Genomic DNA, 49,864 nt, shown 5'->3' with positions numbered 1-49,864 from the left:
CCCCTGTGCCCCGGGGTGGGCCCCTTGCCCCGGGCGCGTCTCCGGGGGGGGGGGGGGGGGCCCCCCCCCCCCCCCCCCACGACTGCAGGGCGGCAGCCGGGGCCGGCTCCACGTGACCGGCCCGGCCGGCAGCGGCAAGAGCGCGGTGCTCGCCGGGATCGCCGAGGCGTTCCCGGAGGCCGTCGTGATCGACGCCGCCGACCGCGGCGCCGACTCCGTCGCGCAGGAACTCGTCGACCGCACCCGCGCGTTGCGGCGACGCGGCTACGGCACCCTGTCCGACCTGGAACGGGCGCTGCGCCGCGACCGGACGCCCCGCACCGTGCTGCTCGCCAACACCCAGCGGGCCGGCACGCTGTCCTGCGGCGGCGGGGCCGAGCGCCTGCGGGCCGTCGTCGCCGCGCTCACCACCCCCGCCGAGGAGGGCCGGCTGCAACTGGTCGTCGAACAGGCGCAGCCCCCCGCGCCGCCCGCCGCCGAACCCGCCGGGTACTGGCTGGAGGTCCTCCGACTGCCGGGCGGCACCGGCCCGGAGGAACTGGCGGCGCTGACCTCGGCCGTCCCCCCGCAGACCCTGGCCGCCCTGCGGGCGCTGGCCAACGCCCAGCTGCGCCGGGTGCCGGTGGCCGCCTGGGCCGAGCTGTGCCGGGCCGCGGACGTCCCCGTGACGGAGGCCGACCTGCTGGCGCTGCCCGCCGAGCCGCTGGTCCGGGCGGCGGACGGCACGGTCGGCCTCGAACGGCCCGCGCTGGTCGAGGAGTTGCGCTACACCCCGGCCGAGGCCGCCGCGTTCCACGCCCGGATGACGGAGCACCTGCTCGCCGCCGACCTGACCGACCCGTGGGCCGCCCGTTCGCTGCCCGGCCACGCCGTCGAGGCCGGACGCTTCGACGACCTGCTCGACGACCCGCGCGCCCTGGCGCACGTCCCGCAGGACGCGCTGGTGGAGGCCCTGCGCGCCGCGTACGCCGACGGGCAGTTCCGGTACGGCACGCACGCGGCCGCGCTGCGCTACCTCCTCGGCTACGGCCTGGCCGGCGCGCCGCACGGCGAGTGGATCGCCCGGCTCGCCCACGACGCCCACACCCGGGGCCAGTCCGGGCGCGCCGAGGCCCTCGCCGCCGCGTGCCCCGAGCCGTTGACGTTCCGCACGGTGTGGTCCCGGTGGAGCCCCCCCGGCGCGTTCACCCCCCGCACCGAGCCCTGGCACACCGAGGAGATCGACCGGGTCTACGCCGCCGAACTGCGGGGCACGCCCGTGGTGGTCACCGAGGACGAGGAGGAGAACGCCTTCGTCAGCGACGCCGCCACCGGCCGCCCGATCGGCGCGGCAGAAGGCCAACTCGCGCCCGTCGACGCCGCGTTGACGGTCAAGGCGGGACGCGGCTACGCCACCGTCCTGGACGGCCCGGACGGCGCGCCGCTCGGACTGTTCCACCACCCCGACGCGGAGACCTGCGGCGCGGTCGGCGACCTGCTGGTGCTGGCCGGCGACCGGGGCGTCTACGCCGTCCGACCCGACGTCACACTGCTGCGCGACGCACCCGAGGACCGACTCGTCCCGCTGGTCGGCCCGTTCGGCCGCCAAATGCCCCGCCGCTACGACCCGGCCGAACAGCCCGACCTCCGGCAGCTGCTCGAACAGGCCTTCGGCGCAGGGCAGTTGCACCGGATCGACACCGTCCCCGACGGCATCACCCACGGCCCGACCCGCGACCTGCTCGCCACCGTCGGCCTGCCCGCCGTCGACAGCCCCACCGGCTACTGGCTCACCCCCGGCGACGGACTGCCCGCCCGCCCCTGGCCCGACGGCGTCGAACGGGCCGGCACCGGCCCCTACCACCTGCTCGGCGGCTGGCTCGGCGCCGACCTGGTGCTCGACGGCAGCGACGGCCGGGTGCTGCGGATGATGCCTGCCCACTGGCCCGCCACCACCCGCCCCCGCGACCCCCTGATCGGCACCACCCTCGAACGCTTCCTCACCATGATCGCCCTCCAGGCCCAGTACCTGACGGTCTACTGGCCCCGCGAGGCCGACAGCCTCGACCTGCTGACCGAACTCCGCACCCGCGTCGCCGGAATCGACCCCGACGCCGCCGCCACCGACAGCTGGCAGCACGTCCTCGAACCCGACACCTGGGCCTGAGCCTCCCCGCCGCCTCCCCTCCCCCCGACCGGAGAGACCCGAAGTGACCGACACCACCGTCGCCCACCAGCCCCACCCCTACCTCGGCGGCCGGGCGGCAGCGCTGCGCACCCTGGCGGCCTGGCGGGCCGGCACGGCCGACGCACCGCGCACGGTGCTGATCACCGGCGACAGCGGCAGCGGCCGCACCCGGCTGCTGACCGCCTTCCTGATGCTCAGCGACCCCGCCCACCGCGACCGCCTCGACCTCGCCGCCCTCGACCCGGCCACCGTCCCGCCCGCCGACCTCCCCGCACCGCCCGTCCTCGACGCCACCGGCCTCACCGCCGTCCAACTGCGCTGGCTGCTCGCCGACACCTTCGCCCCCGGCACCGACCGGGCCGAGCGGCTGCCCGCCGTGCTCGCCGGACTCGGCACCCCCGAGCAGCCGCAGGCCGTGGTCGTCGCCGACATCGACCGGGCCGGCCTGCTCACCGGCACCGACGAGCCCGCCAGAGTCACCACCGAGGTGCTGCTGCCCCTCGCCCTCAACCCCGGCGTCCGCCTGCTCGCCGACCTGCCCCGCGCCGAGGCCGAACGCCTCGCCGGCGACGTCCCCGCCGACCAGCTGCAGATCCTCGACCTCGACCGGGACCCCTGGCGCGACCCCGACGCCCTGCTCCGGCAGGCCGAACTCGCCCTCCCCGAACCCACCGTGGCCCGCCAACTCGCCGCCGTCGCCGACACCCCGCTGGTGGTCCGACTGGCCGGCTGGTCCGTCCAGGCCCGCCCCGGCAGCCCGCTGCCGCTGCCCCGCAGCGCCGGCGACGCCCTCGACCTGCACGCCGAACGCTGCGGCAGCGACGAACTCACCCTGCGTCGCCTGCTCGCCCCCCTCGCCCTCGCCGGCCCCGGCCAACCCCTCCCGTTCGACCTGTGGGCCCCCGTCGCCTCCGCCGTCGCCGGCAAGGACCTCGGCCCCGCCCTGGCCGGCGGACGCGACCTGCTGCTGCCGTTCTTCGACCTCGCCACCACCGGCGACGGCACACCCGGCGCCCGCATCGTCCACCCCGCCGTCGCCGACGAGATCCGCGAACGCCTCGGCCGCACCGCCCGCGAAGTCCACCGCCGCATCGCCACCGCCCTGCTCGCCACCCTCCCCGGCGACACCCCCCGACGCTGGGCCGACGCCACCGGCTACCTCCGCGAACAACTCCCCGGACACGCCCTGCACGGCGGCCTGCTCGACCGACTCCTCACCGACCCCGGCTTCCTGCTGCACGCCGAACAGCACCGCCTGCGCGCCGCCGTCGACCTCCTCGCCGCCGAAGGCACCCCGCTGCCGCCGCTCGGCCGCACCTGGCTGCGCCTCGCCCCGCTCTTCGCCCGCCAGGAACTCGGCGTCGAACTGCGCGCCGCGCTGCTCGACCACGCCGCCCGCCAGGACGGCCTCCCCGGCCTCGACACCACCGGCCTCGACGTGCCCTGGCGCACCCTGTGGGCCCGCCCGCTCACCGGCGTCGGCGCCGTCACCGCCGCCGTCCGCCCCGACGGCGGCCAGCTGCTGATCGCCCACCGACCCGGCCAGGAGCCGGAGTTGACGGCCTACGACGCCCGCACCGGCGAGATCGACCACACCGACCCCGAGCGGCTCGCCCGCCCCGACGGCGACCAGCGCGCCGCCGGCGCCCTCGCGCTCTCCACCGGCAGCGACTACGTCCGGCTCTGGCAGCGCAACCCCGACGGCACCGTCACCGGGCCGATCGCCGCGTTCCTGTCCGCCGCACCCCTGGCCGGCGCCGACCTCACCACCGACGGGCTGCTGCTGATCGCCGACGCCCACGGCGTCGCCGCGCTGCAACCGGCCGGACAGTGACCGGAACCCGTCCACTACTGTGAACACCGACCAACCGGCCCCGAAGGAGAACGACCGCGTGACGACCCGTGAGCAGGCCATCGAGGCGGCCCACCAGTGGATCAACGGCGCCCGGCCCGAGGACCAGTGGCACCGGATCGGCGTGCACGAGTTCGACCTCGGCTGGGTACTGTGGCCGGTCCCCGGCGCCGAACCCGAGCAGCCCGTCGGCGAGCGCCGCGCACCCGCCGAGATCGGCACCGCCTGCGCCGTCGTCGACCGGGAGACCGGCGAACTCACCCACTGGCCCTCGGTGCCCGTCGACGAGGTCGTCCAGCTCTACCGCGACAAGCTCGGCGCCGGCAGCCACGACCCGTCCCGCCCGCCGGTGGTCGGCCCCGGCAACTCCGTCGTCCTCACCTACCGCGACGCCGCCGGCGAACAGCAGAGCCTGTTCCAGCTCTCCGCGCCCGGCGAGGGCCACCCCGAGGTCCGCGCCTGGCGCACTCTCCAGCAGCAGGGCGTCCGCCCCCAGGACGTGCTGTCCGTCTACACCGACCTGCGGCCCTGCGAACTGCCCGGCGGCTACTGCGCGCCCGTGCTGCTCGCCGAACTCCCCGCCGCCACCTTCGACTACGGCCACGCCTACGGCCCGCGCTACGACCGCCGGGCCGCCGCCGTCCGCGCCCTCGCCGACGCCACCGAGGACAGCTTCCGCCGCGCCGGCCGCCCCGCGCCGCCCCGGCCCAACCGGATCCCGTTCCCGCGTGCGGTGCCCGCCGCCGCCCCGGAGAGCGACAGCGCGTTGGGCACCCGGCTGGCGGAGCAGTTCGGCACCGTCCACCGGCTCGCCGGCGACATCCCCGCCGCGCTGCCCGCCGCCACCGCCGCGACCCTCGCCGAGGCCGGACTGCCCGCCGACGTCCCCGCGTTCTTCCACCACCTGCCCGGCCTGCCCACCGTCGCCGACCACCTCGCCGCCACCGGCGGGGGCACCCGCGTCCCCGAGCGGACCCGCGCCCTGCTCGCCCAGTACCTGGTGCTCGGCGACGACGGCCACGCCCTGATCGCCGTCCAGTGCGGCGACGGCGGCACCGGCACCGGCGCGGGCCTCGGCCGGATCTGGGCCGTCGACCCCGGCACCGGCACCGGCCGCTACCTCACCGCCTCGCTCAACGCCCACCTCCGCTGCCTGTCCCTCCTCGCCGCCCGCCACCCCGCGCTCCGCGGCCTCGACCCGCAGTCCGCCGGCCTCGCCGTCGACGCCCTCCAGCGCGACCTGGCCGCCCTCGACCCCACGGTCTTCGGCGACCCCGAGAACTGGTGGGCCGTCATCGTGGAACAGCTGTGGGACGGGCTGCTCTGACGGGCCGTCAGTAGCCCGGCGGGAGGCCCTCCAGCACCAGCGCGACGGCCTCCTCGACGGTGGCGACCTCGACGGTGTCGCCGCCCCTGCGGCTCCGGACCAGGAAGCTCCCGTCGTGTCGCGGCTCGATGGATCCGCCGATCTTCCGGTGGTCCGGCGGCGGCGTGGCGGAGAACCACAGCATGTAGTGGCTGGTCACGGGTGCCAGTCGGCGCAGCCGGGGTTCGGCGAAGGCGGCCTCGAACATCGTCCGGAAGTTCGGCGGGTAGCGTCCGATCAGCCGCGTGTCGAAGTGGCCGAACCGATGACGCCAGGCCAGCTCCACCGCGTCGAGCGGCTCGCGCTCGTGCGCGAACGCCCAGTCGTGGACGATCAGGAACGGCGCGAGGCCCCGGACGGTCGCGAGGTCGGCGCCCGCCTGCCAGGCCGCCACGGCGCGCACCGCCCCGGCGAGGTTCGGCGCGTGGCCGTTGGCGAGGGTCGCTCCGGCGCGCCGCAAGCGGACGGCGGGCCTCACCCTGGACACCCAGGCGTGGATCCAGGCACGGGAGTCGGTGCCGTGGTCGAGGAACTCGGCGCCGCTGGGGCTGAGCCGGTCCGGCGTGGGCAGCGTCAGGCCGAGGCCGGCGGCCGTCCGGTCGAGTTCGGCGCCGAACGCGGCTGCGGCGGCCGCGATCTCGGCCGGGGTGTGCGTCACGGTGGGCAGTGTAGGGCTTCGACTGCCCACGCGGGACGGCTCGTCGAGGAGCGTCGGCAACCGGCCCCGGAGCGGGTCAGCACCCTCCGCCGGTGGTGGAGCAGGAAGCCGCGGTGGCGGGTGCGCCGAGGGTGATCAACTGCGGCGCGGGGGCGCCGCAGCACTCGGCGGACTGCGGTTGGGCGGGGGCGTCGTAGAGGCCGGCTCCGCCGCAGACGCCGGTCTCGGGGAGGGTGAGTTCGACGCGGGCGGCGGCCTCGTGGTCGCCGGCGAGGGCGGCGGCGACGGAGCGGACCTGTTCGAAGCCGGTCATGGCGAGGAAGGTCGGGGCGCGGCCGTAGGACTTCGCGCCGACGAGGTAGACGTCCTTCTCGGGGTGGCCGAGCTCGGCGGCGCCGTGGGGGTAGACGGTGCCGCAGGAGTGCTGGTTGGGGTCGATCAGCGGGGCGAGGGCGGTCGGGGCCTGGAGGCGGTCGTCGAGACCGAGGCGCAGTTCGGTGAGGAAGGACAGGTCCGGTCGAAGGCCCGTCAGGACGAGGACCTGGTCCACGGGTTCGCTGCTGCGGCCGTCCTCGGCGACCAGGACCAGGCGGCCGTCGGCGGCGGGTTCGAGGGCGGTGGTGCGGAAACCGGTGAGGGCGGTGGCCCGGCCGTCCTCGACGGCGGCCCTGGCGCGCTGGCCGAGGGCGCCGCGGGCGGGGAGCTGGTCGGCGCTGCCGCCGCCATAGGTGGAGCCGGTGATGCCCCGGCGCAGCACCCACACGGCGTGGGTGCCGGGTTCGTCCTCGGCGAGGTCGGCGAGCGCGGCCAGCGCGGTGAACGCGGAGGCGCCGGTGCCGACGACGGCCGTGCGCTTCCCGGCGTACCGGGCGCGGACGACGGTGTCGTTCAGGTCCGGCATGCGGTAGGCGACGCGGCCGGCGGCGGCGCGTTCGCCGAGGGCCGGGAGGCCGTTCGCACCGAGCGGGTTGGGGGTGGCCCAGGTGCCGGAGGCGTCGACGACGGCGCGCGCGAGGACGCGCTCCTCGGTGCCGTCGGGGTGTTCGACGTGGACGGTGAAGGGCTGCCCGTCGCGGCCCGCGTCGACGATGCGGTCGCGTCCGGCGCGGGCCACGCCGGTGACGCGGGAGTGGTAGCGGACGCGGTCGCCGAGGGCGTCGGCGAGCGGCTGGAGGTAGCGGCCGACCCAGTCGCCGCCGGTCGGGTAGGCGGTCGGGTCGGGCCGGGTCCAGCCGGTGGGGGCGAGGAGCTTCTCGGCGGCGGGGTCGACGACCTCGGACCAGGTGGAGAACAGCGGCACGTGCGACCACTCGCGCACGGCGGTGGCCGCGGACGGTCCGGCTTCGAGGAGCAGCGGCTCGATGCCGCGATCCAGCAGGTGGGCGGCGGCGGCCAGGCCGATCGGGCCGGCGCCGATGACGAGGACGGGCAGGCCGGTGTCGGAGGTCATGGCGGATCTCTCCCCTTCGTGCCGGGCGCTGCGGCTCCGGGGCCGAGTCGCCTGATTCGACACATGTCGATGTGCTGGTGTCTTCGACCTTGCCCACTGGTTCGACAGATGTCAATATTGATGCATGTCGAATTCAAGGGCCGAGCTGCGGATGGTCGAGCTGCCGATGGTCGGGCTGTCGACGGCCGAGCCGGAGGGCGCGCCGTGCTGTCCGCCGCTGGTGTCGGCGGAGCTGTCCGAGGCGGACGCGGTGCGGATGGCGGCGATGTTCAAGGCGCTCGGCGATCCGGTGCGGTTGCGGCTGTTCTCGAAGGTCGCCTCGCACGAGGGCGGCGAGGCCTGCGTGTGCGACATCCAGGACGTCGGCGTCTCCCAGCCCACGGTCTCCCACCACCTGAAGAAGCTGCGCGAGGCCGGCCTGCTCAGCTCGGAACGACGCGGAACCTGGGTGTACTACCGGGTCGCCCCGTCCGTGCTCGCCGCGATGGCCGCCCTGCTCGACCTGAACCGCTGACGCATCGTCAACTCTGAGCTGCCGCAGGCGACTTCCACGCGGTGGCGAGGTGCTTGCGGATGCGGCCGATCGCCCAGCCGGTGAGCGGCACGACCATCAGCGCGCCGGTCGTGTCGTCGATCCAGATCGTCCAGCGCTGGTTGGCGGCGCTCGGGAGGGTGCCGAGTTGCGGGCCGACGTGGCCGACCGGGTCGGTGGTGACGGTGACGGTCTGGCCGACGCGGAAGGAGGAGCCCAGGTTGCCGTCGACGGTGGCGGTGATGGGCGGGCCGTCCAGGGCCTCCAGGGCGAGGCGCGGGTAGCTGGAGTTGTTGGCGTCGAACTCGGTGGTGACGCGGGTGACGCGGGCGTGCTGTTCCAGGCCGTGGTCGCGCAGCGCCCGGACGTCCAGCAGGTGGCCGTGGGCGATCAGCATGACGACGGCGAGGACGGACAGGACGACCATCCAGCCGGTGGGGTCGTCCCGGTGGGACGACCAGGCGGCGAGGAGCAGGATCAGGGCGGTGATCAGCACGGCGGGGGCGACCAGCTGGAGGCTGAACCGGTAGGAGAACGCGGCCAGTTCGCGTATCCCGAAGTACGCCGCCGCCCAGATCAGCGCCGCCAGTGCCACGCTCCCGACCGCCCGCCCCGCTGTGCGCATCGTCCGCCTCCCCGGTGTGTCCGCACCTGACGGGTCCACCGTACGCGGCGCGACTGCCGGTGCGACAGAAAGTTACAGGCGGGCCTGCGGGGACGCGAAGGCCCCGGGCGACGGGAAGGGCGCAGGTCGGGGTGGGGGAGAAGGCGTCAACGGCGGGCGGCGCGAGGGGAGTCGGCGGTGGGTGCGGCCTGCCGTCGGAGGGCGGGCGGCCGCTACCATCGGCCGAGCCGCTGCGGGAGCGCTCCCACGTTCCGTTCCCCGCTGCGGCGCAGGTCGGCCCGCCCCCGCCAGGGCGGGCGTCCATCCTCTCCCACCCGAGAGCACCCCCGGAGGACACCGTGCACACCCCCGACCCCCGCCGGCGCAGCACCGTCCCACCGCACCCCGCAGGCCGCCCCTCCCGGCGGGCGGCCGCGCTCGCGCTCGCCGCCACGACCGTCGCGGTCGGACTGGTCGTCGGCCTGAACGGTGGCGCCGACGCCGCCGTGCAGGGCAGCCTGCCCGCCGGCACCCAGTTCTACCGGGACCCGGCCTCGCAGGCCGTCAAGTGGGTGGCCGCCAACCCGGGCGACTCCCGCACGCCGGTGATCTCCAAGCGGATCGCCAGCCAGCCGCAGGGCATCTGGTTCAGCAACTACCGCCCCACGACCGTCACTTCGGACGTCCGCGCGGTCACGGCGGCCGCCGAGCAGGCCGGACAGACGCCGGTGCTGGTCGCCTACGCGATCCCCAACCGGGACTGCGGCGGCGCGTCCGCCGGCGGCGCGCCCGACCTCGCCTCGTACGACGCCTGGGCCGCCAAGTTCGCGGCAGGACTGGGCAGTTCGCGCTCCATCGTGATCCTCGAACCGGACTCGATCGCGCTCACCACGTGTCTCAACGCCCAGCAGCAGAGCGACCGCTTCGCCTCCCTGTCGCGCGCCGTCACCGCCATCCGCGCCGCCGGCCCCAACGCCAAGGTGTACCTGGACGGCGGGCACTCCACCTGGAACTCCGCGAGCGAGCAGGCGAGCCGGCTGCGCGGCGCGGGCGTGCTGAACGCCGACGGCTTCTTCACCAACGTCTCCAACTTCAACACCACCTCGGGCGAGACCGCGTTCGCCCGCAACGTGCTCTCCGCGCTCGGCAACCCCGGCAACCTGCACGCCGTCGTCGACACCAGCCGCAACGGCAACGGCCCCGCCGGCAGCGTCTGGTGCGACCCGTCCGGGCGGGCCATCGGCAGCTACCCGACGGCCAGCACCGGGGACAGCGCGATCGACGCCTTCCTGTGGATCAAGCCCCCGGGCGAGGCGGACGGCTGCGCGGCGACCGCCGGGACGTTCGTCCCCGACATCGCCTACCAGCTGGCGGCGAACGCGCCCGACCCGAGCAGCCCGCCGAGCTCGCAGCCGCCGACGTCGCAGCCTCCGACCTCCCAGCCGCCCACGTCGCAGCCGCCGACGTCGCAGCCGCCGAGCGGTGGGGCGTCGTGCTCGGTCGCGTACCGGGCCAACTCGTGGAGCGGGGGCTTCACCGCCGACATCACGGTGAAGAACACCGGCAGCACCACCATCTCCGGCTGGAAGCTCGCCTGGACGTTCCCCGGCGACCAGAAGATCACCAGCGCCTGGAACGCCACCGTCGCCCAGAGCGGGGCCGCCGTCACCGCCACCGACCAGGGCTACAACGGCACTCTGGCGGCCGGCGCGTCCACCGCGTTCGGATTCCAGGGCACGTACGGCAGCAACAACAGCGCCCCGAGCGCGTTCACCGTGAACGGGTCGGCCTGCACCACGTCCTGACGCGCCCCTCCCCGGCCCCGCCGCCCCACCCCACCCGGTGCGGCGGCGGGGCGAACACCGTTGCTCAGGGCCGGAGTTGAACGGCCGTCACCATCACATAGCCGACCAGCAGCCCGAACAGGCACACCGCCGTCACGTACCGCGGCGTGAACGGCAGCCCCGCGAGCGACGGGTACAGCAGCACCGCGGCGCCCGCCGCCAGGTCCGCCAGGTACAGGCCGTCCGGCGGGACGATGCCCGTGCTGTGAGCGGCCCAGCCGGTGGCGATCAGGAACCCCGTCAGCAGGGTGAACCCGGACAGCAGCCCCGAGCCGATCGCGCCCAGCGCGGGATGCGGATCCGGGGGCGGCTCGCCCTCCGGCGTCCTCGGGCGCATCCGGTGCGCCATCGCGAGCGCGCCGACGGCGAGCGTCATCGCGGACAGTGCGCCGAGCAGCGGAGAGGGATTCATCGGCTCCTCCTGGAGAACGCGAGATGCTGCCCGGCCAACGCGGCGAGCGCCGCCGGCAGCAGGACGGTGAGGACCACCACGGTCGCCCACACCGACGGCTCGATCGCCGCCGAGTGCACCGGCACGGCTGCTGCCGGCGGCGCGGCGGCGACGGTCGTCGGGACGGCGGCGGTCGTCGGGGCGGCGGGGGCGGGACGCGAGGGCTCCGGCGGGGGTGCGGCGGCGGCCGGGGCGGGTGCGTGCGAGGCCGCCTTCCGTGCCGGAGACGGGGAATGACGCGGCGAGGCGACGGCCGGCGGCGCCGGGGCGGCCGTCGTCAGGGTCGCCGACGGGGTCGCGGACGGTGCGGGTGCCGGGGTGAGGGTCGGGGTCGGCGGGGGCGTGAGCGACGGGCTGGGCGACGGGCTGGGCGACGGGCTGGGCGAGGGGCTCGGGCAGTGGGAGTGCGGTGGCGGCCACGATGGGCGCGGGAACGGCGGGAACGCGCTTGGGGCAGGGTCCATTGCCCGATCCTCCGGCCCTCGCCACCCGGCCCGACACCCGTCCCCGCCCAAACCCCACGAGGCGGTGAACCACCCACCGCCCGAGCCGGAATACCCGCACGAGGCCGGGGCGTCAGTTCGACACCACCCCACCCACGCGGACGATCTCCTCCGGCATCAACCGCGACGCCGGCAACTCCTCCGACTGGCGGCCCCGCAGGCGTCCAAGTCGGTATCGTCGCCGTATGCCTGAACTCATCGCGCCCACCACCCGTCTGCACTCCGCCTGGCTCGACGCGCATGCCGAGTGGGGTCCCGGTCTCCACGAGGACGGATTCGGGCTGGGGCCGTCGGACGAGGTCGACTCGCCGGACGGGTTCGCGGCCTGGGTGGCACTGCTGGCCGAGGATTCGGGTCCGGAAGCGGTCGCGACCGGGCGGGGCTGTACGTACCGATGGATCGTCGAGGGCGACCGGGTGCACGGCGGGATCGCGCTGCGGCACGGGCTCAACGACCGGGTGCTGCGGTCCGGCCACATCGGCTACGGCATCCGGCCGTCCTCCCGCGGACGCGGACTGGCCACCTGGGCACTGGGCCGGACACTCGACGAGGCGCGGGTGCTCGGCCTGGACCAGGTGCTGATCGTCTGCGAAGTCGACAACCTCGCCTCGGTGAAGACGATCGAGCGCCACAGCGGCGTCCTCGAAGGCGTACAGGACACCGAACACGGCCCTCTGCGGCGCTACTGGATCAAGCTCTAGTCCGTGATCCTGCTGCACCGCGCGACGTGGGACGCCGGCGCCTCGCGGCGGCGTCCCGGCGGGCGGTCAGCGGGCGTCCAACTCGGGTGTGGGCAGCGGTACTTCCTCGCGTGCGGGGGCGGTCGTGCGGCGGCCGGTGAAGGCGGCCGCGAGGGCGACTGCGGCGACGGCGAGGACGGGCCAGCCGGTGCCGAGGGTGAGGGCGAGGACAGCCGGGCAGCAGACGAGGGCGGCGAGCCGGGGGAGGCCGGTCAGGATGCGGGCCGCGGCGGCGGTGCAGGCGACGTAGACGGAGAGGAACAGGGCGGTCGGGACGGCGACCAGCTGGGAGGTGGTCAGGACGCCGGAGCCGACCAGGGCGATCAGGGGGCCGCCGGTCAGGGCGGTGGTGGCCAGGACCGCGTAGGAGCCGCGGCGGCTCGGGGCGGGGGTGGGCGGCAGCAGGGCCTCAAGGAGTTCGGCGGCGCCCGTCAGGTAGGTGTTGGTGGCGGCGAGGGTGAGCACAAGTGCCGCGCCGGCGGCCAGGATTCGGCCGCTGTCGCCGATCGCCGCGCTCAGCAGGTCGGCCAGCGGGACGGCGCCGCCCGCGCCGGGGCCGAGCACCGCGACGGTGGCCGCGGCCAGGCCGAGGCAGAGCAGCGACGTCACCACGAAGGCGATCAGCACCACCCGGCGCAGCTGCCGGCGCGGGTCGCGCAGCCGGGTGGTGAGCGAGGCCGCGGCCTCCCAGCCGACGAACGCGAACATCAGCGGCGGCGCGGCGCTCGCCACGCCCGCCCAGCCGTGCGGCAGGAACGGCGTCCAGTTCGCGGCCCGCGAGTGCGGCGCGGAGCCGAGGACCGCGAACAGCACCAGCGCCACCAGCACCGACACCAGCGCGAGTTGGAGCCCCGCTCCGGTGCGCACCCCCAGCAGTCGGACCGCCAGCACCAGGCCCAGCAGCACCAGCGCCGCGCGGATCGCCGTCGACTCTCCCGCGCCGAGCGCCGCCGCCGCGTAGCTGCCGCCGATCAGGCAGACCACCGGCGCGCCCGCCACCACGCCCGCCAGGAAGCACCAGGCGGCCGCCCGCCCGGCCCGCTCGCCGAGACCGGCGGCGGTGTACCCGGCGATGCCGCCGGTCGAGCCGAGCCGTGTGCCCAACGCGCAGAACACGGCGGCTATCAGCCCGGACAGCACCAGCAGGGCCAGCCAGACGAGCAGCGAGGCGGGACCGGCGGCGCGGGCCGCCAGCCCCGGGAGCAGCAGCAGGCTCGGGCCCAGCAGGGCCCCGATGTACAGCGCGGACGCCCCGGCGGTGGACAGGTGGGGACGGCTTTCGGTGATCTTCTCGGTCATGCGGCGATTGTGGCCCCGATCGCGCGGCACTCGCTGGCGAATATCGCCGCACCCGATGCCCGGAACGGCAGAATCCACCGCTCCGGGGCCACTAGGGTGCACGGCATGCCGAGCCAGCAGTACGACCGCATCGACCGTGCCATCCTGGAGCACCTCCAGCGCCACGGCCGCACCGCCAACGTCGATCTCGCCGAGGCCGTCCGGCTCTCCCCGTCCTCCGCGCTGCGCCGCACCAAGGCCCTGGAGGCGGACGGGGTGATCGCCGGGTACCGGGCCGAACTCGACCGGGAGCGCGTCGGGTTGGGGCTGACGGTGTTCGTCTCGCTGCGGGTCGAGCAGCACTCGCGGGAGACGTCGCGGCAGATCGAGCAGGCGCTGACCGAGATCCCCGCCGTGGTCGCCTGCCATGTGGTCTCCGGCGAGGCCGACTTCCTGGTCGAGATCGCGGTGCCGGACCTGGCCACCTACGAACTGGTGCTGCTGGACGAGATCCTGGCGATCGGCCCGGTCCGGGACGCCCGGTCCACGTTCGCGATCCGCACCATCCGCTCCCGGGGCCCGCTCCCGCTCGACCGCTGGCCGGCGGCGCGCGGACGCTGAACCCGGACGCCGAACCTGGGCGCTGGATCCGGACGCCGGACCTGGACGCCGGGTCCGGACGCCGCCCGATTGATGATGAACCTTCACATCGCGGACGGATATGGCTACCAGACGGCAATGCAATTTTCACGACCGGGGATCTACCCGCATAGACCCAGGCCTGCCACGCTGACTCGGCACCGCAACCCCCCTGCCCCAGCACCGAGTCCAGGAGCTCCCCGTCGTGACGAACCGTTTCCTCCGCCGCTTCGCCACCCTCGCCGCCACCGCCGCCCTCACCGCCGGAGTCGTCACCGCGAGCGCCGGCAACGCCCAGGCCGCGCTCCCCACCCCGATCTCCGCCGCCACCGCCCGCAGCTACCTCGGCCAGCTCACCGTCAAGGCCGAGGACCGCACCGGCTACAACCGCGACCTCTTCCCGACCTGGATCACCATCTCCGGCACCTGCAACACCCGGGAGACCGTCCTCAAGCGCGACGGCTCGAACGTGGTCACCGACGCCAGTTGCGCCGCCACCTCCGGCACCTGGGTCTCCCCGTACGACGGCGTCACCATCACCGCCGCCTCCGGCCTGGACATCGACCACATAGTCCCGCTCGCCGAGGCCTGGGACTCCGGCGCCTCCGCGTGGACCACCGCCCAGCGCCAGGCCTTCGCCAACGACGTCACCCGCCCCCAGCTGCTCGCCGTCAGCGCCAGTACCAACCGCTCCAAGGGCGACAAGGACCCGGCCGAGTGGCTGCCGCCGGTCACCTCCTACCGCTGCACCTACGTCCGCGCCTGGGTGCAGGTGAAGTACTACTACAACCTCTCCGTCGACAGCGCGGAGAAGACGGCCCTCACCAACGTCCTGGCCGGCTGCTGACCCACCACCCCCCGACAGGGCGGCGGAGTCCGGAGGGCGTGGTCCACCGGTGCCGCAACTGTCCGGGGTGTCGCGCGGCTGTTCGCCGAGGTGCTGGCGCACGCCGACCCGGCCCGGTGCCGGCCCGTCCTGCCGCCCACCACACACTGGTCGCACTGGCCGGAGGCCGGGACGCTGTAGCGGGAAGTCAGCAGAACTCCGCCGGGCCCTGGAGGAGTTGGATCCGGACGGTCATGTGGACCAGCGCGGCGACCAGCAGCGACAACAGGAGCCACCAGCGGCTCCGGCCGCGTTCGGGCAGCAGCAGGGCGACGCCGATCATCAGCGCGAGGAGGAGAAAGGCGAACAGCAGGTGGGGGAGGAGCGTGAAGGCGTCGGCAAAGGCGCTCGCCGGGGTGTGGACGCACGGGGCCGGGTAGCCGAAGGCCGCCAGGACCAGTTCCCCGCTGCCCGTCCAGGCCGCCGGCAGGCAAGCCAGCAGCCACCAGCAGCTCGGACGGGTGCGGCCCGGGTCCGCCGCGCATCCTGCTCCGGCTGATGTCTCGTCGTCCCCGGCCACCGGCCGACCCCCATGGCTGCGCACCTGCGACCTGATGGTTCGCAGCCGATCCGAATGTCTTGGCGATATCGTGGTGAAGCGTTGACGAATAGTCAACTCGCGGTCTGGACAAGGCATTACCGGTCGGTAATTCTCCTGTGGTGTGACCGAACCCACCGCTCCCGCGCCCACCGCCCGCCCCGCGCGCCGCCAGGTCATCCAGGCGGCCGCCCTCACCGCCGGGGCTCTCGCCCTGCCGCTCGCCGCCGCCCACGGCAGCGCGGCCGCCGCCGAGCCGGCCCAGTTCCTGCACGGCGTCGCGTCCGGCGACCCGCTGCCCGACGGCATCCTGCTGTGGACCCGGGTCACCCCCGGCGCCGCCGCCGTCCCCGGCTCCGGACTCGGACCCGACACCGCCGTGCAGTGGCAGCTCGCCACCGACCGCGCCTTCACCGCCGTCGTCGCCACCGGCACCGTCACCACCACCGCCGCCACCGACCACACCGTCAAGGCCGACGTTCGCGGCCTGCGCCCCGACACCGCCTACTGGTACCGCTTCCTGGCCGGCAGCGCCGTCTCGCCCGTCGGCCGCACCCGCACCGCCCCCGCCACCGACGCCGCCGTCGACCGGCTGCGCCTGGGCGTCGCGTCCTGCGCCAACTGGGAGGCCGGCTACTTCTCCGCCTACCGCCACCTGGCCGCCCGCGGCGACCTGGACGTCTTCCTCTTCCTCGGCGACTACATCTACGAGTACGCCTCCGGCGCGTACGGCACCCGCGGCACCGTGGTGCGCCCGCACGCCCCCGCCAACGAGATCGTCACGCTCGCCGACTACCGCACCCGGCACGGCCGTTACAAGACCGACCAGGACCTCCAGGCGCTGCACGCCGCCGTCCCCACCGTCGCGATCTGGGACGACCACGAGTTCGCCAACGACGCCTGGTCCGGCGGCGCCGAGAACCACACCCCCGGCGCCGAGGGCGACTGGAGCGCCCGGGTCGCCGCCGCCAAGCAGGCCTACTTCGAGTGGATGCCCGTCCGCCCGTCCATCGCCGGCACCACCTACCGGCGGCTGCGCTACGGCAAGCTCGCCGACCTGCACCTGCTCGACCTGCGCTCGTTCCGCTCCCAGCAGGCCGGCATCGGCAACGGCGACGTCGACTCCGCCGACCGCACGATCACCGGCCGGGCCCAACTCGACTGGCTGAAGGCCGGACTGGCCGCCTCCGACACCACCTGGCGGCTGGTCGGCAACGAGGTGATGATCTCGCCCGTCGCGTTCCTCGCCCTCCCCGACTACCTGCTGCGCCCGCTCGCCCAGCTGCTCGGCCTGCCCGGCGAGGGCCTGGCCGTCAACGTCGACCAGTGGGACGGCTACACCCACGACCGGCGCGAACTGCTCGGCCACCTGAAGGACCACCGCATCACCAACACGGTGTTCCTCACCGGCGACATCCACTCCGCCTGGGCCTGCGACGTGCCCTTCGAGGCCGCGACCTACCCGGCGTCCGGCAGCGCCGCCACCGAGTTCGTGGTCACCTCGGTCAGCTCCGACAACATCGACGACATCCTGAAGGTCGCCCCGCAGACGCTCTCCCTGGTGGCCGTCGCCGCGATCCAGGCCGCCAACCGGCACGTCAAGTGGACCGACCTGGACTCGCACGGCTACGGCGTCCTCGACATCACCGCCGAGCGGGCGCAGATGGACTACTACGTCCTGTCCGACCGCACCAGGCCCGACGCCACCGCCAAGTGGGCCCGCTCCTACCGCACCCGCAGCGGCACCAAGCAGATCGAACGCGTCAACGCCCCGGTGAACTGACGCCGCACGCCACCGGGGGCCCGACGGATCGCCGGGCCCCCGGAACCGCTCAGCGCCGGCCGGCGCGGTCGAACAGCCGCCGCGACCAGGCGTGCCCGAGTACGCCGATGCCCGCGCACCAGGCCAGCGACACCCAGCCGGCGGAGCCGATCGCCGAGCCCGACAGCAGGCCGCGCAGCGTCTCCGTCACCGGGGTGAACGGCTGGTACTCGGCGAACAGGCGCAGTCCCGGCGCCATCGAGTCGGCCGGCACGAACGCCGAACCCAGGAACGGCAGGAACTGGATCAGCAGCGGCTTGTTGCTGGCCGACTCCACCGTCTTCGAGAGCAGCCCGAGCGCCGCCGACAGCCAGGTCACCGCGACCGCGACCGCCGTCAACAGCCCGACCGCCGCCAGCCACTCCAGCGCGCCCGCGTCCGAGCGGAACCCGACCGCCAGCGCCACCGCGACCACCAGCACGACGCCGACCAAGGTCTGGAGGACACTGCCGACCACATGGCCGGTCAGGAACGAGGACCGGGCGATGTTCATGGTGCGGAAGCGGTTGACGATGCCGCCCGTCAGGTCGGAGCAGATCGCCACCGAGGTGGACATCGAGCCGCCCGCCACGCCCATCACCAGGATGCCGGGCGTCAGGTAGGACAGGTACGCGTCGCGCCCGCCGCCGAGGCCCGCGCCGATCGAGTCGCCGAAGGCGTAGACGAACAGCAGCAGCATCATGATCGGCGTCATCGCCTGGCTGAAGGTGAGCGCCGGGTAGCGGGCGGCGTGCTTGAGGTTGCGACGCAGCATGGTCAGCGAGTCGTGCGCGGTCAGGGCGAGGGTGCTGCTCATCGCGGGGTCTCCTCGGCGTGGTGGCGGGATGCGGCGCTGCCGGTCAGCGCGAAGAAGACGTCGTCGAGGTCCGGGGTGTGCACCGAGAAGTCGGCGGCGGGGACGCCGGCCGCGTCCAGCCGGTCGATCAGGGCGCGCAGGGCGTCCAGTCCGGCGTCGCCGGCGATGCGCAGCGCGAGGTTCTCCTCGTCGCGGCTCGCGCCCGGGAACGCGGCGCAGGCGCGCCCGAACGCGGCCGGGTCGGCGAAGCGCAGGCGGACGTGGCTGCCGGGGATGCGGGCCTTCAGCTCGTCGGGGGTGCCCTCGGCGACGATCCGGCCGCCGTCCAGGACGGCGATGCGGTCGGCGAGCTGGTCGGCCTCCTCCAGGTACTGGGTGGTCAGGAAGACCGTGGTGCCGCCCGCGACCAGGCCGCGCACGGTCTTCCACATGGTGCGGCGGCTGCGCGGGTCGAGGCCCGTGGTCGGCTCGTCCAGGAAGATCACCTCCGGGGCGCCGACCAGCGTCATCGCCAGGTCGAGCCTGCGGCGCATCCCGCCCGAGAAGGTCGCGGCGCGCCGGCCGGCCGCCTCCGCGATGTCGAAGCGCTCCAGCAACTCCCGTACGCGGACACGTCCTTGGGGGCGGGGGAGGTGCAGCAGGTCGGCCATCAGGCGGAGGTTCTCCTCGGCGGTGAGCAGGTCGTCCACGGCGGCGAACTGTCCGGTGACCCCGATCGCCGAGCGCACGCCGTCCGGGTCGGTGCGCAGGTCGTGGCCGGCGATCTGCGCCTGGCCGCCGTCCGCGGACACCAGGGTGGTGAGGATCTCGACCGTGGTGGTCTTGCCCGCGCCGTTCGGCCCGAGCAGGGCGAACACCGTCCCGGCGGGGATGGCGAGGTCGATGCCGTCGAGGACGGTCCGGCCGCCGTGCGACTTGCGCAGGCCGACGGCGGTGACGGCCGGGCGCGGGGGCTCCTCCCGGAGCCTTCTGGGTGTGGGCATGACAAACGTGGGCATGTGTCCCCCCTGGGTGGACCGGATGCGGTGGTGGTGCCTTAGCTGATGGTGCTGACGGTGGTGACGGCTCGTCAGGAGCGGGCGCGGCGGATGTCGATGTTGCCGAAGCGGGTGCGGGCGCGGACCTCGACGGTCTCCTCGTGCCGCTCCGGCGCGTCCGTGTCGGTCAGCGAGTTGCGGACCTGCCCGCGCTGCGCGCTGACGTCCAGCCAGGCTGCCGTGCCGGCCCGGACGCCGACCTCGATCGCGCCGAAGCCGCTCTCCAACTGCACGCTGCCGCGAGCGACTTCGCCGACCAGCAGAGTGCCCCGGGCGGTGCTGGCGCGGACCGAGGCCGCGGCCCGTTCGACCGTGATGTCGCCATTGGCGCCGCTCACCTGCAGGTCGCCGGTGGCGACCGCGACGGTGGTGCTGCCGTAGGAGTTCTTCACCACCGCCGGGCCGTCCAGCAGCCCCACCCGGACGGCGCCCGAACTCGTGGTGATCTCCGCCCGGCCCTGCACCTCGTCGACGGTGATCGACCCGTGCGCGGCCGTCAGCTGCAACGGCCCGGTGCGGTCCAGCCGGATGTCCCCGGACGCGGTCTTCACCCGCACCTCGCCGAGCCGCCCCTCGCCGAGCACCTGCGCCCACGCGCCGCCGGCCTCCAGCCGGGAGCCGGCCGGCAGCTCGACGGACACGTCCACCACGCCGGTCCGCCCCAGCAGGTGACGCTGCTTGGGGGTGCGGACGGTCAGCACGCCGCCCGCGAAGTCGATCGCGGTCTGCTCGGCGGCGCGCACGTCCGCCTCGCGCTCCGGGTCGCGCGGCCGGGCCTCGACCACGGTGTCGGTGCGGTCGGTCGCGACGACGTGCACCGAGCCCGCGGACACCTGGGCGTTCAGCGAGATCGGCTCGGGGGTGTCGAACGAAGGCATGGCAGTACCGTCCTTGGGGGTCTGTGGAGCTTCGGCAGTCGCGGCAGTCGTGGGAGTCGTGGGAGTCTTGGGAGTTGAGGTGGCGGCGCGGGCTCAGCGGACCCAGCCGGTGAAACTCTGGCCGAACGTCTGCGAGCGCTCCACCGGCCCGCGCGGACGGGCGCCGCCCTCGACGGCGGACGCCACCGCCCGCACCAGCCACGCGTTGACCGACAGCCCCTCGCGGGCGGCGGCCTCCTCGGCGCGCGCCTTCAACTGGGCCGGCAGCCGCAGGTTGATCCGGGCCGTCCCGCCGTCGTCCTCGGCGGCGGACAGGTCGGCGGGCGCAGTGGCATGCGCAGTGGCATGTGCAGTGGCGGGGGCGGGCTCGGGGGCGGTGGGCTCGGGGAGCGGTGCGGTCACCACGAAGTCCGGGTCCAGGCCGCGCAGTCGGACATCGACCGAACCCGGGGCCAGCTCGCGGGTGACCTCGGCCATCGCGGCGGAGAGCACATGGAGCATGGTCAGCCGGGTCGCCGACTCCAGCGAGGCGGTCAGCCGCTCGGCCAGAGCGCGGGCATCAGGCCCGCCGGCCTCGGCGGCCACCGCCAACTCGCGGCGGAGGTTGTCGACATACGGGGTGAGGTCCATGGCTCCATCGTGGCATCACTTTGATGCCACGACAAGTCCCCTGTGGGGGCCGGTAGTTGGAGGTACGGGGTGGACCACCCTGACCTGCGGGGATGGGTGCGGCGTGCGATGGTGGCGGGCGGATCGGGCCGGTGCCGCGCGGTGCCACTTGGTGCCACGCGGTGCCATGTGTGTGCCAAGGTGGGCGCCGCCGGGGGCCAGCGCGGGGGGCGCCCCCCCCCCCGGCCCCCCCCCCCGGGGGGGGCCTTGTGGGGCCCGGGGGTGCCTTTGTGGGTCCCTGGGGGGCCGCCGCGGGCGCGGGGGGGGTCCCCCCCCCCGCCCGGGCCCCCGGCGCCGAGGGTGCTCAGCCGATGGTGAAGTCGGCGGTGACGCCGAACACTTCGGTGGAGTCCTTGTCGCACCCGCTGCCGACCGGGTCGAAGAGCGTGTTGCGGGTGACGGCCTTGCCGGCGCCGCTGCCCGCCGTGACGGTGCCCGTGCTCTGCATCCGGAAGCGGATCACGTTGCCGCCGGCCTCCTTGGTCACCGCCACCTTGTCGAAGTTCACCGTGGTGGTGTCGCCGGTGTCCCAGGTGTAGGTGACCGTCTCGGTGGTGGAGTCCGGGAAAGGGTCCGTGCAGCTGGAGTTCCAGGTGACCGGCGCGTTCTGGTTCAGCGTGCTTTTCGCACTGCCCGTACAGCCGCGGTAGCTGGTGCGGTGGGTCGCGGAGACGCTACGGCCGTCGGTGCTCGGGGCGGGCTTGAAGAGCCAGCTCTCGGTCTGCTGCACGCCGCCGCCGGCGGTGGCGCGGTCGACGGCGAAGTTCGGGTTCGGGTCCGCGGCGACCCCGGGGCGGCCGAGGTCGGCCGCCCCGGCGGAGGTGGGCAGGAGGGTGGCGGCCGTGGCGGCCAAGACGGTGAGTGCGGTGCTGATCCGACGCGTCGGGTGGCTCCGTTCGTGAGTGGTGTCCCCTGCGCCCTCCATCGGATTCGTATGCGACCTTTCTGAGCGGTTTCCCCCGGTCGGGTGGCGTGCAGGCGTGGAATGACGCCCCCGGCCCCGACCGTGACGCACCCGGCAGTGCGGGCCGGGAAGCCCCGGTCCGGCACCGCTGGCCCCCTGGCGAGGGAGCGACACGGAGCCGCGCGGCGCGCCGGATAGCATCCAGGGAGGAAGCGCCGACGGGGGAGGACCGCCGCCATGACCGAGGAACACCGCACCCGCTGGTGGCGGCGTCGAACTCCCGCCGCCGCCAAGTCCGTTGAGGAGTCGCCGGCCGCGTTCGACCTGGTGCGGCGCGGCTACGACCGGCAGCAGGTCGACGCCCACCTCGCGCTGCCGCCGGAGCAGCGGCCGCGGCCCGCCGCCTTCGACATCGTGCGGATCGGCTACGAGCGCCGCCAGGTCGACGAGGCGCTGCGCGAACAGGGCTGAACACGGCGGCCTCGGCGCGGCCTTGACAGGGCGTCGGAAACCCTTTGCGGTCGCAGCGGTCGGTGTGCGACCTTGCGCGGGTCGTCGAAGGAGGGTGCCCATTGGAGCTCTTCGCGTGCGCGCACTGCGCGACCGCACTCACCCGGCCGGTCGGCCGCGTCCGGTTCCCGGTCTACGCCCATCACCAGGTGGGCAACGGCGTGCCCCTGCCGGCCCTGATGGAGTCCGGGAGCTACGCCGCCGACCCGGATCCGTCCGGCCCGCCCTGGCGGCCCCAGGGCCTGTCCGGCCGATCTTGCCGGGCGCGCGCCGCCGGATCATCCCGGCTGGAAGCACCGCCGAAACATCCAAGTACGCCCAGTACGAGGACGTTCCGGCGGCACTCCCAGCCGGGCGCCCGACGACGCGCGCTGATCCGACAAGATCGACCGGACAGGCCCTGGGAGGAACTGGCCGAGGCCCGCGGCTACCCACCCCGCCGATCCGATCCGGACCGCCGGCTGTCCGACGGCGCGCCCGGGCGCATCCTGCTGGCACCCGGGGACGACATCGGCACCATGACGATCCCCGGTCGCTACGAGGGCTACTGCTGCGGCGTCACCGGCCAGGACGGCCCCAACCTCGCCTGCGCCCACTGCGGACACCCGGTGGGCGCGCGGGTGGACGACTGCTCGCTCTGGCAGGCCGTCTGGCTGGAGCCGGACGCGATACGCACGGTCCCCGCCGGTCCGGCGCTGCCCGTCGCCGACTGGACGGATCTGCTCCACGACCGCCACGCCGTCCCGCCGCTCGACGCGAACGGCCGCTGGCGCTACCGCTACGAGCAGGAGGCGAGCGTCACCCTGGCCGCCCTGATCCTCGCCGCCGAGGGCTCGCCCGTGGTGTTCGAGGACGACACGGCCGCGGCCCTCCTCGACCGCGGCCTGCGCCGCCACCGGCCTGGTACCGCCGGGACGGCGAAGCGCTGCGCCCTGCACGGCCCGGGCCGCCCCCTGACGAACCGTCACTCCGAGCTCGCCCTCGTGCCCTGCCACCCGCAGACCGGCCGGCCCTGGCCCACCCCGTCCGGCGTCACCGGCATCCCGCTCGACCTCGCGATCTGGCGGTACCTCGCCTTCCCACCCCTGCGCTCTGCCGTCCACGTCCCCGGCCCGCTGCGCGCCGAACTCGACCGCGACGACCCACCCCCGCCGAGGCGGCACATCGGCATCTGGTTCGACGGCCGGCTGATCGGCGACCTGCTGGCCCGCCACCCGGTCCCACGGCCTGCATAGCGGGCCCGGCGTCCGAGCCGGCGGCGGAGCCGCGACGCGCGACCGCCCTCGACGAGCCGGCTGCCGAGAGCGCCGACGGTTCTCGGCTGCCCCGGCGATGGGAACCCGGGCGACCCCGGCTTGCGACGAGGCTGGGGGTTCGGTCGATGCCCGACCATGTCCCGGCGGCCCTGGTCTTCGAGCCGGCCGACCGCAGCTGCTTCGCCAGCTCGATCTCCGACCGGTTCGCCGACGGGTCCGGAGCCGCACTGGCCGAGCAGAGAAGGGCAGTTGCGCCTTCTACGTGCTTGTTGCCGAGTGCGGCCGACCAGGGGGACGGTACCGGCCGCGTCGGCCACCGCGTCGCGGAGCGGGCCGGGGCCGGGGGCCGGGGCGACTGCCGCTCCCGACCGTGCCGGCGGTCGCCTGCCACGACAGCGTCGCGTCCCAACGCGCGTGGGCCGAGCGCGGGTTCGTTCCGGCCGGCGGTCAGCGGTGCTGCCGAGCGGCGATGTCGTGGGCCGTCGGGCCGCCGGACGCGCCCCCGGAGAGGCCTGCCAGCGGGTGCCCGTGGGGCGACGACCAACTGCCCGTTCCTGCCGTGGTCGAGACGGGGCGCAGCTGCGCGTCCGGGCCGCAGTCGGTCGCGTGGGCGGGGGAGGCGCCGGTGAAGGCCCCGGCGGCGAGTACGAGCGCGGCGGCGATCGACTGGGCGCGGCGGGCCAGGCTGTGGAAGTTCATCGTGCGTGTTCCTTTTCGAGCGACCATGCGGGAGGCACCGTCACCGCTCATGGCCGGTGGCGGACGCGGTGGTTCGGGTACCGGCACGATGATGGCGGCCCGAGACCGGCGCGATCGATGCGAGCGTGCCCCAACTCGGCCGATCGGGTGGTACGTACTACCGCGTCCCGGCGTGCGGCCGTCCGGGTGCGCCGCCGCGCGCCGCCCGAGCCGGTGGGTGGTGCGGCACGGCCGGTTGAGTGAACTCCCTTGGTAGGAGGCGTAGATGACAAACGTGGCGGTGTTCGACCGGCGACTTCCCCGGGGGATCGCGGCGTCGCACCTCGGACGGACCGTGACGAACCGTCATCCGCAGTGATCCGACTGTCCGTCACATATCAACGAAAGCAAGGGCGTTCGATCCGGATTGGCTCTTGGAACGGTCGTCAACGACACTGGCGTGGCGCGGCTGGACGACCGCATGATCCTGAACGGGATCGTGTGGACGCTCCGAACCGGGACGGCCTGGCGAGACGTGCCCGAGCGCTACGGACCGTGGGCCACGCTGCATACACGTTTCAGCGTCGATCGGCGCATAACGAATTCGCCTTCATTCGTCGGCGGTTCGTCCTGTTTCACGGTGATCGCCCGGCAGCAACTCCGTAGCCGGCATGTGAGTGACCGTTAGGGTGCCGCGCATGCTTCTCGCCATCGACACCCATTCCACCGCATTCCTGCAAGGACAAGCCCTCGGCTTGGCCGCCGTGCTGGCCGTCGGCATCATCGTCGTCTGGGTGCTCACCCGAAGGTGGCGCAATCCGGTCGCCCTGATGCCGGAGGACCTGCCCCGGGTCACCGCGCTGCGGAAGAAGCGCCAGATGCTGCTGGCTCTGGCCACGGTCGTGATCTGCGCCTCCTTCATAGCGAAGTTCGTCCTGGACCTGAGAAGTGAAACCCCCTACGGGGCGGCGGCTGAGACCGGGCCGACCAACCGGACCGTCGACGCGCCCGACACCGTCGCCGGCTATCACCTCATCACCGGTGAAGCTGCGGCCCAGCTCGCCGCGAAGACGAAGGGCAGGGCGTCCGAACATCTCTGGTACTACTCGAAGGCTCCGGGCGGGACGCAGCCCAGTGTCGTGTTCTCCGCATCGACGGCCGCGTGGGATCCGGAAGGCGCCGCCGAGAAGTCTGAGCACTCCCTGGAATGGCTCTTCGTCAACTTCTTCGCCGGCGCCAAGGTCGAGGACGCGAAGGACGTCGACCCCGGCCCGCTCGGCGGGCTGATGCGCTGCGGCCACACCACAAGCGGCAACGTCGTCATCTGCCACTGGGAGGACGCCGGCACTGACGGCACCGTGATGGCTTCCGGTGCCATCGACATCCATCAGGTGTCGACTCTCGCCCTCCAGTTCCGCAACGCCGCCGAGCACTGAGGTTTCTCAGCGAAATGATCTCTGCGAGGTCGGGTGGGTGGAGCGGCGGTACGGGCCGGGCGGCTGCGTGAACCGAAGAAGCCGAAGCAGTGGCGGACGGCGCGCAGGGGTACGCGCAGTTGGGCTGGCCGGGGGAGCCGGTAGGCGCGTTCGCGGGGGTGGCGGACGAGTTCGCCGAGGCGGTGAGGTTCGCCGCGTCCCAACTCGGCCGACCGGGCCCGACAACCGGCGTCGCCTGCCCGCAGGACGCTCCGAACGCCCCGTCGCCGGTGCGGCGTTGAACATGCTGACTGCTCGGCCGCCGATGCCGCGGAGCGGGTAGCCTGCACGGACGGGCATGTCACCACCCCTGTGGGGCGGGTGACGACAGCAGAGGTTTTCTCGGCAAGAGGGGGATGCCACTATGGGCCAACGACCGACCTTGGAGTCCGTTGCCGCGCACGCGGGCGTCGGCCGCGGCACTGCTTCCCGCGTGATCAACGGCTCGTCGAAGGTCAGCGCCAAGTCCCGGGAGGCGGTGCTGCGGGCGATCGACGAACTGAGCTACGTGCCCAACAGCCTGGCCCGAGGGCTGGTGCGGCGCCGCACCGACACGGTCGCCCTGGTGATGGCCGTCTCCGAGGACACGGTCTGGGACGAGCCGTACTTCTCCGGCCTGATGAGCGGCATCAAGCGGGGACTGGCCAGCACCGGCCTGCAACTGCTGCTGGCCATCGCGCAGTCGGAGCCGGAGAAGGACCAACTGCTGCACTACCTGACGGCCCAGCACGTCGACGGTGTGCTGCTGACCTCGCTGCACGGCGACGACCCGATGCCCCGGCTCCTGGAGGAGAGCGGGATCCCGACGGTGGTCGCCGGAGCCCCCACCGGCTTCGACCCGACGTACTGCGTGGACGTGAACAACCGCGACGGCGCGCGGCGGGCGGTGCGGCACCTGGTGAAGCAGGGGAGGACCCGGATCGCCACCATCACCGGCCCGCAGGACATGCGCGCGGGGGTGCAGCGGCTGCAGGGCTATCAGGACGCGCTCGCCGACGCCTCGCTGGGCGCCGGACTGGTCGCCCACGGCGACTTCTCCGCCGACTCCGGCGCCCTCGCGATGGAAGAACTGCTGCTGCTCGACCGGGAGATCGACGCCGTCTTCGCGGCCTCGGACAACATGGCGATCGGCGCCCTGCGCGTCCTGAAGGCACAGGGGCGCACCGTGCCCGAGGACGTCGCCCTCGTCGGGTTCGACAACTCGCCGATCGCCCTCCACACCGATCCGCCGCTGACCTCCGTGCACCAGCCGTTGGAGAAGATGGGGCGGGAGATGGCGCGCCTGCTGATCGCCCGGATCAACGGCGAGACGGTGAGCCGACCCATGATCATCCTCGAAACGCAGCTGGTGGTGCGGGACTCGACCTGAGCCCGGGCCCCGACATCACCGGCCGGCCGGCCGGCGACGATCCACAACCGACGGACGGTGGTCGAAGGATGGGCGATTCGCATCCGCTGCTGGGGCACTTCCTGGACGCGGCCGACGGCGCGTTCCCGCCGGTGGACGGCGGGGTGACGGTGCTGCCCGCGCTCGCGGGCGGACTCGTGGCCGCGGTGGCGTTCACCGGGCACGCGGTGGTGGCCACCGCGCGGCCGGCGGCCGAGGTGCGGGCCCAGGGACCCGACGGGTACGGGGAGTCGATGGCACCCGACTTCCTGCGGTACCTGGCCGGCCCCGGCGGGTGGATCGGCTGCCTCGACGCGACCCTGGTCGCCCGCGGCGCCGGTGGCCCCGCGCAACTGGGGCCGCTGGACGGCCTGGACGGCCACGACCGGGTGCGGCACGCCCGGGAGCTGCGCACGGACGTCGGCGTGTACGGCGACCGGCGCGGACTGGTCACCCTCGCCCAAGGCCTCGCCGGGCGACGGGAGTTGAGCATCGAACTGCACCGGCCCGAGGAGAGCGGACGGCCCGGCCTCGGACGCTCGCTGATCGCCGACGCGCTCACCCTCGTCCCGGCCGGCGAGCCGGTGTTCGCCGCCGTCTCGCCCGGCAACGCCCGCTCCCTGCGCGCCTTCCTCGCCTGCGGGTTCACCCCGATCGGCAGCGAGGTCCTGTTGCGCCCGTCCGGGCCCTGCGGGCCGGTCCACCCGTGACGCCGACCGCGCCCGACCGGAGCCGGGCACACCCACCGGGGCGTCACGCTCCGTAGCGGCCCGGAAGGGCGGAGGTCGACGGCAAGGGCTAGCGTGGACGAGGAGCCGGTCGGCTGCGAAGACGCCGGCCCCGCCCCGGCCGGCCGCGTAGTCGGCCGCCCGCTCTTCCCCGGGAGCCGCCGTGAGCACGGAAAACCAAGACCTGGACGAACTCGGCCCGATCGACTACCTGGTGATCTCCTTCCCCGGCAGCCGACTGACCGGCGAGGGAATGCCGCTGCTGGTCGACCTGGTCGACCGCGGCATCATCCGCATCCTCGACCTGACGTTCCTGCGCAAGGACACCGACGGCACGGTCCTGGTCGTCGAAGTCGCCGACCTCGACGGCGACGGACAACTGGACCTCGCCGTGTTCGAGGGCGCCTCGTCCGGCCTGCTCGGCGACGACGACGTGGCCGAGGCGGGCTCCCTGCTCGACCCCGGCAACTCCGCCCTCGTCCTGCTCTACGAGAACCGGTGGGCCGCCCCGCTGGCCGCCGCGCTGCGCCGGGCCGACGCCCGGATGCTCGCCGGCGGGCGGGTGCCGCTGCAGGACGTGATCGAGGACCTCGACGCGATCGAGGGGACCGGAAGCACGGGGTGAGCGCGCCCGCGCGGAACGCCCCACCGACAGAACCCACAGAAGGGTGGAACACCATGCCCGGACTGCTTCGCGGCGTCGCCCGTACCGCGGTCGTCGCCGGCACCGCCACCGCCGTCTCCAACCGGGTCTCCCGGCGGCAGGCCGGCCGGTGGGCCCAGCAGGCGCCCCAGCAGGTCGGCTACGCCGAACCCGTCGCGCCGCCTCCTCCGCCCCCGCCGCCGCCGGCGGGAATGAGCATGGAGCAGAAGCTCGACCAGCTCCAGCAGCTCGCCACGCTCAAGGAACAGGGCGTGCTCACCGAGCAGGAGTTCGCCGCGCAGAAGGCCCGGATCCTCGGCGGCTGACGCTCCCGGCGGCCGAAGGAGGCACGGCACGGTGAACAGGTGGAAGCCGCTGCTCGTCCTCGGGACGGCGCAGTTCCTGATGGTGCTGGACGCCTCGGTGATGAACGTGTCGATCAGCCAACTGGTCGCCGACTTCCACACCGAGGTCACCACCATCCAGGCCGTCATCACCCTCTACACCCTGGTGATGGCGGCCTTCATGCTGACCGGCGGCAAGATCGGCGACATGGTCGGCCGCCGGAAGGTCTTCGTGGTCGGCCTGGTCGTGTACGGCGTCGGCTCGGGGCTGACGGCGCTGGCCCCGACGGTCGCCGTGCTCGCCCTCGGCTGGTCGGTGATCGAGGGCCTGGGCGCGGCGCTGGTGCTGCCCGCGCTGGCCGCCCTGGTCGCCGGGTCGTACCAGGGACGCGAGCGGGCGATCGCCTACGGCGTGGTCGGCGGGCTGGCCGGCGCGGGCATCGCCGTCGGCCCGCTGCTCGGCGGCTGGGTCACCACCTACCTGACCTGGCGGCTGGTGTTCGCCGGCGAGGTGGTCCTGGTCGTCGCGATCCTGGCGGTGATGCGCTGGATCCCGCCGCAGCCCGCGCCCACCGAGCGGTCCCGGCTGGACGTCCTCGGCGCCGCGCTGTCCGCCGCCGGCCTGGCGCTGGCGGTCCTGGCCGTGCTGCAGAGCGGCAGCTGGGGCTGGGTGCAGCCGCGCAACCCGCCGTTCACCGTCCTCGGCTTCGCGCCGACCCTGTTCGCCATCGGGCTCGGCGGCGTCCTGCTGTACGCGTTCTGCGTGCACGAACGGCACTGGGAGCGGCGCGGCGGGACACCGCTGGTCTCGCTGGACCTGTTCCACAACCGACCGCTGCGCGCGGGGCTGGTGACGCTGTTCAACCAGAACACCGTGCTGCTGGGCCTGTTCTTCGTCATCCCGCTCTACCTCCAGGTGGTGCAGGGCCTGAACGCGTTCGAGACCGGCCTGCGGCTGCTGCCGGTCTCCGTGACGATGCTCGCCACCTCGATGTGCGGCTCGCTGCTGCTGCGGATCGCCTCGCCCCGGACGATCGTCCGGGGCGGCCTGCTGGTGCTGCTCGCCGCCACCCTGTGGCTGATCGCGGCGATCGGGCCGCAGCTGAAGGGCGGCTCGTTCGCGGGCGCGATGGCGCTGCTCGGCATCGGCCTGGGCATGCTCGCCTCCCAACTCGGCAACACGGTGCAGTCCAGCGTGCGGGCCGCGGAACGCAGCGAGGCCGGCGGCCTGCAGTACACCGCGCAGAACCTCGGCTCCTCGCTGGGCACGGCGCTGATCGGCGCACTGCTCATCGGCGCCCTCGCCACCTCCGTCACCACCAGGATCGAGAGCGACCCGCGGGTGAGCGCGGCCGTCGCGCAGGAGACCGCCACGCACGTCTCGGCGGGCATCGCCTTCGTCCCCGCCGACCAGGTCTCGGCCGCGCTGGCCACCCGCTCCGACGTCTCCCCGCAGGAGGCCGAGGCCCTCGTCGGCCACTACCGGGACGCGCAGATCCAGGGCCTCAGGTCGGCCGTCCTCGCCTGCACGGTCATCACCGGCGGCGCCCTGCTGTTCACCCGCCACCTCCCCAGGACCCGCGACCTCCCCAGGACCCGCGACCCCAACGCGCGCAGCGCGCCCACAGGCTAGGCCCCGGGCCCCTGGGCGTAGCGGGCGGCCAGGGTACGGGCGGTCGTGGCGAGGCGGGCGCGGAGTTCGGGCGGGTCCAGGACCTCGATGTCGGCGCCCAGGCGCAGGAAATCGCCGTGCGCGTGGTCGACCGACTCGATCGGGACCCGGGCCTGCGTCCAGCCGCCGTCCGCCGCCGGGGGCACGCCGAGGCGGCGGGCGCCCTCCGGGGTGAGGCGGACGAGTGCGTGGCCGGTGTGCAGGCGGGCGCGGAAGCCGGCCAGGTGGGCGGACCACCAGACGGGCAGGGAGAAGTCCGCGGGGACGGTGAACTCCTCCTCCAGGCAGGTGAGTTCGAGGATCTGATCGACCCGGTAGGTGCGCGGCCCGGACGGCCCGCCCGCGACCAGGTACCAGCGGCCGGCCTTCAGCACCAGCCCGTACGGCTCGACCCGCCGGGAGATCTCCTCCGGGGCGCGCCAGCGGCGGTAGCCCATCAGCACCGCGCGCCGCGCCCACACCGCGCCGGCCACCGCCGTCAGGTGCGGGGTGCGGTCGGCGTCGCCGTACCAGCCGGGGGCGTCGAGCAGGAAACGCTCCTGGATGCGGTCGGCGTGCGTGCGCAACTCCGCCGGGAGCGCCGCCCGGAGCTTGAGGCGGGCGGTGGCGAGGGCCTCGCCGAGGCCGAGTTCGGCGGCCGTGCCGGGCAGCGCGGCGAGGAACGCGGCCTGCGCCTCGTCGGCCGTCAGCCCCGTCAGGCGCGTGCGGTAGCCGTCCACCAGGCGGTAGCCGCCCGCGTGCCCGGCCTCGCCGTACAGCGGGACGCCGGCTGCGGCCAGCGCCTCCACGTCCCGGTAGACCGTCCGGACGGAGACCTCCAGCTCCTGCGCGAGTTGACCGGCCGTCAGGCGGCCGCGGTTCTGGAGCAGCAGCAGAAGAGTGACCAGTCGGCTCGCGCGCATGAGCACCAGTGTGCCGATCTCCCCTGACAGTGGATGTCAGGGGAGCGGCCCTAACCTGCGGCGCATGAACGACTTCGACTTCCTGCACGGCACCTGGCAGGTCGCCAACCGCCGCCTCACCGCCCCGCTCGCCGAACCCGCCGCCGACACCTGGGAGGAGTTCCCCGGCCTCGCCGTGGTGCGGCCGCTGTTCGGCGGCGCGGGCAACATCGACGAGATCGACTTCCCGACCCTCGGACGGCAGGGCCTGACGCTGCGCCTGTACGACCACGCCGCGAAGGAGTGGACCATCCACTGGTCCGACAGCCGCACCGGACGGCTCGACCCGCCGATGGCCGGCCGCTTCACCGGCGACCGCGGCGACTTCCACGGCGACGACCACTACGACGGCCGCCCGATCCGGGTGCACTTCGTCTGGCGCCGCCTCGGACCGGACACCGCCCGCTGGGAACAGGAGTTCTCCGCCGACGGCGGCCGCAGCTGGGAACTCAACTGGACCATGGACCTCACCCGCACCGCCGACGGAGCCGCCGCATGAGCATCGTCGAACTGCGCCAGTACACCCTGCACCCCGGCGCCCGGGACACCCTGATCGACCTGTTCGAGCGGGAGTTCGTCACCGGCCAGCAGGCCGTCGGCATCACGCTCGGCGGCCGCTTCCGCGACCTGGACCACCCCGACCGCTTCGTCTGGCTGCGCGCCTTCCCCGACATGGCGCACCGCCGGCGCGCCCTGGAGGCGTTCTACACCGGCCCGGTCTGGCGGGCGCACCGCGACGAGGCCAACGCCACGATGATCGACAGCGACGACGTCCTGCTGCTGAGCGGCCCCGGCTACCTCCCCGACCCGGGCACGACGGACGTGCAGGCGACCATCTGCCGACCGCCCACCGCCACCGCGTTCGACGCCTGGGCCGACCGGCACCTCCACCCGCGCCACGCCCTCCACCGCACCGAACACGCCGTCAACGACTTCCCCCGACTCCCCGTCCGCACCGGCCTGGACGTCCGCGCCTGGTTCGGCCCGTCCGAGCCGCCGCCCTGGCCCCCGTTCCAACGCCTGCGGCTGGCCCCGGTGACCGCGGCAGACTGACGGCCGAGGCGCCGAAACTCCGTGCGGGGACGCGTAGTTGCTCCACGTGCTCGGCCGCGCCGTCCGCTCCCGGGCGGGGCGGCGTCAGCCGACGTGGCGGAAGGTCGCGGGGACGGGCAGGGAGGTCCAGCGGGGGAGGGGCCAGAGCAGGACGCGGGCGCGGCCGATGACGTGGTCGACGGGGACGAACCCGCCGCCGGGGTTGTGGAGTCGCTGGTAGCGGGAGTCCGCGGAGTCGTTGCGGTGGTCGCCCATCACCCACAGGTGCCCGGGCGGGACGGTGACCGTGCCGACGGGGTAGTCGTCGCAGGGCGTCGCGCCGGGGTACAGGTACGGCTCGTCCAGGGCGGTGCCGTTCACCGTCAGCGGGTGGCCCGCGCGGCAGTCGACGGTGTCGCCGCCCACCGCGACGACGCGCTTGATCAGGTCCTTCTCGTCCGCGGAGGGCGCCAGCCCGACCCGGCTCAGCGCGGAGCGGACCCCGCCGAGGACGCCGCCCGAGCCGGCCGGCGCCGAGGTGAGCCAGCCGCCCGGGTCGCGGAAGACCACCACCTCGCCGCGGTGCGGGGTCTCGCCCAGCCACGGGCTGAACCGGTCGACGGCGACCCGGTCGCCCTTCTGCAGGGTGCCCATCATCGAGCCGGACGGGATGACGAACACCTGGAACACGAAGGTCTTCAGCACGAACGCCGCCAGCAGGGCCACCGCGGCCGGCACCACCAGCCCGCGCAGCTTCCGGGTCGAGGCGCCGACGAGCGGCGCGAAGCGGTACGGCAACGGACGACCCTTCCCCCGGGAGGCCGAGCGGGCCCTCGCGGCCCCGGCCGTGCGCCATCGTACGGACGCGGCCCGTCGGGCGGGCGTAAGCGGCTGTCGTCGGGAGCCGGTACCTTGCGTCAACTCCCTTGGTACGAATGGAAAGAGAGATGCGCCCGTGACGACTGGGACGGACTGGGACGCGGCACTGGCCGACGCCTTCGCGATACTGCTCGACGGCGCGGCGGACGACGGGAAGGACACCGGATACGGGGTGTACTACGCCTCGGAGACCCTCGACGAGTTCCTGTTCCCGTGCACCTGGGCCACCGCCGACGCGCTGGCGGACGGCGCGCCCAGGCACCTGCCGGACCCGGACGGCCCGTACCCGTTCTCGCCGTGGAACTGGCGGTTCGACCTGGCCGCGTCGCTGTTCCGCTTCGACGCCGATCTGCTGGCCGCCACCGGAGTGTGGGGCGCGGACGGCCACAAGGGCCCCCGGCCGTTCGACGACGCCTTCGTCGCCGACCTGCGCGCCGCGGCCGCCGAGGACGCCACCGGCGCGGCCCTGGTGACCGGCGCCGCCCTGGCGCCGCTGCTGGAACGGCACGGACTCGACCTGGCCGACAAGCGGTGCAAGAAGCTGAACTACTGGCTGACCGTCGTGCTGCGCGTCGCCACCGACGGCACCCTGCACGACGCGATGCGGGCCGCCACCTTCACCGAACGCGGCCCCGACCACCTGGTGACCTCGTACGACATGGACACCTCCCGTCCCGCCGCCGCGCCCTGGCAGGAACGCCTCGGCGCGCTGACGCACCCCGCGCTCCGCGACCACCTGCGCGTGCTGTGCCGCTCCGAGGCCGACGCGCGCAGCGAGGGCGGCTTCTTCACCGGTACCGGCGACGGACCGTGGAGCGACGTGCTGGACGCCGCCGGCTGCTCGACCGTCGCGGGCTGGGGGTTCGGCGAGTCGCAGGCCGCCACCGCCGTGGTGCGACTGCCGAACTGACGCGACATCAAAAAGCGAGCGGTGCCGCGGCCCGTCCCCCAACCGGCCGCGGCACCACCCGCCGTACTGCCTTGCTGCCCCGCGGCTAGATGCGCTGCCAGAGGGCGGGAACCACGTCCGGCGTCCAGGTGCTCTGCGAGAGGTGCGCCTGCAGGCAGCGGTAACTGACGCCGTTGTAGGTGACCACGTCACCCGTGTTGTAGTTGACGCCGGCGGCCCAGGTGGTGTTGCCGCCGCCACCGCCGTTCACCACCAGGGTGAAGGTGGTGGAGTGGGTGGCCGAGGCGCCGGTGCCGACCAGCGTGATGGTGTAGGTGCCGGCCGGGGTGGAGGAGGAGGTGGCGACCGTCACGGACGAGCTGCCGCCGCTGGAGACGGAGGACGGGCTGAACGAGACGGTGGTGCCGGACGGCGCGCCGCTCGCGGTCAGCGCCACGCTCTGCGCCGAGCCGGAGGTGGTCGCGGTGGAGAGCGTCGCGGTCGCGGCGGAGCCGGCCTGGACGGTGCCGGTGGCCGGGTTCACCGAGACGTTGAAGTCGTTGACCGGCGTGGTGGTGCCGCCGACCGAGGTCTTCCAGATCGCGTACGCCACGCCGTCGGCGTTGCGGTTCAGTACCGTCGCGTCGACGTTGGAGGTGGTGTCGCACGACGAGTGGTAGCACGAGTCGTACGAACGGCCCGCCGTGCCGCCCCACTTGGCGGCCTGCGCCGAGGTCTTGGTGGCGTCCGCGCCCGCCGCGTAGCCCGAGGTCGGAATGCCGGCCTGCTGGAACGAGTAGTCGTCGGAACGGCCCTGGCCCTCGACGTTCTCCTCCGGCTGGAGGTTCAGCGAGTCCCAGTACGCCTTCAGCGGCGCCGCGGTGGCCGAGTTGACGTTGTTGACGAAGTAGCCGGCGTTGGTGGAGCCGACCATGTCGAAGTTGTAGTAGCCCTTGATCGCCGAACGCTGGGTCGAGGACAGCTGGCCCACGTAGTACGCCGAACCCTGCATGCCCTGCTCTTCACCGGCCCACCAGGCGAACCGGACGTGCTTGGTCATGTTCGGGTTCTGCTGCGCCAGGACGAGCGCGTTCTCCAGCAGCACCGCCGAACCGGAGCCGTTGTCGTTGATGCCCGGGCCGGCCGAGACCGAGTCCAGGTGCGCGCCGAACATGGTGACCTGGTCCGACGGGCCGCCCGGCCAGTCCGCGATCAGGTTGTTCGAGCTGTACGAGCAGGAGGTGCAGGTCTGCTCGCTGACGGTGTAGCCCGCCGCCTGCAGCTTGCCCTTGAGGTACGCCAGCGACTGCGTGTAGCCCGCGCTGCCCGCCCGGCGGTTGCCGCCGTTCTGCTGCGCGATCGTGTACAGCTGGCTCAGGTGCGCCTGCACGTTGGCGACGTTGATGTCCGGGGCCGAACCGCCGGGGTTGCCCCCGCCGTTCACCGTCAGCTGGTACTGCGCGGTGTGGGTGGCCGGGCCGGAGCCGGTCACCGTCAGCGGGTAGGTGCCCGCCGCGGTGTTCGCGCCGACGCTGATGTTCAGCGTCGCCGAACCGCCGGACTGCACGCTCGACGGGGAGACCGTCGCCGTGGTGCCGGTGGGCGCGCCGGTCACGGACAGCGAGACGGTCGAGGCCGAGCCGGCGGTGACGGAGGTGGAGATCGTCGCCGTGGTGGAGGAGCCCGCCTGCACGGTGCCCGAGGACGGGCTCAGCGCCAGCGAGTAGTCGCTCGGGTTGCCGGCGCAGGTCGGGTCGCCGGGCTGGGCCGGCACCGAGACGGCGTCCCAGGCGGCCTTGGTGCGGTTGAACAGGTTGCAGGTGGAGTCGAGGTTCTTCGCGGCCGTCAGGGTCGCGGTGCGGTACTTCTTGTACGTCATGCCGCTGGTCTTCAGCAGCATGCCGCCGTAGAAGATCTTGCCCGCGGTCTGGATGCCGACGCCCGTCACCGAGGACGAGTTGCAGGTCGGGCTGGACGGCTTGCCGCCGCCCGGGGCCGAGCCCTCCGCCAGCAGGTAGAACCAGTGGTTCAGCGGGCCGGCCGCCGCGTGCTCCTCGGTGTTCGGGATCGAGGACGAGTAGCAGTTCGGGTTGCCGGATATCTGCGACGGGTTGTACATCACCCGGATCGGGCCCTGCCCGACCAGGTTGATCATCTCGCCGACCGTGTAGTCCGGGGTGTCGTACGGCGCCGGCTCGTTGGCGTACGCCTCGGTCAGCGCGCCCATGATGTCGCCGGTCGCCTCGCCGAGGCCCGCCTCGTTGTTCGCGCCGCCCGGCGTGAACTGGTCGAGGCCGTGGCCGAACTCGTGGCCCACCACGTCGATCGCCGCGATCCACTCGTTGGCCTGGCTGTGGCCGATCGAGATGGTCGAGCCGTCCCAGTACGCGTTGACGTCGTTCAGACCGACCTTCACCGGCCAGCTGCCGCCGTTGCCGTTGTGGCCGTTGCGACCCAGCCAGTCGCGGAGCATGTCCCACTCCTTCTGCGCCGCGAACATCGCGTCGGCGCAGCCGGTCTCCTTCGAGGTCGCGGCACCCGTGCCCCAGGAGTCGGTGGACTTGCTGAAGACCGAACCGGTCGAGTAGTCCGAACACTGCAGGCCCGGACGGCTCGGGTCGCGCAGCGAGTACGAACTGCCCGAGCCGGTGGTCGAGATGGTCAGGCCCGCCGGGCCGTTCCACTTGCTGTTGATGGTGCCGGCCTTGACGTCGTCGTAGCTGTCGGCGACCTCGCCGGTGATCGCGTCGACGAACACGTGCAGGTGGCTGGGCCGGCTCTCGGTCGAACCCGACAGCACCGACTCCCAGGCCAGCCGCGAGGTGCCGTCCTTCACCCGGACCACCAGGCGCGGCGCCTCGGCGGAGTCCACCTTCGCCAGCTTCGCGCGCGCGGCCTTCTCCGCGGCCGCCGCGCTCACCTTCGCCTTCGTCGGCACCCCGACCGGGCCCGACGCCGCGCTCTGCACCGAGCGGACCTTGCCCTGCCCGTCGGCGAGCACCACCGCGTCGCCGCCGACCACCGGCAGGCCCTTGTAGGTGCGCTCGTACGACACCGAGTACAGGCCGCCGACGAACGGGGTGACCGAGGACCGCTCGTACGCCTCGTCAGGACCCTTGGCCAGCGCGTCCAGGCCGGCCGAGGCGGCCAGATCCGCGGCCGAGACCGCCGCGGCCAGAGGTGTCGGCGCGAGCGGGGCGGGAGTCGGGGAGGCGACAGCCTGCCCGACGAAACCGCCCAGCATGCCGCCCAGCACGGCCAGGGTGGTGCCGGCGGTCAGCAATCTGCGTTTCATTCAGAGCTCCTATGTGTGGGGGTGCCACAGGTGTGGGGGTGCCCGGAACCCTCACACCCTCGCCATGCCACGGTCAACGGAGCGGACAGCCTGCACCAAGGGCTGGCAAGTTCCGTCAAATGCCCGGCCCCCGGGAGACATTGGCAAAGAATTGGTACAGACCACGCCATGTACGCGGCCGGGGTGCGTTCGGTACCGTCTCGATACCGCCCCCACCCCGGGCGGACGCAGCGAAGCCTTCGGGGAGGTGGCGGCGCATGCTGGAGACAACCGACCGGGTCGACACACCGGACAGCGGAAGCTGGCAGGAGTTCGGCGCACTGCTGCGCCACTGGCGCCGCCACGCCGGCTGGACCCAGGCCCAACTCGGCGCCGCCGTCGGCTACGACCACACCGCCGTCAGCCGCCTCGAACACGGCGCCCGCCGCGCCACCCCCCGGCTCGCCCGCCGCCTCGACGAACTCCTGTGCACCAGCGGCGAACTGACCCGCTGCCACGGACGCGCCGAAACCGCCGAGGCCGACCGCCCCGCCCTGCCCGCCCACCTGCTGCGCCCCCCGCTGCCGCCCGGCGACAGCGCCGCCGCGGTCGTCGCCGCCGACCACTGGCCGACCGGCCTGCCCCACCACGACCTCCAGTGCCCGCTGCACGGCGCGGCCGGCTGCCAACTCCCGCCGCCCGCCGTCGCCCTGGCCCTGCACGCCGCGTTCCGCGACGACCCCGCCGCGCCGCTCGACACCGACACCGTGCACGCCCTCGTCGCCGTCCTCGGGACCCAACTCCACAGCGCCGAACGGGCCATGGGCGAACGCGGACCCGGCGCCGTGATCGAGACCACGCTGCGCGCCGTCGTCGCCCGCCTCGTCGACGCCCCCACCCGGCACCGCCGCGTCCTCGCCCGCCTCGCCGCCGAACACGCCCACGCCGCCGGCAGCCTGCGCCTGCACGGCGGACGCCCCGCCACCGCGATGGCCTGCTTCGACCGCGCCGTCGGCTGGGCCGCCCTGGCCGGCGACGCCGCCACCCAGGTTGCCGCCCTCAGCGACATGGCCGTCCTCGGACTGCTCGACGACGACCCCGCCTCCTCCCGCGACTACGCCCGCGAGATCCGCCGCGCCGCACCCGAACACCACTGGTCCGGCGCGCTCTCCCGGATCGGCGAGGCCCGCGCCACCGCACTCGCCGGCGACGTCCGCGCCACCGTCCGCCACCTCGCCCTGGCCCGCCACCACCTCGACCAGCCCGAGGACGCCTCCTCGCTGGTCTCCTGGCTCGCCCCGCCCGCCCTGCGGATGCGCCTCGAATCCGGCTCCTCCGCCGCCCTGCGCGACCTCGCCGTCGCCGGCGGCGACCCCCGCCTCGCCCGCCGCGCGCTGACCGCCGCACACACCGCCCTCGACCTGCTCGGCACCGGCCAACTCCCCGCCGCCCGCGCCATGCTGACCGCCCGCATCGCCGACTGCCAGCTCTGCCAGGACGACCCGCACGCCGCCGTCGCCACCCTCGCCCCCCTCCTCGACACCCCGCCCGACGCCCTCCCCGCCCTGGTCCGCCACGAACTGCGCGGCCTGCGCACCCGCCTCGCCGCCGGCGCCCCCCGCTGGGGCCGCACCGCCACCGAGACCGCCGCCCGGCTGGCCGCCGCGATCTGACCACCACTCCCTCCGTGCCGTGACGATCCACGGAGGGACGGCGGTCCGGTCGGCGGCGGCCCCTCGGGAGACGCGTCGTTCCTAGGTGTGGAGCCGGCCGGCGTCGATCGCGGCGTTCGATGCCGCTTCGGCGGGGTGGAGCCCTCCCCGCTGCCGGGTGCCCTGCCCGGGCCGGGGGACGAGGAAGGTCGCCAGCATGCCGAGGACGAGCAGCGCGGCACAGGTCCAGCCGCTGATCCGGACCGCGTGGGACATGGCGTCGCGGGCTGCGTCGGCGGCGGACGCCGTCCGCGGGTCGTTGCCGAGCCCGGAGATCATCGCGCCGGCGCTGTCGGAGACCGCCGAGGACAGCTGGTCGGCGGTGGCCCCGGGTGTTCCCAGCCGGACGAGCCGGTGCGACAGGTCGGAGGCCAGTGCCGTGAAGAACGTCGAGGTCAGGACCGCAATACCGAGTGCGGAGCCGAGTTGGCGTGCGGCGCTCTGGATCCCGGAGCCCTGGCCGGCCTGCCACGGCGGCACGTCCGCCAGGACCACGTCGGTGATCCGGGCGGTGGCGAAGCCGACCCCCATGCCGTACAGGAACAGGGCGATGGCGATGACCCACCACTGGGAGTCGCGGTCGGCCAGCAGGCCGAACACCAGCAGGCCGGCGGCCTCCAGGGCCAGGCCGATCCGGACCAGACCGAGCGGCCCGATCCGCTCGGCCATGCCGAAGCTCGCGCCGCTCGCGAAGAAGCTGCCGACCGCGACGACGAAGACCAGCAGCCCGGTCCGGACCGGGGAGTAGCCCAGGGCGTACTGGAGCCACAGCGGCAGCACGGCGAGCATGCCGAACTCGGCCAGGGCGATGACGAGTGTCGCGAGGTTGCCCGTGCTGAAGGACTTGATGGCGAACAGCGACGTGTCCATCAGCGGCGCCGTGCCGTTGCCCCGGGTGCGCCGCACCTGGAGGAACAGGAACAGGGCGAGACACACCACCGCGACGATCAGGGAGACCGGAACGACCGACAGGCCCGTGCCGTCCCCGAAGGGACCGAAGTCCTTGCGCGGTTCCCACCACCCGTAATTGCGTCCCTCGATCAGCGCGAACGCGAGAAGTCCGAGGCCCAGCACCGACGCCACCGCGCCGCCGGCGTCGATCCGTCCCGGTCGGCGGAGGGAGGGCCGGAGAAACCTCATGACGCCGACGAGGATCAGCACGACGACCGCGATGTTGATGCCGAACGCCCACCGCCAGGAGTAGTCGGCGAGCCGGCCACCCAGCAGCGGTCCGACTGCGGCGGCCGCCCCGATCGTCGATCCCCAGACGGCGAACGCCTTGCCGCGGTCCGGACCCCGGAAGGTCAGATTGAGCAGCGCCAGCGAGGTCGGCATGACGATCGCGCCCCCGACGCCCTGCGCGATCCGGCCGGCGATCAACAGCTCCCCGGTGGGCGACACCGCCGCGGCGACGCTGGCCAGCCCGAACACCACGGTCCCGACCACGAACAGCCTGCGCGCTCCCAGGATGTCCGAGAGACGGCCCATCACCAGCAGCAGGGCGGCCAGGACGATCGCGTAGGACTCCTGGATCCACTGGGCGCCGAAGGCCGAGAGCTCCAGGTCGTCGATGATCGGCGGCATCACCACATTGACGATGGTGAAGTCCACGACCACCAGCGAGACGCCGAGGGAAATGGCGACCAGGCCCCACCAGGCGCGCCGATCGGTGGGCGAGGGCCGAGCCGGGTTCTCGGGGGCAGCCTTCTCGGGCACGGCATTCTCGGGCACAGCATTTTCGGGCACAGCATTCTCGGGCACGGCATTCTTCCGTTCTGTTCGACGGGGGTGCACCCGGTTCGGTCGCCGAGGGCGAGACAGGGGGTGCCGGGGAGGCGTCCGGCCTCCGAGCCAGTGGCACCCTGCCAGCAGAAGAGGACGTAATCTGACCGCTACTCACACCAATCCGGAGGGCAGTCCGTGATCGCCAACCGAACGCTGGAGCTGCTCAGCCTGCTTCAGGCCCAGAAGGAGTGGACCGGCGACGGTCTGGCCGAGCGGCTGGGGGTGTCCCCGCGGACGGTCCGGCGCGACATCACCCGACTGCGCGAACTGGGCTATCCCGTCACGGCGCGCAAAGGCCCCTCCGGCTTCTACCGACTGTCCCGCGGAGCGCGGCTGCCCCCGCTGATCGTCGACGACGAGCAGGCCGTCGCCATCGCGCTGGCCCTGCAGACGGCTCCGGCCTCGGTGATCGGCATGGGGGACGCCACGAAGCGGGCGCTGCACTCCATCAAGGAGCTGCTGCCTCCCCACCTGGCCCGCAGACTGGCCACCTTCTCGGTCGAACAGCTGGAGAACGCCTGGGAGTTGGCCCCGCCCCAGGTCGATCCCGCGCTGCTGGCGCAGCTGAGCGCCGCCGCGCAGCAGCGCGAGCTGGTGCGGTTCGCCTATCGGTCCGTCGACCGTGACCCGGTGGACGACGAGGTCCTGGTCGAACCCCACCGGCTCGTCGTCTGGTCCGGGCGCTGGTATCTGGTGGGGTACGACCGGCGCGGGAACTCCTGGCACACCTATCGGCTCGACCGCATCGGGCAACCGACCTCCACCGCCTGGCGGTTCGGTCCCCGTGACGTGCCGGAGGCGGACCTCACCCGCTTCGTCCAGCTCCAGCCCGACCGGGGGGACACCGCGGACACCTGGCCGTGCTGGGGCACCGTCCTGATGGAGTGCCCCGCGACGCTGGTGGCGAAGTGGGCTCCGGGCGCGGCGAGCTTCGAAGCGATCGACGAGCGGATCACCCGGATCCGGATGGGGGCGTGGTCCTGGTCGGGGCTCATCGGTTTCCTCATCACCTTCAACTGCCCGTTCACCGTCGAAGGACCGCCCGAACTCGCCGAAGCGGCCCGCCAGGTGATCGGCCGCCTCGACGCCGCCGCGCATGACGCCCCCTCCGGACGGGGATTATGATCGCCTGATTCACCGATCCCGAGGAGGCAGCCATGGGCGCAGCAGACGATCGTGAGCCGGAGATCTCGGACGCGGACCTGCTCGACGTCGCCGACAATCCGTCGCAGGCCGCGGAGTTGCACCGGGCGCTGCGGACGATCGCGAAGACGGACGGCGTCGGGCCGGAGCTCCAGCAGATGGCCCGGGAGGTGCTGAGCGGGCGGATCGGGATGCGGGACGTGGTGGAGTCCGACCGGTACCTCTCGGCGATCGGCGCGCGGCTCGGCGAGATGCGGACCGCGGCGGAGAACCTGTCGCCGGAGGAGCGCACCGAGTCCGAGAAGCGGGCGGTCAAGCTGCGCGAGCAGTCCGAGGCGGAGTACGGGCCGGACGAGCCCGAGGAGTGGGAGCGCCCGCGCGAGGAGCGCTGACGGCGCGTCAGTCCGGCCGCACGGCCGAGGCGACGGTCGCTTCGAGCACGGCCAGCGCCTCGGCCGAGGTGAACCGGCCGGACTCGACCTGGTCGCCCGCGGCGAGGATCAGTGTGTAGACGCCGGTGACCAGCCAGTGGGCGGGCAGGTCGGCACGGAGGACGCCCTCGTCCTGCCCGCGGGTGATCAACTGCTCGACGGTGGCGAGGATGTCGGCATGCCGGTCCTCGACGGTCTCCGGGGGCAGGGCGCGACGGGCGGCGTGCAGCATCCGCAGGTTGCGGTCGAGCGGCTGCCAGGACGAACGCAGCAGGGTGCGCAGGGCCTGGTCGGCCGGAGAGTCCGCCAGGTTCTGGGCCGCGACAGTGGCCGTGACCTCGCGCAGCGCACGGTCCATCAACTCGCCGAGCAGCGCCTCCCGGGACGGGAAGTGCGCGTACAGGGTGACCCTGCCGACGCCCGCCGCAGCGGCGATCTCGGTCATGCTGGCCTGCGGGTCGCGGGCGAAGCAGCCGGCGGCGGCCAGGATCGCGGCGATGTTGCGTTCGGCGTCGGCCCGCCGGGCCTGGCCGGAGCCGCCCCGCCGGGTGGGCGCGGCGGCGCGGCGCTGGTCGGAGTCCATGGTGGGAAGCCTGGGCCCGCCTCCCGCGGACCCCCGGAGGGGCTTGGAGAATCCGGTGGCACGGGGAAGGCCGGCGGCGATCTCAACGGTGGGCCGGCAAGCCGTCCACCAGTGCGCAGTGCGTGGGTGGTTGGGCGGAGACGCTCGATCGGGCGCGGGGTCGGGGGAGCTACCTGCTGGCCCGGGCAGGCCGGGTGGAACGGTCCGCGCACGCCGTGCGGCCCGGACGGGCCGGTCAACTGCGTGCGGCGGGAGGGTGGTTGGCCGGACCGCGTGGTCGCGCGCGCCGGTCCGACCGGGGTTGAGTGGACGGGCCTGGTGTGCGCCGCCGGGATCTCCCCTTCGGGCCCCGGGGGAGTCGGGGGTGGCCGCACGGGCGTTACCGGCAGGCCACCCGACGGCGCCCGGCCCGGCGCGTTTCAGTGGGCGTGCATGCCCACCGGGTGCTGGGCGCGGCCCGGGGGGATCAGGGTCGGGGCGAGGGCGGCCGTCAGGAGGGCGGCGGCGAGGAGGAGGTGGGCGGTGGGGAAGCCGGCGGAGGTGTGGGCGGCGATGCCCGGGGCGGCGGCGGTGGAGACCAGGGCGATGCCGAGCCCGCCCTCGGCGGCGCGGAAGCTGGACGCCTTCGCCTCCAGGCGGCACTGCCGGCCGTCGGTGCCGGTCTGCGAGGCGTAGCAGACCTCCTGGCCGAGCTTGATCGCGTACCGGTCGATCGCGGCCTGGGAGAAGAGCGAGGACAGCGCCGACATCGTGTTGACGTTCTGGCCGGCCGCCGTGGCGAAGATCTGCACCCACACCAGGAACGATGTTCAGGGGCTCCGGGCTGTACCCAGGAAGACCGCTGGGCAAGCCAGATTCCCTCCATCGGGCTATTCGGTCGCCCGATCATCCTATGGGCCGCTGCTTCTTTTTAAGCTTCCGTGTGGCCCGCGGACCAGCGGGCTGATGACGGAGAACACGGAGGACGAATACGTGCGCAACCGGATCGGAATGCTTCTCGTTGGCGTCGTTTCCGCAAGCCTGGCTCTGAGTGGGGTCGCGTCGGCCGCACCTGCGGTGGCCAGCCCCAGGGCGTTTGCCGGGTGCAACTACGTCTCCAGCTCGTACCGTCCCACCCTCTCCATCGGCTCCACCGGGGATGCGGTCAACCAGGTCGAGTGCTTGATCAACTACAACAGCAGCTATGAATCGTGGCTCAATGAGGACGGCGTCTTCGACGAGAAGACCGCCCGCGCAGTGACGTACCTGCAGGCCTGCAACGGCATCGGCGGGAACGGCACCGTCGACGCCCGCACCTGGGACAAGCTCTACAACCCCAACAGGCTCTGCGCATTCTGAGACTGACGGCACAGAGCACCCGGTCCTGACCGAACGGTACTCGTTCGGTCAGGACCGGGCGTGCGCACGTCTTGCGGGCGGCCGGCCGACAGTTGCTGAATCGGTCGGGTCTTGGACCGGTGGGCTGCCGGGATGTTCTCCGCCTATGCGGAGGTGGGCCGCAGCCCACCACAGAGCTTTTCTGGGATGCTCCCTGCTCTCCGTACGCGCGGAGCTGACGGAGTGGTCCCGCCGATCTACGGCTGGGCCGCTTCCTTATGGGCGCGCTCTTCCAACAGTCGGGCGGCGTCTGTGGAGATGTGCTCACCGGCCGCGAAGGGCGTGGTCATGTCGTGGGCCCACAGCTTCCGGGCCGTCTCGTGCGGGACCTCGGAGTCCAGGCAGGCTTCGTAGTAGACGATCGTCCGGGCGAGGCGCAGGGCCTCGTCCGAGGGGCCGGAGGCCCGGGTCTTGCGGCGTGCCACGGCGGGCCCCTTCTCAGACTCGGTTGCCTCCAGCGGGCGCCGACGGCGTCACGGGCGTTGTGGCCGCGCTTCGGGCCGTCGCCCTCACCGCGGATCTTGGCGGGGTGGCCGGCCGCGCTCGCCCGGCTGGTCTGGGCCTGCGCGATGCCCGGGTGGAGGACCATCATCCCGGCGCGGTTGCCTCCGGGGATCATCTGGCCTTCGCGCTTCACCACGGCGTCGAGCTGGGCGGCTCGGGCGAGCATGGCCGCGGCGATGTCGATCGCCACCAAGTCGCCCGGCTCAAGGTCGAGTTCGGTCTCGTACAGCTCGATGAGCGCGGCGCGGACGGCCTGCGGGTCCTTCAGCTGCTCGTGCGCTGGACCGCACCGACCCTGACCGGCGGTGGCGGGTGGAACCCGGGCGAGCCGCTGACGGCCGTCCTGACGCCCTACCTCGACGGCTACGCCGCCCGGCAGGGTGCCGCGTACCGGGAGGACGGCCGCGCGGCCGTACACGGCGCAGGGATACCGCGCCGTGTACGGCCGCGCGGCCTGACACCAGACCCCACCCTCCCCAACTCCCGCACCACAGAACGGAAGCACCACCCATGACCCGCGCCGACATGATCCGCCTGTCCGGCTACTGGCCCAACCTCGCACGCCTCGGCATGGACCACCCCGACGACGTGCACGCGATGTTCGACGCGTTCCGCGACCTGCGCCGCGACCCGGAGTTCGCCCGGGGCCTTGACCTGCTGCTGGACGAGGTGTTCGACGCCCCCGACACCGTCTGACGCCCGCCCGCCCGCCCTGCCCCGGCCGCGCGTACTCCAAGGCCGCATGCGTCTGCGGCCGGTCGATCCAGAACCCCGGCAAGGGCTATGTGGACGAGGAACGCCGACGCCACCTGCGCACCGCAGACCGCTGACACCAGACCCCACCCCCAGGGAACACCGTGCACACCGCCACCGAACCGCCGAGGGTCATGGACCTGCCCCGGCACCTGACCTTCGGCTCCACCGCCTCCGCAGGCGTCCCCCACATCGCGGTGGTGGACGACCCCGGCCGCCACGTCCTGTGCGACCCGGACAACCCCAGGAGACCCCAGTGCACATCCCCGCCCGCGCCCTCTGGATACCCGGGGGCGGCACCGCCCTGGAGTGGGGTCTGCGCGACGCCTGTCCGGTCGGCGTCGGCCCCGCCGGCACCGAACGGGTCCAGTGGTGGGTGGTCCGGTGCCTGTCGTGCGGCGACCGCTACACCGGGCGCCCCGCCCGGGTTGGCGACGAGCACGGCCATCGCGATGACGTCCACCGCTTCGTCGCCGCCGATGACTTCTTCGGGGTGGTTGGGCACCACCCAGTGTGTTGGTGTGTGACATGCCGCTTTTGGAGCAATCGGGGGTGTTGGGCTGTTCGGTCGTCACGCTTTGCTTGTTGATCACGGTCCGGGTCACCGAGGCCATGGTGCACAGGTCGTGTGAGGCGTTGATCGGGCCCGTTCATTGGAGGAAGATCATGAGCTGGCTCTCGAACGTGTTCAAGCTCAGCCCCGCGGGGATCAACTGGCCGCGCGCGGTGATGTTCCTGGACGCTGCGCTGGTGCCACTGCTCGTCTTCTGGGCGATCGGGCATGAGCAGTACCTTTTCAGCGCGTTGTTCGGCCTGCTTTTCGCGGGGCTGGCCGACCCGGGAGGCGGCTACGGGCACCGCGCGTCCCACATCGCTGTCTTTGCGCTGATCGGCGCTGGGGTGACCGCGTTGGGGTTCGGCATCGGAGCAGACGCCTGGGGCTGGCTGGTGCTTGCGGCTTTCATGGTCACGCTGGTGGCCGGCCTGGCGGCCGCGTTCGGGGTGCACAGATCCGTCGCAGCCCTGCTTCTCAACCTCTGGTTCATTGTCACCCTCGGGCTCGCATCCAGCTTCCATCAGCATGCCCGCATCACCAGTTACACCTGGGCCCAGGTGCTCGCCTGGGCTGGGGGGTCGGCGCTGTGGATCGCGGTGACGTTCGTTGCGTGGCTGATCCGCGGGCGCGAGGACCGGCCCCAGCCGGTCGCAGAGCTCCCCGGCGATACCTCGCGGAAGAAGCTGACCGGGCCGATGGTCATGTTCGCGGTGATCCGCGCCATGGCCATCGGCGGCACCGTCGCGCTTGCGTTCGGACTGAACCTGTCGCACGGCTATTGGATGCCGATCGCAGCCATGGTCGCGATGAAGCCGAGCCTGGGTCAGAGCACGCTCGTAGCCGCGCAGCGCCTCGCCGGCACGTTGATCGGTGCGGTCGCGGCTGCGCTGTTGCTGCTGGTGCCAGCCAGTGAACACGGACTCAGACTGTTCACGGTCGAGCGTGGACTCGAAGTGGTCGCGCTTGTCCTGCTGATGCACGGGGCGGCGATTCGCTTTTACAACTACGCGCTCTACTGTGCGGCAATCGCCGCGGGGGTGCTCGTCCTTGTGGACCTTCCGCAGCCCTCCGATTATGCCGCGGAGGGCTACCGGGTGCTGTGGACGTTGTGCGGGGTGGGGATCAGTCTGATCATCATCATGTTCGCGGGCCTGCTCGCCAAGCGCACCGCCACGTCGTCGCCACGATCAGTCTGATCTGACCGTGCTCCGAGCCAACTCGGCCGCCGTGGACCTCTTTCGGCAACGCGGCACGCCGCCTCGAAGGCACCCTCAACGAACGCGACTTCGCGCAAGGCATGTATGAAATTCGGGAGAACGGCCCCTTCCGCTCCCAACACCCCTACCGCCGCCAAGCCGAGGCCGCCGTCAAGTAGTTGCTCGCCGACGGCGTCGAACTCGGGCAGCCGGCACCAGGCCCCACCCCCGCGGCCTCCACCCGCCCGTGCCCCACCGGCCCCACCGGCCGCCGACGCCAGGCCCCACCCCGACCCGCCCGAACGGAAGGAACCACCCCTGACCATCCACCCCGCCAACCTGCTGCCCGACGGCCGATGGGACGACCGGCTCTTCGAACTCGACCACAAAGGCCGCCGAGGCCACTACCGGGTGGTGCGCGGCCTCGGCGAACAGATCGGCACCGTGGAGAAACACGGCGGCGCCTGGATGCCCCGCAACGCTGCCGGAGCCTGGGTCGGAGCCGCCGCCGGCCAACGCGGCTACCTCACCCGCCAGGTCGCCGCCGTCGAACTGTCCATCACCGTCCCGCTCCCGCCCCCGGAAGAACTTGAGCAGTACCGGGTGACGCCAGGCCCCATCGGCGAGTCGTGACCGAGCGTGAGGCCAAGACACAGAGCACCGCCACATCCGATGGAGGCAGGGGTGCGGAGGCGAGCCGTCAGCCGAGGTATACCTTCTGCCACTCCAAGGACGTCATGGTCAGTGCGGCCTCGGCGAGGGTGCGCGCCGACTCGGTCTTGAGGCTGCCGAGGCTGCTGTCGATCCACGGCTGGACGTTCTGGTGGCCCTGCTCGCGGTACTCCACGGCCTGGATCAGGCACTCCAACTTGTCCGCGTCATGGGCGACGACGACTTCCAGGCTCTCGGCGTTCTCGTACTCCTCGACGATGGCCTGCACTCCGGCAACGACAGCCGGATGAGCGGCGCTGACCTGATCGGCGGTCACGCGTTCGTTCGAGGCCGCGGTGAGGTAGCGCCGGCCGATGTGGGGGATGTCGCTGACCCGGGTCTCCTGGGTGTCGTGGAAGAGGCACAGCAGCGCGACCTTGGCCGGGTCGGCCCCCTCCATCATCGCGAGCACTGCGCCCACGATGCCCGTCCGGAAGGAGTGCTCGGCGATCGTCTCAGGGTCCTTGACTCCGGCGATCCACCAGCCGGAGCGCTTCGCCCGCTTGAGCATGCCCGCCTCGAACAGGTAGCCGGCGGTGCCCTTCGCCTGCTTGTCGTCCGTCATCGCTGTCCTTCGCTGTTGGATCGGTTGTTATCGAATGGACGTACAGATCGTGTACTCGCCCGCACGGTCCAGCCGGATGGCGAACTGTCGCAGCAACGAGGAGGCGTCCCACGCAGGGCGTTCCTGCTCGGCCATGAAGTCATCGCTGGTCCGGGGACGTGAATCGAGCCCGAGCCAGTGAGCCCAGTAGTTCAGGTTCGCGGCTTCGAAGTCGTCGTTGTCGGTGATCGAGCGGGCGATGAAGTCCCGGAGCAACACGGGATCTCCCTTCCTCGCCAGTGCTGCCGCGACTGAACGCGCCTCGACCCAGCGGGGTGACCACCCCGAGCCCGCCGAGGGGATCCGCCCTCGACGCTGCATCCCGCCGAACCACTCGGCCACATCGCGGGCCCGGTCGTAGGAGGACAGGTACCAGACCTGCCGTCGAAGTAAGGCAGTCTCCTCACCCCCGCTCTCCACCAGGTCGGCGGTATGCCGGAGGTTGTCGAAGAATCGCGCGCGCATGTCCTGCCCGAGAAACGGCGCGGTGGAAACAGGCCCGCGTCGGGCGGCAGGGATGCTCAACTCGGCAGCCACCGCACCGGGCAGAACCTCGCTGACGGCCCAGCCGATCATGTGCGTGGTATCGCGAGTAAGCACCCACCCGGCCAATGGATGCTCCAGAACTTCGGCCCTCGCGGGCCTGAAGCGCAGTATCTCGCTGAGGACGAAGTCTGCGTCCATGGCAAGGCTGATCAGGTTGACCAGCCCACTTGGCGCGCCGAGCAGGATCAGCTTCCGGCGCAGCATTACCAGGTTCCCGGCTCGGGTGGAGGAGAGCGGCCGGCGGCCGGACTCCCAGCCCTGGACGGTGCTCTTGTCGATGCCCAGGTCTACGGCCAACTCGTCCTGAGTTCTCGGGATCTGTTCCCGGATGACCTTGAACAGGAAGCCGGAAATCACCCCTTCGGGGACCCTGACGACCTCGGACGGACTGTCAGTCAGTGTTTCGGTGCGCCTCGGCGGTGTCCGTCCAGCCATTCCTTCCCCCTTGGCCTCGGTCGTCCAGGTAACTCGTACTGGCAGTCCGTCGAACCCTGGATTCACCGGCCGTAACTTCATGACTACGGCATCGCCGGTGACGGCGGAAGCCTAGTGTCCTGCGCCTGAGATCCGTTGGCAGAAACGGGCGAGGGATCCCAGGATCTCTTCGGCGGACTTGGTCCATGTGAAGGGCCTGGGATCCT

Annotated in this window: 51 protein-coding genes and 1 pseudogene; 30 read left to right on the top strand and 22 right to left on the bottom strand. The window is 73.3% G+C overall.

All coding sequences use genetic code 11. The annotated features are described in order from the left end of the window. Nucleotides 1–112 precede the first annotated feature (112 nt). From ACFV4P_RS12145 to ACFV4P_RS12135, 3 genes are read left to right on the top strand one after another with little or no spacing between them, the layout of a single operon-like run. Complete coding sequence (locus tag ACFV4P_RS12145; protein ID WP_380470060.1) at nucleotides 113–2,146, top strand: SUKH-4 family immunity protein; 2,034 nt, start codon at nucleotides 113–115, stop codon at nucleotides 2,144–2,146. A 43-nt stretch (nucleotides 2,147–2,189) separates the two neighbouring features. Further along, entirely contained in the window at nucleotides 2,190–4,001 is a 1,812-nt protein-coding gene (locus ACFV4P_RS12140; protein WP_380470058.1) for an ATP-binding protein, read from the top strand. Between the two features lie 58 nt (nucleotides 4,002–4,059). Then, nucleotides 4,060–5,346 (top strand): SUKH-4 family immunity protein, encoded by a 1,287-nt coding sequence (locus tag ACFV4P_RS12135; RefSeq protein ID WP_380470056.1) that lies wholly within the window; start codon nucleotides 4,060–4,062, stop codon nucleotides 5,344–5,346. A 7-nt stretch (nucleotides 5,347–5,353) separates the two neighbouring features. Here ACFV4P_RS12135 and ACFV4P_RS12130 read toward each other — a convergent pair whose 3' ends face one another. Both ACFV4P_RS12130 and ACFV4P_RS12125 read right to left on the bottom strand, forming a co-directional pair. Further along, a complete protein-coding gene (locus tag ACFV4P_RS12130) occupies nucleotides 5,354–6,043 on the bottom strand; it encodes a DUF6193 family natural product biosynthesis protein (RefSeq protein ID WP_380470054.1) in 690 nt (229 codons plus the stop codon). 76 nt (nucleotides 6,044–6,119) lie between these two features. After that, complete coding sequence (locus tag ACFV4P_RS12125) at nucleotides 6,120–7,493, bottom strand: NAD(P)-binding domain-containing protein (RefSeq protein WP_380470052.1); 1,374 nt, start codon at nucleotides 7,491–7,493, stop codon at nucleotides 6,120–6,122. 124 nt (nucleotides 7,494–7,617) lie between these two features. Here ACFV4P_RS12125 and ACFV4P_RS12120 point away from each other — a divergent pair, with 124 nt between their 5' ends. Then, nucleotides 7,618–8,007 (top strand): ArsR/SmtB family transcription factor, encoded by a 390-nt coding sequence (locus ACFV4P_RS12120; protein WP_380470050.1) that lies wholly within the window; start codon nucleotides 7,618–7,620, stop codon nucleotides 8,005–8,007. A 7-nt stretch (nucleotides 8,008–8,014) separates the two neighbouring features. Here ACFV4P_RS12120 and ACFV4P_RS12115 read toward each other — a convergent pair whose 3' ends face one another. Then, complete coding sequence (locus ACFV4P_RS12115; RefSeq protein ID WP_380470048.1) at nucleotides 8,015–8,650, bottom strand: hypothetical protein; 636 nt, start codon at nucleotides 8,648–8,650, stop codon at nucleotides 8,015–8,017. A 338-nt stretch (nucleotides 8,651–8,988) separates the two neighbouring features. Here ACFV4P_RS12115 and ACFV4P_RS12110 point away from each other — a divergent pair, with 338 nt between their 5' ends. Beyond that, the gene (locus tag ACFV4P_RS12110) at nucleotides 8,989–10,434 is read left to right on the top strand and encodes a glycoside hydrolase family 6 protein (RefSeq protein WP_380470046.1); all 1,446 of its coding nucleotides are present in this window, start codon (nucleotides 8,989–8,991) and stop codon (nucleotides 10,432–10,434) included. A 64-nt stretch (nucleotides 10,435–10,498) separates the two neighbouring features. On the opposite strand, the gene ACFV4P_RS12105 is transcribed toward ACFV4P_RS12110, so the two are convergent. Together ACFV4P_RS12105 and ACFV4P_RS12100 are read right to left on the bottom strand one after the other, a co-directional pair. After that, nucleotides 10,499–10,885 carry a hypothetical protein gene (locus ACFV4P_RS12105; protein ID WP_380470043.1) on the bottom strand — a complete coding sequence of 129 codons (387 nt, stop codon included), beginning with the start codon at nucleotides 10,883–10,885 and terminating at the stop codon, nucleotides 10,499–10,501. Beyond that, nucleotides 10,882–11,388: a hypothetical protein gene (locus ACFV4P_RS12100; RefSeq protein ID WP_380470042.1), complete on the bottom strand. Its 507-nt coding sequence runs from the start codon at nucleotides 11,386–11,388 to the stop codon at nucleotides 10,882–10,884. The genes ACFV4P_RS12105 and ACFV4P_RS12100 overlap by 4 nt, the downstream gene beginning before the upstream one ends. A 224-nt stretch (nucleotides 11,389–11,612) precedes the next feature. Here ACFV4P_RS12100 and ACFV4P_RS12095 point away from each other — a divergent pair, with 224 nt between their 5' ends. Continuing rightward, the gene (locus tag ACFV4P_RS12095; protein WP_380470039.1) at nucleotides 11,613–12,128 is read left to right on the top strand and encodes a GNAT family N-acetyltransferase; all 516 of its coding nucleotides are present in this window, start codon (nucleotides 11,613–11,615) and stop codon (nucleotides 12,126–12,128) included. A 66-nt stretch (nucleotides 12,129–12,194) separates the two neighbouring features. Here ACFV4P_RS12095 and ACFV4P_RS12090 read toward each other — a convergent pair whose 3' ends face one another. Beyond that, complete coding sequence (locus ACFV4P_RS12090) at nucleotides 12,195–13,466, bottom strand: APC family permease (protein WP_380470037.1); 1,272 nt, start codon at nucleotides 13,464–13,466, stop codon at nucleotides 12,195–12,197. Nucleotides 13,467–13,571: 105 nt separating this feature from the next. Between ACFV4P_RS12090 and ACFV4P_RS12085 the strand changes: the two genes are divergently transcribed. From ACFV4P_RS12085 to ACFV4P_RS12075, 3 genes are all read left to right on the top strand, one after another. After that, the gene (locus tag ACFV4P_RS12085) at nucleotides 13,572–14,066 is read left to right on the top strand and encodes an Lrp/AsnC family transcriptional regulator (RefSeq protein WP_073816252.1); all 495 of its coding nucleotides are present in this window, start codon (nucleotides 13,572–13,574) and stop codon (nucleotides 14,064–14,066) included. Between the two features lie 223 nt (nucleotides 14,067–14,289). After that, on the top strand, nucleotides 14,290–14,931 hold the full coding sequence (locus ACFV4P_RS12080) for an HNH endonuclease family protein (RefSeq protein ID WP_380470034.1): 642 nt from the start codon (nucleotides 14,290–14,292) through the stop codon (nucleotides 14,929–14,931). Between the two features lie 90 nt (nucleotides 14,932–15,021). Next, nucleotides 15,022–15,111 (top strand): hypothetical protein, encoded by a 90-nt coding sequence (locus ACFV4P_RS12075; RefSeq protein ID WP_380470031.1) that lies wholly within the window; start codon nucleotides 15,022–15,024, stop codon nucleotides 15,109–15,111. A gap of 7 nt (nucleotides 15,112–15,118) precedes the next feature. Here ACFV4P_RS12075 and ACFV4P_RS12070 read toward each other — a convergent pair whose 3' ends face one another. Then, nucleotides 15,119–15,490 carry a hypothetical protein gene (locus tag ACFV4P_RS12070; protein WP_380470029.1) on the bottom strand — a complete coding sequence of 124 codons (372 nt, stop codon included), beginning with the start codon at nucleotides 15,488–15,490 and terminating at the stop codon, nucleotides 15,119–15,121. 142 nt (nucleotides 15,491–15,632) lie between these two features. On the opposite strand from ACFV4P_RS12070, the gene ACFV4P_RS12065 reads away from it, so the two are divergent. Next, nucleotides 15,633–17,291: an alkaline phosphatase D family protein gene (locus ACFV4P_RS12065; RefSeq protein WP_380470027.1), complete on the top strand. Its 1,659-nt coding sequence runs from the start codon at nucleotides 15,633–15,635 to the stop codon at nucleotides 17,289–17,291. A 49-nt stretch (nucleotides 17,292–17,340) separates the two neighbouring features. Here ACFV4P_RS12065 and ACFV4P_RS12060 read toward each other — a convergent pair whose 3' ends face one another. From ACFV4P_RS12060 to ACFV4P_RS12040, 5 genes are all read right to left on the bottom strand, one after another. Continuing rightward, entirely contained in the window at nucleotides 17,341–18,126 is a 786-nt protein-coding gene (locus tag ACFV4P_RS12060; protein WP_380470025.1) for an ABC transporter permease, read from the bottom strand. Continuing rightward, a complete protein-coding gene (locus tag ACFV4P_RS12055; RefSeq protein ID WP_380470749.1) occupies nucleotides 18,123–19,109 on the bottom strand; it encodes an ATP-binding cassette domain-containing protein in 987 nt (328 codons plus the stop codon). Before ACFV4P_RS12055 ends, ACFV4P_RS12060 begins: the two co-directional genes overlap by 4 nt. Nucleotides 19,110–19,195: 86 nt before the next feature. Then, complete coding sequence (locus ACFV4P_RS12050) at nucleotides 19,196–20,041, bottom strand: DUF4097 domain-containing protein (protein WP_380470022.1); 846 nt, start codon at nucleotides 20,039–20,041, stop codon at nucleotides 19,196–19,198. A gap of 93 nt (nucleotides 20,042–20,134) precedes the next feature. After that, on the bottom strand, nucleotides 20,135–20,671 hold the full coding sequence (locus tag ACFV4P_RS12045) for a toxin-antitoxin system HicB family antitoxin (protein ID WP_380470020.1): 537 nt from the start codon (nucleotides 20,669–20,671) through the stop codon (nucleotides 20,135–20,137). A 343-nt stretch (nucleotides 20,672–21,014) separates the two neighbouring features. Beyond that, entirely contained in the window at nucleotides 21,015–21,563 is a 549-nt protein-coding gene (locus ACFV4P_RS12040) for a hypothetical protein (protein WP_380470019.1), read from the bottom strand. A 288-nt stretch (nucleotides 21,564–21,851) separates the two neighbouring features. On the opposite strand from ACFV4P_RS12040, the gene ACFV4P_RS12035 reads away from it, so the two are divergent. Next, on the top strand, nucleotides 21,852–22,085 hold the full coding sequence (locus ACFV4P_RS12035) for a hypothetical protein (RefSeq protein ID WP_380470016.1): 234 nt from the start codon (nucleotides 21,852–21,854) through the stop codon (nucleotides 22,083–22,085). Nucleotides 22,086–22,642: 557 nt separating this feature from the next. Next, nucleotides 22,643–23,359: a hypothetical protein gene (locus ACFV4P_RS12030; RefSeq protein ID WP_380470014.1), complete on the top strand. Its 717-nt coding sequence runs from the start codon at nucleotides 22,643–22,645 to the stop codon at nucleotides 23,357–23,359. A gap of 468 nt (nucleotides 23,360–23,827) precedes the next feature. Here ACFV4P_RS12030 and ACFV4P_RS12025 read toward each other — a convergent pair whose 3' ends face one another. Beyond that, nucleotides 23,828–24,079, bottom strand: a complete 252-nt coding sequence (locus ACFV4P_RS12025; RefSeq protein ID WP_380470012.1) for a hypothetical protein — start codon at nucleotides 24,077–24,079, stop codon at nucleotides 23,828–23,830. A gap of 436 nt (nucleotides 24,080–24,515) precedes the next feature. On the opposite strand from ACFV4P_RS12025, the pseudogene ACFV4P_RS12020 reads away from it, so the two are divergent. The 7 genes and pseudogenes from ACFV4P_RS12020 to ACFV4P_RS11990 all read left to right on the top strand — a co-directional run. Beyond that, nucleotides 24,516–24,638, top strand: a pseudogene (locus ACFV4P_RS12020) (transposase); the annotation flags it as partial. Between the two features lie 118 nt (nucleotides 24,639–24,756). Then, the gene (locus ACFV4P_RS12015; RefSeq protein WP_380470010.1) at nucleotides 24,757–25,494 is read left to right on the top strand and encodes a hypothetical protein; all 738 of its coding nucleotides are present in this window, start codon (nucleotides 24,757–24,759) and stop codon (nucleotides 25,492–25,494) included. 403 nt (nucleotides 25,495–25,897) lie between these two features. Next, entirely contained in the window at nucleotides 25,898–26,902 is a 1,005-nt protein-coding gene (locus ACFV4P_RS12010) for a LacI family DNA-binding transcriptional regulator (RefSeq protein WP_380470008.1), read from the top strand. Between the two features lie 68 nt (nucleotides 26,903–26,970). Beyond that, the gene (locus ACFV4P_RS12005; protein WP_380470006.1) at nucleotides 26,971–27,630 is read left to right on the top strand and encodes a hypothetical protein; all 660 of its coding nucleotides are present in this window, start codon (nucleotides 26,971–26,973) and stop codon (nucleotides 27,628–27,630) included. 181 nt (nucleotides 27,631–27,811) lie between these two features. Further along, on the top strand, nucleotides 27,812–28,273 hold the full coding sequence (locus ACFV4P_RS12000; protein ID WP_241844612.1) for a DUF6325 family protein: 462 nt from the start codon (nucleotides 27,812–27,814) through the stop codon (nucleotides 28,271–28,273). A gap of 53 nt (nucleotides 28,274–28,326) precedes the next feature. Beyond that, the gene (locus ACFV4P_RS11995) at nucleotides 28,327–28,617 is read left to right on the top strand and encodes an SHOCT domain-containing protein (RefSeq protein ID WP_380470004.1); all 291 of its coding nucleotides are present in this window, start codon (nucleotides 28,327–28,329) and stop codon (nucleotides 28,615–28,617) included. 31 nt (nucleotides 28,618–28,648) lie between these two features. Beyond that, on the top strand, nucleotides 28,649–30,268 hold the full coding sequence (locus ACFV4P_RS11990) for an MFS transporter (protein WP_380470002.1): 1,620 nt from the start codon (nucleotides 28,649–28,651) through the stop codon (nucleotides 30,266–30,268). Here the strand turns inward: ACFV4P_RS11990 and ACFV4P_RS11985 are convergent. Then, nucleotides 30,265–31,209: a helix-turn-helix transcriptional regulator gene (locus tag ACFV4P_RS11985; RefSeq protein ID WP_380470000.1), complete on the bottom strand. Its 945-nt coding sequence runs from the start codon at nucleotides 31,207–31,209 to the stop codon at nucleotides 30,265–30,267. The two genes, ACFV4P_RS11990 and ACFV4P_RS11985, sit on opposite strands and share 4 nt — an antisense overlap. Before the next feature lie 64 nt (nucleotides 31,210–31,273). On the opposite strand from ACFV4P_RS11985, the gene ACFV4P_RS11980 reads away from it, so the two are divergent. Together ACFV4P_RS11980 and ACFV4P_RS11975 are read left to right on the top strand one after the other, a co-directional pair. Continuing rightward, on the top strand, nucleotides 31,274–31,747 hold the full coding sequence (locus ACFV4P_RS11980; RefSeq protein WP_380469998.1) for a hypothetical protein: 474 nt from the start codon (nucleotides 31,274–31,276) through the stop codon (nucleotides 31,745–31,747). Then, nucleotides 31,744–32,301 (top strand): NIPSNAP family protein, encoded by a 558-nt coding sequence (locus ACFV4P_RS11975; protein WP_380469995.1) that lies wholly within the window; start codon nucleotides 31,744–31,746, stop codon nucleotides 32,299–32,301. Before ACFV4P_RS11980 ends, ACFV4P_RS11975 begins: the two co-directional genes overlap by 4 nt. Nucleotides 32,302–32,385: 84 nt before the next feature. On the opposite strand, the gene lepB is transcribed toward ACFV4P_RS11975, so the two are convergent. Continuing rightward, the gene (gene lepB / locus ACFV4P_RS11970) at nucleotides 32,386–33,078 is read right to left on the bottom strand and encodes a signal peptidase I (RefSeq protein ID WP_380469992.1); all 693 of its coding nucleotides are present in this window, start codon (nucleotides 33,076–33,078) and stop codon (nucleotides 32,386–32,388) included. Nucleotides 33,079–33,235: 157 nt separating this feature from the next. Between lepB and ACFV4P_RS11965 the strand changes: the two genes are divergently transcribed. Then, on the top strand, nucleotides 33,236–34,069 hold the full coding sequence (locus ACFV4P_RS11965; protein WP_380469990.1) for a hypothetical protein: 834 nt from the start codon (nucleotides 33,236–33,238) through the stop codon (nucleotides 34,067–34,069). Nucleotides 34,070–34,154: 85 nt separating this feature from the next. On the opposite strand, the gene ACFV4P_RS11960 is transcribed toward ACFV4P_RS11965, so the two are convergent. After that, on the bottom strand, nucleotides 34,155–37,343 hold the full coding sequence (locus ACFV4P_RS11960; protein ID WP_380469988.1) for a M28 family peptidase: 3,189 nt from the start codon (nucleotides 37,341–37,343) through the stop codon (nucleotides 34,155–34,157). 257 nt (nucleotides 37,344–37,600) lie between these two features. On the opposite strand from ACFV4P_RS11960, the gene ACFV4P_RS11955 reads away from it, so the two are divergent. Then, on the top strand, nucleotides 37,601–38,995 hold the full coding sequence (locus ACFV4P_RS11955) for a helix-turn-helix domain-containing protein (RefSeq protein ID WP_380469986.1): 1,395 nt from the start codon (nucleotides 37,601–37,603) through the stop codon (nucleotides 38,993–38,995). Between the two features lie 81 nt (nucleotides 38,996–39,076). On the opposite strand, the gene ACFV4P_RS11950 is transcribed toward ACFV4P_RS11955, so the two are convergent. Then, the gene (locus ACFV4P_RS11950) at nucleotides 39,077–40,750 is read right to left on the bottom strand and encodes an MFS transporter (RefSeq protein WP_380469984.1); all 1,674 of its coding nucleotides are present in this window, start codon (nucleotides 40,748–40,750) and stop codon (nucleotides 39,077–39,079) included. A gap of 204 nt (nucleotides 40,751–40,954) precedes the next feature. Between ACFV4P_RS11950 and ACFV4P_RS11945 the strand changes: the two genes are divergently transcribed. Continuing rightward, nucleotides 40,955–41,944, top strand: a complete 990-nt coding sequence (locus ACFV4P_RS11945) for a helix-turn-helix transcriptional regulator (RefSeq protein ID WP_380469982.1) — start codon at nucleotides 40,955–40,957, stop codon at nucleotides 41,942–41,944. Nucleotides 41,945–41,976: 32 nt separating this feature from the next. Then, nucleotides 41,977–42,354: a hypothetical protein gene (locus tag ACFV4P_RS11940; protein WP_380469980.1), complete on the top strand. Its 378-nt coding sequence runs from the start codon at nucleotides 41,977–41,979 to the stop codon at nucleotides 42,352–42,354. A gap of 7 nt (nucleotides 42,355–42,361) precedes the next feature. On the opposite strand, the gene ACFV4P_RS11935 is transcribed toward ACFV4P_RS11940, so the two are convergent. Continuing rightward, nucleotides 42,362–42,976: a TetR/AcrR family transcriptional regulator gene (locus tag ACFV4P_RS11935; RefSeq protein WP_380469978.1), complete on the bottom strand. Its 615-nt coding sequence runs from the start codon at nucleotides 42,974–42,976 to the stop codon at nucleotides 42,362–42,364. Nucleotides 42,977–43,395: 419 nt separating this feature from the next. Further along, nucleotides 43,396–43,773 carry a hypothetical protein gene (locus ACFV4P_RS11930; RefSeq protein WP_380469976.1) on the bottom strand — a complete coding sequence of 126 codons (378 nt, stop codon included), beginning with the start codon at nucleotides 43,771–43,773 and terminating at the stop codon, nucleotides 43,396–43,398. Nucleotides 43,774–43,921: 148 nt separating this feature from the next. Here ACFV4P_RS11930 and ACFV4P_RS11925 point away from each other — a divergent pair, with 148 nt between their 5' ends. Beyond that, the gene (locus ACFV4P_RS11925) at nucleotides 43,922–44,314 is read left to right on the top strand and encodes a peptidoglycan-binding protein (RefSeq protein ID WP_380469974.1); all 393 of its coding nucleotides are present in this window, start codon (nucleotides 43,922–43,924) and stop codon (nucleotides 44,312–44,314) included. A 236-nt stretch (nucleotides 44,315–44,550) separates the two neighbouring features. On the opposite strand, the gene ACFV4P_RS11920 is transcribed toward ACFV4P_RS11925, so the two are convergent. Beyond that, nucleotides 44,551–44,778, bottom strand: a complete 228-nt coding sequence (locus tag ACFV4P_RS11920) for a hypothetical protein (protein WP_380469972.1) — start codon at nucleotides 44,776–44,778, stop codon at nucleotides 44,551–44,553. A gap of 104 nt (nucleotides 44,779–44,882) precedes the next feature. Here ACFV4P_RS11920 and ACFV4P_RS11915 point away from each other — a divergent pair, with 104 nt between their 5' ends. The 4 genes from ACFV4P_RS11915 to ACFV4P_RS11900 all read left to right on the top strand — a co-directional run bounded on the left by ACFV4P_RS11915 (nucleotide 44,883) and on the right by ACFV4P_RS11900 (nucleotide 47,995). Then, nucleotides 44,883–45,371, top strand: coding sequence for a hypothetical protein (locus tag ACFV4P_RS11915; RefSeq protein ID WP_380469970.1), 489 nt, complete (start codon nucleotides 44,883–44,885; stop codon nucleotides 45,369–45,371). After that, nucleotides 45,368–45,553 carry a hypothetical protein gene (locus ACFV4P_RS11910; protein WP_380469967.1) on the top strand — a complete coding sequence of 62 codons (186 nt, stop codon included), beginning with the start codon at nucleotides 45,368–45,370 and terminating at the stop codon, nucleotides 45,551–45,553. Before ACFV4P_RS11915 ends, ACFV4P_RS11910 begins: the two co-directional genes overlap by 4 nt. A gap of 723 nt (nucleotides 45,554–46,276) precedes the next feature. After that, on the top strand, nucleotides 46,277–47,362 hold the full coding sequence (locus ACFV4P_RS11905; protein WP_380469965.1) for an FUSC family protein: 1,086 nt from the start codon (nucleotides 46,277–46,279) through the stop codon (nucleotides 47,360–47,362). A 411-nt stretch (nucleotides 47,363–47,773) separates the two neighbouring features. Further along, nucleotides 47,774–47,995 carry a hypothetical protein gene (locus tag ACFV4P_RS11900; protein WP_380469963.1) on the top strand — a complete coding sequence of 74 codons (222 nt, stop codon included), beginning with the start codon at nucleotides 47,774–47,776 and terminating at the stop codon, nucleotides 47,993–47,995. Between the two features lie 67 nt (nucleotides 47,996–48,062). Here the strand turns inward: ACFV4P_RS11900 and ACFV4P_RS11895 are convergent, their stop codons facing one another. After that, nucleotides 48,063–48,638 carry an HD family hydrolase gene (locus ACFV4P_RS11895; protein ID WP_380469961.1) on the bottom strand — a complete coding sequence of 192 codons (576 nt, stop codon included), beginning with the start codon at nucleotides 48,636–48,638 and terminating at the stop codon, nucleotides 48,063–48,065. 27 nt (nucleotides 48,639–48,665) lie between these two features. Then, nucleotides 48,666–49,658, bottom strand: a complete 993-nt coding sequence (locus ACFV4P_RS11890; protein ID WP_380469959.1) for a helix-turn-helix domain-containing protein — start codon at nucleotides 49,656–49,658, stop codon at nucleotides 48,666–48,668. Between the last annotated feature and the right edge of the window lie 206 nt (nucleotides 49,659–49,864).

This window comes from Kitasatospora sp. NPDC059795 (assembly GCF_042732175.1).
In the GTDB taxonomy this organism is placed as follows: Bacteria; Actinomycetota; Actinomycetes; order Streptomycetales; family Streptomycetaceae; genus Kitasatospora.
Note: the sequence above shows the minus strand (reverse complement) of the source record. Positions and strands in the feature narration are given on the sequence as shown.

Bases quoted from the DNA above. Each gene is read 5' to 3' on its own strand.
- ACFV4P_RS12035 (WP_380470016.1), top strand. From the start codon at position 21,852: ATGACCGAGGAACACCGCACCCGCTGGTGGCGGCGTCGAACTCCCGCC.
- ACFV4P_RS11910 (WP_380469967.1), top strand. From the start codon at position 45,368: ATGACCCGCGCCGACATGATCCGCCTGTCCGGCTACTGGCCCAACCTC.
- ACFV4P_RS12120 (WP_380470050.1), top strand. From the start codon at position 7,618: ATGTCGAATTCAAGGGCCGAGCTGCGGATGGTCGAGCTGCCGATGGTC.
- ACFV4P_RS12015 (WP_380470010.1), top strand. From the start codon at position 24,757: ATGCTTCTCGCCATCGACACCCATTCCACCGCATTCCTGCAAGGACAA.
- ACFV4P_RS12090 (WP_380470037.1), bottom strand. From the start codon at position 13,466: ATGACCGAGAAGATCACCGAAAGCCGTCCCCACCTGTCCACCGCCGGG.
- ACFV4P_RS12100 (WP_380470042.1), bottom strand. From the start codon at position 11,388: ATGGACCCTGCCCCAAGCGCGTTCCCGCCGTTCCCGCGCCCATCGTGG.
- ACFV4P_RS11985 (WP_380470000.1), bottom strand. From the start codon at position 31,209: ATGCGCGCGAGCCGACTGGTCACTCTTCTGCTGCTGCTCCAGAACCGC.
- ACFV4P_RS11960 (WP_380469988.1), bottom strand. From the start codon at position 37,343: ATGAAACGCAGATTGCTGACCGCCGGCACCACCCTGGCCGTGCTGGGC.
- ACFV4P_RS12060 (WP_380470025.1), bottom strand. From the start codon at position 18,126: ATGAGCAGCACCCTCGCCCTGACCGCGCACGACTCGCTGACCATGCTG.
- ACFV4P_RS12045 (WP_380470020.1), bottom strand. From the start codon at position 20,671: ATGGACCTCACCCCGTATGTCGACAACCTCCGCCGCGAGTTGGCGGTG.
- ACFV4P_RS11935 (WP_380469978.1), bottom strand. From the start codon at position 42,976: ATGGACTCCGACCAGCGCCGCGCCGCCGCGCCCACCCGGCGGGGCGGC.
- ACFV4P_RS11895 (WP_380469961.1), bottom strand. From the start codon at position 48,638: ATGACGGACGACAAGCAGGCGAAGGGCACCGCCGGCTACCTGTTCGAG.
- ACFV4P_RS12105 (WP_380470043.1), bottom strand. From the start codon at position 10,885: ATGAATCCCTCTCCGCTGCTCGGCGCACTGTCCGCGATGACGCTCGCC.
- ACFV4P_RS11980 (WP_380469998.1), top strand. From the start codon at position 31,274: ATGAACGACTTCGACTTCCTGCACGGCACCTGGCAGGTCGCCAACCGC.
- ACFV4P_RS12085 (WP_073816252.1), top strand. From the start codon at position 13,572: ATGCCGAGCCAGCAGTACGACCGCATCGACCGTGCCATCCTGGAGCAC.
- ACFV4P_RS11940 (WP_380469980.1), top strand. From the start codon at position 41,977: ATGGGCGCAGCAGACGATCGTGAGCCGGAGATCTCGGACGCGGACCTG.
- ACFV4P_RS11925 (WP_380469974.1), top strand. From the start codon at position 43,922: ATGACGGAGAACACGGAGGACGAATACGTGCGCAACCGGATCGGAATG.
- ACFV4P_RS12010 (WP_380470008.1), top strand. From the start codon at position 25,898: ATGGGCCAACGACCGACCTTGGAGTCCGTTGCCGCGCACGCGGGCGTC.
- ACFV4P_RS11975 (WP_380469995.1), top strand. From the start codon at position 31,744: ATGAGCATCGTCGAACTGCGCCAGTACACCCTGCACCCCGGCGCCCGG.
- ACFV4P_RS12030 (WP_380470014.1), top strand. From the start codon at position 22,643: ATGACGATCCCCGGTCGCTACGAGGGCTACTGCTGCGGCGTCACCGGC.
- ACFV4P_RS11890 (WP_380469959.1), bottom strand. From the start codon at position 49,658: ATGGCTGGACGGACACCGCCGAGGCGCACCGAAACACTGACTGACAGT.
- ACFV4P_RS11955 (WP_380469986.1), top strand. From the start codon at position 37,601: ATGCTGGAGACAACCGACCGGGTCGACACACCGGACAGCGGAAGCTGG.
- ACFV4P_RS11995 (WP_380470004.1), top strand. From the start codon at position 28,327: ATGCCCGGACTGCTTCGCGGCGTCGCCCGTACCGCGGTCGTCGCCGGC.
- ACFV4P_RS12005 (WP_380470006.1), top strand. From the start codon at position 26,971: ATGGGCGATTCGCATCCGCTGCTGGGGCACTTCCTGGACGCGGCCGAC.
- ACFV4P_RS12115 (WP_380470048.1), bottom strand. From the start codon at position 8,650: ATGCGCACAGCGGGGCGGGCGGTCGGGAGCGTGGCACTGGCGGCGCTG.
- ACFV4P_RS12125 (WP_380470052.1), bottom strand. From the start codon at position 7,493: ATGACCTCCGACACCGGCCTGCCCGTCCTCGTCATCGGCGCCGGCCCG.
- ACFV4P_RS12095 (WP_380470039.1), top strand. From the start codon at position 11,613: ATGCCTGAACTCATCGCGCCCACCACCCGTCTGCACTCCGCCTGGCTC.
- ACFV4P_RS11905 (WP_380469965.1), top strand. From the start codon at position 46,277: ATGAGCTGGCTCTCGAACGTGTTCAAGCTCAGCCCCGCGGGGATCAAC.
- ACFV4P_RS12025 (WP_380470012.1), bottom strand. From the start codon at position 24,079: ATGAACTTCCACAGCCTGGCCCGCCGCGCCCAGTCGATCGCCGCCGCG.
- ACFV4P_RS12055 (WP_380470749.1), bottom strand. From the start codon at position 19,109: ATGCCCACACCCAGAAGGCTCCGGGAGGAGCCCCCGCGCCCGGCCGTC.
- ACFV4P_RS12050 (WP_380470022.1), bottom strand. From the start codon at position 20,041: ATGCCTTCGTTCGACACCCCCGAGCCGATCTCGCTGAACGCCCAGGTG.